Consider the following 57671-nt stretch of genomic DNA (forward strand, 5'->3'; position numbering starts at 1 on the left):
TCCGTATCCCGGCTCGATGATCCACCTCGACATCAAGACCTTGGGCCGCTTTGCGCAGCCCGGACACCGGGTCACGGGCAACCGCCGACAAGACACGCCCAAAGCAGGCAAAGAGTGCATCCACGTCTGCGTGGATGACGCCTCTCGGCTGGCCTACGTCGAAGTGCTGCCGAATGAGAAGCAAGGCACGACCACTCGCTTCCTGCTGCGCGCCCTGCGTTGGCTCAGAGGCCTCGGCGTGCGGGTGGAGCGGGTGCTCACCGATAACGGCTCGGCCTATCGCTCAAAGACCTTCGCCAAAGCCTGCCGACGGCTGAGGATCAAACACAAGCGCACCCGGCCCTATACGCCACGCACCAACAAACCTTGCTGCGGGAGTGGGCTTACGCGCAGTCCTACGACACCTCAGACCTGCGTAATGCGGCACTGCCAACGTGGGTCAGTCACTACAACCAGTGCAGACCTCATGCCGCGCTCCACGGGAAACCACCGCTCAGCAGAATCCCCAATCAACTTCTCAATCACTGAATAACGTGGTGAGAAACGACAGCTAGGCCACAGCGCCCGGCCACCGATGCGGGTGGCGGCGCAACAGCAACAAGCGCCGGCGCCAGAAACAGAAAGGCCGGGCAATGCCCGGCCTTTCTGCACCACAACAGCGTCTACTCCTCGGAGCCCGCCTCGGCTTCGTCGTCGGCATCGTCGCTGTCGCGGGACTCGCCACGCTCGGCGGTGAAGATGTCGGTGATCGGCGTCGAGTTGCGCGCGGTCTGCAGATCTTCGAGCAAGCTGCCGCCGCGCATGCGGCGACGCTGCTCGTGATGCGCCAGACCGGTACCGGCCGGGATCAGACGGCCGACGATCACGTTCTCCTTCAGACCACGCAGCTCGTCGCGGCTGCCGCGCACGGAGGCCTCGGTGAGCACGCGGGTGGTTTCCTGGAACGAGGCGGCGGAGATGAAACTCTCGGTCGACAGCGAGGCCTTGGTGATGCCCAGCAGCTGACGGTCGAACTTCGCCGGGCGCTCGCCCTTGCCCTTGATCTTCCGGTTCTCGGACAGCACGTGGAAGATTTCCGCCTGTTCGCCCTGCAGGAAGCGGGTGTCACCGGTTTCGGTGATCTCCACCTTGCGGAGCATCTGACGGATGATCGTCTCGATGTGCTTGTCGTTGATGCGCACGCCCTGCAGGCGGTACACGTCCTGGATTTCCTTCACCAGGTAGTTCGCCAGCGCGGTGACGCCCTGCAGACGCAGGATGTCGTGCGGGCTCGGCTCGCCGTCGGAGATCTGCTCGCCGCGCTCGACGTGCTCACCTTCAAACACGGTGATCTGCGTCCACTTCGGCACCAGCTGCTCGACCTCTTCGCCGTCCGGCAGCACGATCTTGATGCGCTGCTTGCCCTTGGTGGGCGCGCCGAACTTGATGGTGCCGCTGGCCTCGGCGAGCACCGCCGGGTCCTTCGGCTTGCGTGCCTCGAACAGGTCGGCAACGCGCGGCAGACCGCCGGTGATGTCGCGCGACTTGGCGGATTCCTGCGGCAGACGGGCGATGACGTCGCCGACGCCCACTTCGCCGTCGTCCTCGATGCTGACGATGGCCTTGGGCGGCAGCGCGTAGGCGGCCGGGATCTCGGTGCCCGGGAACATCAGCGGCTTGCCGGTGTTCACGTCGAGCAGTTCGATGACCGGCTTCAGGTCCTTACCGGCCGAACCACGGGTCTTGGGCTCGGTGATCACCAGCGTAGACATGCCGGTGATGTCGTCGGTCTCGCGAGTGACGGTGATGCCGTCCTCGAAGTCCTTGAAGCGCACGCGACCGGCGATTTCGGTAACGATCGGGTGGGTGTGCGCGTCCCACTTGGCCAGACGCTGACCGGCCTTGATGGCATCGCCTTCCTTGACCAGGATGGTGGCGCCGTAGGGCATCTTGTAGCGCTCGCGCTCACGACCCTGGGCATCGACCACGCCCAGTTCGCCGGTACGCGACACCGCCACGCGGTGGCCGTCCTTGTGCTTCACGGTCTTGACGTTGTGCTCACGGATGGTACCGGCGGCACGCGCGTCGACACCGTCCGCCGCCGCCGCACGCGAAGCCGCGCCGCCGACGTGGAAGGTACGCATGGTCAGCTGGGTACCCGGCTCACCGATCGACTGCGCGGCGATGACGCCGACCGCTTCGCCGATGTTCACCTGGTGACCGCGCGCGAGGTCGCGGCCGTAGCACTTGGCGCAGACGCCAAAGGGCATTTCACAGGTGATGGAGCTGCGCACCCAGATCTCGTCGACGCCGTGCTTGTCGAGCAGGTCGGCGGTCTTTTCGTCAATCAGGCTGCCTTCGGTGACGATCACTTCCTCGGTGCCCGGCTTGGTGACGTCCTTGAGCGCGGTACGACCCAGCACGCGGTCGCGCAGCGGTTCCAGCACGTCGCCACCTTCCACCACCGGGGTCATCAGCAGACCCTGTTCGGTGCCGCAATCCTGCGAGGTGATCACCACGTCCTGAGCGACGTCGACCAGACGGCGGGTCAGGTAACCCGAGTTCGCGGTCTTCAAGGCCGTATCCGACAGACCCTTACGGGCACCGTGGGTGGAGATGAAGTACTGCAGAACGTTGAGGCCTTCGCGGAAGTTCGCGGTGATCGGCGTTTCGATGATCGAGCCGTCGGGCTTGGCCATCAGGCCACGCATACCGGCGAGCTGACGGATCTGGGCGGCGCTACCACGCGCACCGGAGTCCGCCATCATGAACACCGAGTTGAAGCTCGGCTGCTCGGCCTGGCTGCCGTCCTTGAGGGTGACCTTCTCCTTGCCGATGCGCGCCATCATCGCCTTGGCGACGTCGTCGTTGGCCTTCGACCAGATGTCGACCACCTGGTTGTAGCGCTCGGTCTGGGTGGTCAGACCCTGCTGGTACTGGTTGTCGATTTCCTTGACCTTGTCCTCGGCCACTTCCAGCAGCTTGGCCTTCTCGTCCGGCACGATGATGTCGTCGATGCAGAAGGAGATGCCCGAGCGGGTGGACATGCGGAAGCCGGCGTACATGAACTGGTCGGCGAACACCACGGTGTCCTTGGCGCCGGCGCGGCGGTACACCGCGTCGAGCACGCGGCCGACTTCCTTCTTGGTCAGGGTCTTGTTGATGACGCTGAACGGGATCTTCTCGGGCAGCACTTCCGACAGCAGGGCGCGGCCGGTGGTGGTCTCGATCAGACGGGTCACCTGGGCGCCCGCGACCTCGTCGAAGTCCTTCAGGCGCACCTTGATCTTGGCCTGCAGATCGACGACGCCGTTCTCGTAGGCGCGGTGGACTTCGGCGAGGTCGCTGAAGACCATGCCCTCGCCCTTGGCGGCCAGACGCTCACGGGTCATCCAGTACAGACCGAGCACCACGTCCTGCGAGGGGACGATGATCGGCTGGCCGTTGGCGGGCGACAGGATGTTGTTGGTCGCCATCATCAGCACGCGCGCTTCCAGCTGCGCTTCGAGGCTCAGCGGGACGTGCACGGCCATCTGGTCACCGTCGAAGTCGGCGTTGAACGCCGTGCAGACGAGCGGATGCAGGTTGATGGCCTTGCCTTCGATCAGGATCGGCTCGAAGGCCTGGATGCCGAGACGGTGCAGGGTCGGCGCGCGGTTCAGCAGAACCGGGTGCTCCTTGATGCACTCTTCCAGCGCGTCCCACACCGCCGGCTCCTCGCGCTCCACCATCTTCTTCGCCGCCTTGATGGTGGTGGCGATGCCCAGGCGCTGCAGACGGCTGAACACGAAGGGCTTGAACAGCTCCAGCGCCATCTTCTTGGGCAGACCGCACTGGTGCAGCTTCAGCGTCGGGCCGACCACGATGACCGAACGGCCGGAGTAGTCGACGCGCTTGCCGAGCAGGTTCTGGCGGAAGCGGCCCTGCTTGCCCTTGATCATGTCGGCGAGCGACTTGAGGGCGCGCTTGTTGGTGCCGGTGATCGCGCGGCCGCGACGGCCGTTGTCGATCAGGGCGTCAACAGATTCCTGCAGCATGCGCTTTTCGTTGCGCACGATGATGTCCGGCGCGGTCAGCTCCAGCAGCCGCTTGAGGCGGTTGTTGCGGTTGATGACGCGGCGGTACAGATCGTTGAGGTCGGAGGTCGCGAAGCGGCCACCGTCCAGCGGCACCAGCGGACGCAGGTCCGGCGGCAGCACCGGCAGCACCGTGAACACCATCCACTCCGGCTTGTTCTTGGAGCTGATGAGGTATTCGATCAGCTTCAGGCGCTTGCCGAGCTTCTTGATCTTGGTGTCGGAACCGGTGGCGGCGATGTCCTCGCGCAGCTTGAGGGTCTCGGCCTCCAGGTTCATGTGCTTGAGCAGGTCGTGCACGGCCTCGGCGCCCATGCGGGCATCGAAGTCGTCGCCGTACTTCTCGACCGCTTCGAGGTAGTCCTCTTCGGTCAGCAGCTGGCCCTTTTCCAGCGGGGTCATGCCCGGGTCAACGACCATGTGGGCTTCGAAGTACAGCACCCGCTCGATGGCGCGCAGCGGCATGTCGAGCAGCAGACCGATACGGCTGGGCAGCGACTTCAGGAACCAGATGTGGGCGACCGGGCTGGCCAGCTCGATGTGGCCCATGCGCTCGCGGCGCACCTTGGCGACGGTGACTTCCACGCCGCACTTCTCGCAGACCACGCCACGGTGCTTCAGGCGCTTGTACTTGCCGCACAGGCACTCGTAGTCCTTGATCGGTCCGAAGATCTTGGCGCAGAACAGGCCGTCACGCTCCGGCTTGAAGGTGCGGTAGTTGATGGTTTCCGGCTTCTTCACTTCGCCGAAGGACCAGCTGCGCACCGTTTCCGGTGACGACAGGCCGATCTTGATGGCGTCGAAGTCCTCGAACTCTTCCGGCGGCTTGATGAAATTGAAAAGGTCTTTCATGGGTTACTCCTGATTCGTTTCGCCGGGGCCTTACTGGTTCTGTTCCAGCTCGATGTTCAAGCCAATCGAGCGGATTTCCTTCACCAGCACGTTGAAGGACTCCGGCATGCCCGCCGTCATCTTGTGATCGCCGTCCACGATGTTCTTGTACATCTTGGTGCGACCGTTGGTGTCGTCGGACTTGACCGTGAGCATTTCCTGCAGCGTGTAGGCCGCGCCGTAGGCTTCCAGCGCCCAGACTTCCATCTCCCCGAAGCGCTGACCGCCAAACTGCGCCTTGCCGCCCAGCGGCTGCTGGGTGACCAGCGAGTACGGGCCGGTCGAACGCGCGTGCATCTTGTCGTCGACGAGGTGGTTGAGCTTGAGCATGTACATGTAGCCGACGGTGACCTGGCGGCTGAACTGCTCGCCGGTACGGCCGTCGGTGAGCTGGGCCTGGCCGGTGCGCGGCAGGCCGGCGAGTTCGAGCAGGTCCTTGATCTCGCTCTCGGCGGCACCGTCGAACACCGGCGTCGCCATCGGCACGCCCTTCACCAGGTTGTGCGCGAGGGTGACGATTTCGGCGTCGTTCATCTCGTCGAGGTTGGCGCCGACGCCACGGCCCAGCGAGTAGATCTTGCCGAGGAACTTGCGCAGTTCGGCGACCGCCTTCTGCTGGCGGATCATGGCGTCGATCTTGTGGCCCAGGCCGCGCGCGGCCCAGCCGAGATGGACTTCGAGCAACTGACCGATGTTCATGCGCGAAGGCACGCCCAGCGGGTTGAGCACGATGTCCACCGGGGTGCCGTCCGGCAGATGCGGCATGTCTTCGACCGGAACGATCATCGACACCACGCCCTTGTTACCGTGACGGCCGGCCATCTTGTCGCCCGGCTGAATGCGGCGGCGCACGGCGAGATAGACCTTGACCATCTTCAGCACGCCGGGCTGCAGCTCGTCGCCCTGCTGGATCTTGCGCTTCTTGGAGTCGAAGCGCTTGTCGAACTCGACGCGCATTTCCTTCAGCTGCTTGGCGGCGGCTTCCAGCTGCTCCTGGGCGAGGTCGTCGGCCAGGCGCACTTCGAAGAACTTCTCGCGCTCGAGGCCGTCGAGGTAGGCGCTGTCGATGGTCGTGCCCTTCTTCAGCTTCATCGGGCCGCCGTCAGCGACCTTGCCGGTCAGCAGGCGACGCACGCGGTCGTAGATGTCTTCCTCGAAGATGCGCATCTGGTCGTTCAAGTCCTTGCGGACCGAGGCCAGTTCGGCTTCCTCGATGGCGAGCGCGCGCTTGTCCTTCTTGACGCCTTCGCGGGTGAACACGCGCACGTCGATGACCGTGCCGTCGGTGCCGGCCGGCACCTTCAGCGAGGTGTCCTTCACGTCCGAGGCCTTCTCGCCAAAGATCGCGCGCAGCAGCTTCTCTTCCGGCGTCAGCTGGGTCTCGCCCTTGGGCGTGACCTTGCCGACCAGGATGTCACCGGCCTTCACTTCGGCACCGATGTAGACGATGCCCGACTCGTCGAGGCGACGCAGGGCCGACTCGTTGACGTTGGGGATGTCGGCGGTGATTTCTTCCGAGCCCAGCTTGGTCTCGCGCGCCACGCAGGTCAGCTCTTCGATGTGGATCGTGGTGAAACGATCCTCTTCCACCACCCGCTCGCTGAGCAGGATGGAGTCTTCGAAGTTGTAGCCGTTCCAGGGCATGAAGGCGATCAGCATGTTCTGGCCGAGCGCCAGTTCACCGAGGTCGGTGGACGGGCCGTCGGCGATCACGTCGCCACGCGCCACCACCTCGCCCGGCTTCACGATCGGGCGCTGGTTGATACAGGTGGTCTGGTTGGAGCGGGTGTACTTGACGAAGTTGTAGATGTCCACGCCGGCTTCGCCAGCGATGGTCTCTTCGTCGTTGACGCGGATCACCACGCGGCCGGCGTCGACCTTGTCGACCACGCCGCCACGCTTGGCGACGATGGCATTGCCGGAGTCGACGGCAACGCGCTTTTCCATGCCGGTGCCGACCAGCGGCTTGTCGGCGCGCAGGGTCGGGACCGCCTGACGCTGCATGTTCGAACCCATGAGGGCGCGGTTGGCGTCGTCGTGTTCCAGGAAGGGAATCAGCGCGGCGGCAACCGAGACGATCTGGCGCGGCGACACGTCCATGTACTGGACCTTGTCGGGCGTCATCATGGTGAATTCGTTCTGGAAGCGGACCGACACCAGTTCGGAAGTCAGCTTGCCGCCCTTGTCCAGCTCCGAGTTCGCCTGGGCGATCACGTAGCGGCCTTCTTCGATGGCCGACAGGTAGTCGATCTGGTCGGTGACCTTGCCGTCGGTGACCCGGCGGTAAGGGGTTTCCAGGAAGCCGTACTCGTTGGTGCGCGCGTAGCAGGCCAGCGAGTTGATCAGACCGATGTTCGGGCCTTCCGGCGTTTCAATCGGGCAGACGCGGCCGTAGTGGGTCGGGTGCACGTCGCGGACTTCGAAGCCGGCGCGCTCGCGGGTCAGACCGCCCGGGCCGAGGGCGGACACGCGACGCTTGTGCGTGACCTCCGACAGCGGGTTGTTCTGGTCCATGAACTGCGACAGCTGGCTGGAGCCGAAGAACTCCTTGATCGCCGCGCCCACCGGCTTGGCGTTGATGAGGTCCTGCGGGGTGAGGTTGTCGGCTTCCGCCAGCGCCAGGCGCTCGCGCACCGCGCGCTCGACGCGGACCAGACCGGTGCGGAACACGTTCTCGGTCATTTCGCCCACCGCGCGGATGCGGCGGTTGCCGAGATGGTCGATATCGTCGGTCTGACCTTCGCCGTTGCGGATGGCGATGATCTCCTTCATGACCGACAGGATGTCCTCGGTGTCGAGCACGCCCGGACCAGTTACCGAGTCGCGACGCAGACGGCGGTTGAACTTCATGCGACCCACGGCCGAGAGGTCGTAGCGGTCGGCGCTGAAGAACAGGCCGGCGAACAGGGTCTCGGCGGCGTCCTTGGTCGGCGGCTCGCCGGGACGCATCATGCGGTAGATCTCGACCAGGGCCTCGAGGCGGGTCTTGGTCGGGTCGATCTGCAGCGTGGTGGAGACGTACGGACCCTTGTCGAGGTCGTTGACGTAGAGCGTGCGCAGTTCCTTGATGCCGGCGCTGCGGAAGCTGGTCAGCAGATCCTGCTTCAGCTCGCTATTGGCGGCAGCCAGCACTTCGCCGGTGTCCGGGTGGATGACATCGTGGGAGACGATCTTGCCCAGCAGATAGCTGTCTGGCACCGCCAGGCTCTTCAGGCCGGCTTCGATGATCAGCTTGATGTGGCGGGCGGTGATGCGCTTGCCCTCTTCCACCAGCACCTTGCCCTTGGCAACGATGTCGAACTGCGCGGTTTCGCCGCGCAGACGCTCGGCGACCAGGCTCAGCTCGGCGCCCTCGGGGGTGAGGGTGAAGCGGTTCTGCTCGTGGAAGGTTTCGAGCATCTTCTGGTTGTCGAAGGACAGCGCGCGCAGCAGGATCGTCGCCGGCAGCTTGCGGCGACGGTCGATACGCACGAACAGGTTGTCCTTGGGGTCGAACTCGAAGTCCAGCCAGGAGCCGCGGTACGGGATGATGCGGGCGCTGTACAGCAGCTTGCCGGAAGAGTGGGTCTTGCCACGGTCGTGGTCGAAGAACACGCCCGGCGAACGGTGCAACTGGCTGACGATGACGCGCTCGGTGCCGTTGATGATGAAGGTGCCGTTGTCGGTCATGAGCGGCACTTCGCCCATGTAGACCTCCTGCTCACGGACATCCTTCACCTTCTTCTCCTTCGACTCGCGGTCGAAGATCACCAGGCGGGTGGTGACCTTGAGCGGTGCGGAGTAGGTGAGGCCACGGATGCGGCACTCCTTCTCGTCGAAGATCGGCTCTTCCAGGCGGTACTTGACGAACTCCAGAGCGGCGGAGCCGTTGTAGGCGTTCATCGGGAACACCGACTTGAACGCGGCCTGCAAGCCAATGTCCTTGCGCTTGGAGGGCTGCGTCTCGGCCTGCAGATACTCCCGGTAGGAGTCGATCTGGGTGGTGAGCAGGAAGGGGACTTCCATCGTCTCCGTCTGCTTGCGGAAATCCTTGCGGATGCGCTTTTTCTCGGTGAACGAGTAGGCCATCGGTCGTAATCCTCGTCTAATGAATCAATCCGCACCGTCAGCAATGCGGTGGTTTGCGCTCTGAGTCGGGCTCAGACCGCAAACCACCGAATTTCTTCAGGTACTACCAACAACAATTTGGGGAAAGCAAAAACGGCAAGAGGCCGGGGGCATTGCAGCCCCCAGCCTTTTGCTTGAATCGCAGCTAGCGAGTCGGTGCAAGGTCTTACTTGACGTCAACCTTGGCGCCGGCCTCTTCGAGCTTGGCCTTGAGGGCGGCAGCGTCAGCCTTGTTGACGCCATCCTTCACGGTCTGCGGAGCGCCTTCGACGAGGTCCTTGGCTTCCTTCAGGCCGAGGCCGGTGATCTCGCGGACAACCTTGATCACGTTGACCTTCTTGGCGGCGTCGATGGCGGAGAGGACGACCGTGAACTCGGTCTTCTCTTCCACCGGGGCGGCGGCGGCGGCACCGGCAGCGGGGCCAGCGGCGACGGCGACAGCAGCGGCGGACACGCCGAACTTCTCTTCCATCATCTTGACCAGCTCGACGATGTCCATGACGGACTTGGCGGCGATCGCGTCAAGGATTTCCTGATTGCTGAGGGACATTTTGAAACTCCAAAAGTAGTTTGTTGGGTACAGCGGAGAGGATGCGGAGAGTCCTTACTCGCCCTGCTTGTCGGCGACGGCCTGGACCGTGCGGACAAACTTGGCGGTGGGCTCGGCCAGGGTGCGGACGAAGCTGCCGATCGGGGCCTTCATCGTGCCCAGGAGCAGGGCGATGGCCTGATCCTTGGTGGGCAGCGAGGCGAGGCGGTCGATGTCCGAGGCGGGGTACAGCGTTCCGCCGACGGCCAGCGCTTTCACGACCAGCTTGTCGTTTTCCTTGGCAAAGTCCTTGATGACGCGGCCGACAGCACCCGGATCCTCGAGCGAGAAACCGAGCACCAGCGGACCGACCAGCGCCGGGATCAGGCACTCGAACTGAGTACCTTCAACCGCCTTGCGGGCCAGCGTGTTCTTCACCACGTGCAGATAGATCCCGTTGTCACGGGCCTTGCTGCGCAGGGCGTCAAACTTGCCGGCCGTCAGGCCGCGGTACTCGGCGGCAACCGCCGAGAGCGCGCGCTTGGCAACGTCGTTGACTTCCGCAACCAGGACCTTCTTGTCTTCCAGCTTGAGCGGCATGGGACTTGTTTAACTCCTGGTGCTAACTACGAAATCGGATTCATCCACGGTTAGTTGGAATCCTCCGGCCTTTCGGTGCTTCCTTCTTCCGCTTGTGGCGGCGTTCGGGTCACACCATCTGCGGCAGCGGCGTTTCAGCCTTTAAGCCCTTGGGCCAACAACGCCCTGGAGCACTGACGGTCTTTGATGATGTGGCTTGGAGCCACACAACAAAGTTCTTTTACAAGCGGCTTTCGCCGCCGAATTCCTTGGCCCACCAACCTCGGCCCTGCTGCTGCGGCGGCTCGGCAAGCCTTGCTCGGCTTGCCGGTCCGCCGAGGTGAATGTCCGCTGGACATTCACCTATGCCCACCTCACTCCGGCAGGCTCGACAGGTCGACGATGATGCCGGGGCCCATGGTGGTGGAGAGCGTCAGCTTCTTGAAGTAGACGCCCTTCGCCGAGGCCGGCTTGGCCTTGCGGATGTCGCGGACCACCGCCAGCAGGTTCTCGATCAGCTTCGACTTCTCGAAGTCGGCGGAACCCACGGAGGCGTGCAGGATGCCGGCCTTGTCGGCGCGGAACTTGGCCATACCGGCCTTGGCATTGCGCACCGCGCCAGCCACGTCCGGCGTGACCGTGCCGGTCTTCGGGTTCGGCATCAGGCCACGGGGGCCCAGCACCTGGCCGAGAGAACCGACAACGCGCATGGCGTCCGGCGAGGCAATCACCACCTGATAGTTCAGGTCGCCACCCTTCATGGCGGCGGCAAGGTCGTCCATACCGACGGCATCGGCACCGGCGTCCTTGGCTTCCTGAGCCTTGGCGCCCTGGGTGAACACCGCCACCCGCACCGATTTGCCGTTGCCGTGCGGCAACACGGTGGAGCCACGGACGTTCTGGTCGGACTTCTTGGGATCAATGCCCAGGTTGACGGCGATGTCCACCGACTCCTTGAACTTGGCGGTGGAGCACGCCTTGAGAATGTCGAGCGCCTGCTCGATGGGGTAGCTCTTGCCGGCCTGCACCTTGGAGGCGAACAGCTTTTCGCGCTTGGTCTGCTTCATGGTCTTCCCCTTACTTCAGCTCGGAATCGACGCCCATGCTGCGGGCGGAACCGGCGATGGTGCGAACAGCGGCATCCATGTCGGCAGCGGTGAGATCCGGCCACTTGGCCTTGGCGATCTCTTCGAGCTGACTGCGGGAAATCTTGCCGACCTTTTTGGTGTTCGGGTTCGAGGAACCGGACTCCAGGCCGAGCGCTTTCTTGATGAAGAAGGTCGCCGGCGGCGTCTTCATCACGAAGGTGAAGGACTTGTCCGAATAGACGGTGATCACCACCGGAATCGGCATGCCGACTTCCAGCTTCTGGGTGGCCGCATTGAACTCTTTGCAGAACGCCATGATGTTGACGCCCTGCGAGCCCAGCGCGGGACCGATCGGGGGAGAGGGATTGGCTTTGCCCGCTGGCACCTGCAGCTTGACGTAGCCCTGTACTTTCTTGGCCATCTAACGCTCCTGGTTTGGGTACGAACGCCCCAGCTTCTGCACTGGCGGCTCCCCTGTGAAACCCTTCGCGCCCGGACAGGCGTGAAGGGAGAAATGATTCCGCGACAAACTCACCGCAATCCGCGACGGCCATCTAAAGCCGCCGCGAAAGGATTTTTAGGTCTTCTCGACCTGCGAGAACTCCAGCTCCACCGGCGTCGAGCGGCCAAAGATCAGCACCGCCACGCGCAGACGGTTCTTCTCGTAGTTGACCTCTTCGACCACACCGGTGAAGTCGGCGAACGGACCGTCGTTGACACGGACCTGCTGACCCGGCTCGAACAGGGTCTTGGGCTTGGGCCGCTCGACCGCTTCTTCGACGCGGTTGAGGATGGCGTTGGCTTCCTTGTCGGAAATCGGCGCCGGCTTTTCCGCCGTGCCACCGATGAAGCCCAGCACCTTCGGCGTGGACTTGACCAAGTGCCAGGTGTCTTCGTTCATTTCCATGTTGACGAAGACGTAACCCGGAAAGAACTTGCGCTCGGTGGTGCGCTTCTGGCCATCCTTGATCTCGACCACTTCCTCGGTCGGCACCAGGATCTCACCAAACTGCTCATTCAGCCCGGCACGGCCGATACGCTCCTTGAGCGCCTTGGCCACGCTGTTTTCGTACTGGGCGTACGCATGCACGACATACCAACGCATAGTCATGAACTAGCCCCGGCCAGTGAGTTTTTCGACGCCGAACAGGAGCGCACCATCGAGCCCCCACATCAGCAGCGACATGATCAGCACCACCACCGCGATCATCAGCGTGGTCTGCACGCTTTCCTGGCGGGTCGGCCACACCACCTTGCGCAGCTCGGTACGGGCACCCGCAATGGCGCCCCATACCGCCTGACCGGTCGCCGTGCGGTAACCCACGGCCGCAGAGGCACCCACAGCGGCCAGCAGCAGCAGCACCCGAACCACGGTCGGCAGCTCGGCTTCAAAGTAGTAGAAGGCGAACAGTCCGCCGGCGAACAGGATGGCGGCGAGCGCCAGCAGAGCCTGATCCTTGCGGGGAGAACCAGCCTCAAGGGCTTGGGATTCCATCATGACACCCGGTGATGAACCATGATCCAGTTGCTTAGCCGTTGCGAATGGCAGGGAGAGAGGGCTTCGAACCCCCAACCTTCGGTTTTGGAGACCGACGCTCTACCAATTGAGCTATCCCCCTGCAGCCCTCGCAAACCGGCAAAACAACCAAGATCACAGCCAGAAAAATAAAACCAGCAAAACCAAAAGGGGCGCGATGATACGCGCCCCTTCGAAAACCTGTCAATCCATCTCGCGATGGACTTGAAGGATTCTCAGGCCAGGATCTTGGTCACCACGCCCGCGCCGACGGTACGACCGCCTTCACGGATGGCGAAGCGGACCTGCTCTTCCATCGCGATCGGGGCGATCAGTTCCACCGTCATCGCCACGTTGTCGCCCGGCATCACCATCTCGGTGCCGGCCTTCAGCTGGCAGCTACCGGTCACGTCGGTGGTGCGGAAGTAGAACTGCGGACGGTAGTTGTTGAAGAACGGGGTGTGACGGCCGCCTTCTTCCTTGGTCAGCACGTACACCTCACCCTCAAACTTGGTGTGGGGCTTGATGCTGCCCGGCTTGCACAGCACCTGGCCGCGCTCGATGTCTTCCTTCTTGGTGCCGCGCAGCAGCAGACCGACGTTGTCACCGGCCTGGCCCTGGTCGAGCAGCTTACGGAACATCTCAACGCCAGTGATGATGGTCTTGGCGGTGTCGCGGAAGCCGACGATCTCGACTTCTTCGCCCACCTTGACCACGCCACGCTCGATACGGCCGGTGGCGACGGTGCCACGACCGGAGATGGAGAACACGTCTTCCACCGGCAGCAGGAAGGGCTTGTCGGTTTCGCGCTGCGGCTCGGGAATCCAGGTGTCCAGAGCGTCGTAGAGCTTCTGGAGGTTGGCGATGCCTTCGGCATCGCCCTTGATGGCCTGGGTGGCGGAGCCACGGATCACCGGGGTGTTGTCGCCGTCAAAGCCGTACTTGGCGAGCAGGTCGCGCACTTCCATCTCGACCAGGTCGAGCAGCTCGACGTCGTCAACGAGGTCGCACTTGTTCAGCCAGACGACAATCTTGGGGACGTTCACCTGCTTGGCCAGCAGCACGTGCTCGCGGGTCTGCGGCATCGGGCCGTCCGTCGCGGACACCACCAGAATCGCGCCGTCCATCTGCGCAGCACCGGTGATCATGTTCTTGACGTAGTCGGCGTGCCCAGGGCAGTCAACGTGCGCGTAGTGACGGTTCTCGGTTTCGTATTCCACGTGCGAGGTCGCAATCGTCAGAATCTTGGTCGAGTCACGACGGCCCTGGCTCTCAGAAGCCTTCGCCACTTCGTCATACGCCACGTACTTGGTGTTGCCGTACTTGTCCGACGACACCTTGGTCAGCGCCGCCGTCGTCGTGGTCTTGCCATGGTCAACGTGACCAATCGTGCCCACGTTTACGTGCGGCTTGTTACGGGAAAACTTTTCCTTGGCCATCGCTGCGCTCCGCGTCTAAATCAAAGAACTGTCATTAAAAAGTGGTGCTCACAATCGGAATCGAACCGATGACCTCTTCCTTACCAAGAAAGTGCTCTACCGACTGAGCTATGTGAGCTTTGCTGAATACTGCTTCTGCTGGAGCGGGTGATGGGAATCGAACCCACGCTATCAGCTTGGAAGGCTGAAGTTCTACCATTGAACTACACCCGCCGGGACCGCCAGAAAATCAACAAACAACTGGTAAAAATGGTGGAGGGAGAAGGATTCGAACCTTCGTAGACATAAGTCAGCAGATTTACAGTCTGCCCTCGTTGGCCGCTTGAGTATCCCTCCAGCAAACGAGCCCGAGATTCTCCGGGGGGACCCCCAGTTTTGTCAAGCCGTCGCGACGGATTTCAGAGGCTTTTGTGGGCTTCCAGGCGCTCCCAGCGCTGGTAGGCGCCACTCAGCTCCTCGTTGAGGACCGATACCCGCTTCTGAACCTCGATGGCCTTGGCCGGCTCGCGGCCGTAGAGATCGGCCAGAGACTCGCCGAGCCGGGCAATCTCGGCCTCCAGCTTCTCGATGCGTGCGGGCAACTCCTGCAACTCGCGCTTCTCCTTGGAACTCAGCGCAGGACCGGCCTGGGGAGGCGCGACAGCCGCCACCGGCACCTCGGGCCGCGCCGTCGGCTTGCTGGCAGGCGCCGCCGCTGCCACCGCCGGCCGCTGACGCAGCCAGTCGCTGTAGCCGCCGATGTACTCCGCCACCCGCCCACCACCCTCGAAAGCCAGGGTGCGGGTGACGACGTTGTCGAGAAAGGCACGGTCGTGGCTGACCACCAGCACGGTGCCGGCAAAATCCAGCAGCAGGTCTTCGAGCAGGTCCAGGGTCTCGACGTCGAGATCGTTGGTCGGTTCGTCGAGCACCAGCAGGTTGGCGGGCTGGCTGAACAACTGCGCCAGCAGCAAACGCGCGCGCTCACCGCCGGACAGCACCCGCGTCGGGCTGCGCGCGCGGTCGGGCGTGAACAGGAATTCCTGCAGATAGCCCATCACATGCTTGCGCTTGGCGTTTTCGCCCTCGCCAATGGTGACGAACTCCTTGCCGCCGGCGATGTTCTCCCAGACTGGCTTGTTCTCATCGAGCGTGGCGCGCATCTGGTCGAACCAGGCGACCTCGATATTGGTGCCAGTCTTCAGCTCGCCGGAGGTCGGCTCCAGCCGCCCCAGCAGCAGGTTCAGCAGGGTGGTCTTGCCAGCACCATTGGGACCGATGATGCCGATCTTGTCGCCACGGATGACGTTGAGCGAGACGTTGCGCAGGATGGTGCGGCCGCCGACCGCGTAGCCAACATTCTTGGCCTCGGCCACCAGCTTGCCGGAGGCCGCCGCCTCCTGGACGATGAACTCCGCCTTGCCTTGCAGGTTGCGCCGCTCGGCGTACTGCCGGCGCATCTCCATCAGGCGGCCAACGCGGCCCATGTCGCGGGTGCGCCGGGCCTGGATGCCCTTGCGGATCCAGACCTCCTCCTGCGCCAGCTTCTTGTCGAACTCGAACTGGGTCTTGGCCTCGGAGGCCAGGCGCTCCTCGCGTCGGCGCAAATAGTTGTCGTAGTCGCCGGGCCAGCTGCTCAACTGGCCGCGATCCAGTTCGACGATGCGGGTCGCCAGCCGGCGCAGAAAGGCGCGGTCGTGGGTGATGAACAGCAGCGCCCCCGGCCAGGACAGCAGGAAATTTTCGATCCAGGCGATGCTGTCGAGATCGAGGTGGTTGGTGGGTTCGTCGAGCAGCAGCAGATCCGGCTCCAGCGCCAGCGCCCGGCCCAGCAGAGCGCGGCGCTTGTAGCCGCCGGAAAGATCGTTGAACAGGGTGTCGCCCGGCAGTTCCAGGCGGGTGACGATGGCCTCGACGCGCGCGTCCAGCGTCCAGCCATCGCCAGCGTCCAGCCGGCCCTGGAGCTTGCCCATGCGCTCCAGGATCTGGTCCAGGCGCTTCGGCTCCGCGTGCTCGGACTCGGCCAGCAGATGGTGGTACTCGGCCAGCACCTGACCGATCTCGCCCAGGCCGCTGGCGACCACGTCGCGCACCGTACCCGGCAGGCTGGCCGGGATGTCCTGCGGCATCTCGGCGATGCGCATGCCGGGCGCCTTGATCACCTCGCCATCGTCCGCCACCTGGGTGCCGGCGATGATCCGCAACAGCGTGGACTTGCCCTCGCCGTTGCGTCCGAGCACGCAGACCCGCTCGCCGCGCTCCACCACCAGGCTGACGCGGTCGAGCAGCGGCGGGCCGCCGAAGCGGAGGGTGAGGTTCTTGATGGTCAGCACGGGAAAGGGGTTCTCTTAGAGGGGAGCGACGAGCAGCGCCTGCCGCTCGGCCGGGGACAGTGCCGCGAACGCGCGCGGCTCTGCCGGGTGATCGAAATGCGTCTGCAAGGCCAGTTGCCACCAGCCGACGTCATGCCAGGCGGCGCACTTGTACCCGACCCGGCGGTAAATGCCCACCAGCGAGAACCCGCAGGCCTCGTGCAGGCCGACGCTGCCGGCGTTCGGCAAGGTGATGCCGGCGTAGGCGTGATACAGGCCCAGCGCCCGCAGGATGTGAAACAGACGCAGGTAGAGCTGCCGTCCCAGCCCCCGCCGATGCGCCTCCGGCGCCAGATAAATGCCGACGTCCACACCCCAGCGATAGGCGGCGCGGCTGCGGTGTTCGCTGGCATAGGCATAGCCCAGCACCCGCCCCTCGCGCTCGGCCACCAGCCAGGGGAAGCGGGCCATCACTGTTTCCAGACGCCTAGCCATCTCGGCCGCATCCGGTGGCGGGTCGATCTCGAAGGTGATGGCGGTGTCGCTGACGTAGGGCGCATAGATCGCCGCGATGGCGGCGGCATCGGCGGGAACGGCGTAACGGATGAGGGTGGTCATGACGGGAACTCGCGATCCAGGGCCTTGGGTTTACGGGAGAACAGGCCGATCAGGTGCCTCTGGGCTTCGCCCGCGCCGTGGCCTGGGCGGCCAGCGGATCGTCCGGCCAGGGATGGCGCGGATAACGGCCACGCAGATCCTTCTTGACCTCAAAGTAACTGCGCGCCCAGAAGCCGGCGAGATCGGCGGTGATGGCGATGGGCTTCCTCCCCGGTGAGAGCATGTGCAGCACCACCTTCACCCGGCCATCGCAGACCGTCGGGGTGTCGCTGGCGCCGAACATTTCCTGCAACTTCACCTCCAGCGCTGGCGCCTGCCCCGGCGTGTAGCTGAGTGCGTGACGGTTGCCGCTGGGCACGGTCAGATGGGTCGGCGCCAGCCGCGACAGCGCCTGCTGCTGCGGGTAGTCGAGCTGGGCCTGAAGCGCGCCCATCAGATCCAGCTTGTCGAGGTGACTCAGGCGGCTCATGCCGTCCAGATAGGGCGAGAGCCAGTCTTCCAGGCTCGCCAGCAGGGCCGGGTCGCTGACCTCCGGCCAGCCGGCCTCGGGCTGCCAGTGGCGCAGCGACTCCACCCGCGCCTGCCAGCCACGCGCGCCCTCGCTCCAGGGCAGCGCATGGAGGCCGGTGGCGCGGATGCCGGCGATCAGCGCGGCGCGGATCTGTTCGCGCGCGGCGGCATCGGGCTCGCGTAACGGCCGCGCCGACAGCACCAGAGCGCCCAGACGCTCCTGTTGCTCGGCCTGCACAGCGCCAAGGCCGGCATCCCAGCGCACCAGCGCCTCGCGACGCAGACGGCCGCCGTGCTCGGCGCGCAACTGCGCCTCGTCCAGCGGCGCGGCGAGGCGGATGCGACGCTGATTGCCTTCGACGCTCCAGTGCGCGATGGCCAGCCAGTCGGCGCGCGCCAGCGGATCGGTTTCCGGCAGCCGCGCCTCGCCGCCGTCGGCGCAGAGGAAGGCCACCTCACGCTGCTGGCGGCCGCTGTCGCGGCTGCCCTCGCGGCGGCGCGCCAGACGCTCGGGAAAGGCATGAGAGAGCAGTACCGCGACCGCTTCCTCTCCTGCCGCTGCCTGCGGGGAACGCTCCGGCGTGGAACGCCCACTCCCCGCCCCTACCCCGCTTGCGGGGGAGGGAGATTCCAGCAGCCGCAGGAACTGCCGCACCGAGTCCTGCACCCGCCGCAACTGACCCGGATCGCCACGGCCGGCGCGCAAACGGGCGACGCGCTCGCCGGCATCGCTGCCGCCATCGGCCTCGCGCTCCTCCAGCGCCGCCGCCAGCCATGCCGCCAGCTCGCCCTGCCCGCGCGCCTGCCCCTGCAAGAGCAGATGCGCCAGGCGCGGCGCGGTCGGCAGGCGCGCCAGTTGGCGACCGTGCGCAGTGATCCTGCCCTGGGCGTCGATGGCGCCCATTGCCAGCAGCAACTCGCGGGCATAGCTCCAGTTGGCGGCGGTCGGTGCGTCCAGCAGCCGAAGCGCGGCCGGATCGGCGATGCCCCAGCCGGCCAGTTCCAGCGCGAAGCGGCTGAGGTCGGCGGCGAGGACTTCCGGGGTGTCGTGCGCCACCAGGCGGCCGTGCTGCTCCTGCGACCACAGCCGGTAGGCGGTGCCCGGCCCGAGGCGACCGGCGCGGCCGGCACGCTGGTCGGCGGAGGCGCGCGACACCCGCCGCGTCTCCAGCACATTGGCGCCAGCGCCGAGATCGAAGCGGGCCGCGCGAACCAGCCCACCATCGACCACCGTGGTCACACCCTCGACGGTCAGCGAGGTCTGGGCGATGTTGGTGGCGAGGATCAGCTTGCGCCGGCCCTCGGCGTTGGGGCGCAGGGCCAGGTCCTGCAAGTCGCTGGACAGCTCGCCGTATAGCGGCCGGATCGCCAGCTCGCGGTAGCGCTCGCTCACCCGCCGCTCAACGCCGCGAATCTCGCGGGCGCCGGGCAGGAAGCACAGGATGTCGCCCTCGGTTTCGGCCAAGGCGTTGCTGACCAGCGCCGCCACTGCCTCGTCGTGCGCGGCCTCCGGGCGTGCGGGCCGGTAGCGGATGTCCACCGGGTACAGGCTGCCGCCGGCCGTGATGATGGGCGCTGGGACAATGCCCCTCCCCCCGCCTGCAGGGGGAGGCTGGGAGGGGGGCGTCGCAGCCATCGTCGCAGGAACGCCCCCAGCCTCTCCCGCAGACGACAGAGGGAGCAAGGGGTCAGCCAGCAGTTGCGCAACCCGCTCGGTATCCAGCGTCGCCGACATCACCAGGAGGCGCAGCTCGGGGTTGAGGTTGTCGCGGGCATCCAGCGCCAGCGCCAGCGCGAGGTCGGCATCGAGGCTGCGCTCGTGGAACTCGTCGAAGATCACCAGACCCACGCCCGGCAGTTCCGGGTCCGCTTGCAGGCGGCGGGTGAGCAGACCCTCGGTGACCACCTCGATGCGGGTCTCCGGGCCGATGCGGCGCTCGAAGCGGATCTGGTAGCCCACCCGGCCACCCACCTTCTCGCCCAGCAGGGCCGCCATGCGCGCGGCAGCGGCGCGCGCCGCCACCCGGCGCGGCTCCAGCAGCACGATCTTCTTGCCGGCCAGCCAGGGTTCGTCGAGCAGGGCCAGCGGGATGGTGGTGGTCTTGCCCGAGCCCGGAGGCGCCGCCAGCACCGCCCGGCCGGCCGCGCGCAGCGCCGCCCGCAAGGCGGGCAGAGCTTCGAGCGCGGGGTAGTCGGGCAGCTTCATGGGGCGCGCATTGTCCACTATGAGAGACAATTGCTGACATGAGCGAAATCGAATTGCACCGCAAGCTGCTGGGCGACGAGGCCCGCAACGCCGCCTTCCATGCCGCGCTGAAGTCGGTGATCGTGCCGGGCAAGAGCACGGTCGCCGATCTCGGCGCGGGCACCGGCTTTCTGTCCTTCCTGGCACGGCAACTGGGCGCTACGCACTGCACGCTGATCGAGTACACCGACACCCTGAACCTGGCCCAGGAGCTGGCGCGGCAGAACCGCATCGACGGCCTGAGCTTCATCCAGGGCCATTCGGCGGAGTTGAAGCGGCCGCCCAAGGTCGACGTGGTGGTCTCGGAAACCCTCGGCAACTACGCGCTGGAAGAAGGCCTGCTGGAAACCCTGGCCGACGCCCGCCGCTACCTGAAGAAGAACGGCGTGCTGATCCCCTGCGGCCTGCGGCAGTTCGTCGCCCCGGTGCTGAGCCCGCGCCTTCAGGACGAGATCGACATCTGGCCCAAGGTCGGTTTCGGCATCCGCCTCGACGAAGCCCGGCGGGTGAGCCTCAACAACATGTACGTGCGCCGCATCGACACCGCCGACCTCGGTGGTGACGAGGCGCTGGCCAAGGTCTGGGACCGTCTGGAGTTCCGCGCCGACGCCGAACCGGCGCCCTCGCTGCGCCGGCAAAGCCTGCACTGGTCGGCGAAGCCGCTTGGCGAAGCGACGGTCTACGGCTGGGCGCTGTGGTGGGAGGCCGAGCTGGTGCCCGGCATCAGCCTCTCGACGGCCCCCAGCGCGCCTGCCACCCACTGGGATCAGGTTTATCTGCCGCTGCTGGAACCGGTGCGACTGGCGACTGGCGAAACCCTGGAACTGACCCTGACCAGCGACACCCGTCCCGACGTGGGCGTGCGGGTCGGCTGGCGTAGCCGCCGGCTCGCCGAAGGCAAGGCCCTGCACACGCAGGAGCAGGACATCATGCAGGGGAGACTCTAGAAACATGGCGAAGAAACTGCTGTGGCTGGCACTGCTGGTGCCGCTGCTGGTATTCGGCGGCGTGGCCGGCCTGGCCTGGCTGGCGCCGGACACCGCCACCGGCCTGGCGATCCAGGCCGAGCGCCGCGCCTCCGGCCTGCACGAGCGGCGGGTGACGGTCGATGGCCTCGACTGGGTGCTGCTGGAAGGCGGGCCGGACGGCGACACGGCGCCACCGCTGGTGCTGATCCACGGCTTCGGCGGCGACAAGGACAACTGGACCCGCGTCGCCCGCACGCTGACCCAGACCCAGCGGGTTCTCATCCCCGACCTGATCGGCTTCGGCGATAGCGACCAACCGCCGATCAGCGCCGGCTATACCGTGCCGCAGCAGGCCGAGCGCCTGCACCGGCTCTTGCAGCAACTGGGCATCAGCAAGCTGCATCTGGGCGGCAACAGCATGGGCGGCTGGATCGCCAGCACCTATGCTGCGGCGCATCCCGACGCGGTGCTGAGCCTCTGGCTGCTGGCCCCGGCCGGCGTCGCCAACGCCGACAAGAGCGAGATGGTGCAGTTCATGGAGGCCGGCGGCGCCCTGCCTCTGGTAGTGCACGACCGCGCCGAATTCGACGCCCGGCTCAACTGGGTGTTCGGCAGCGCGCCGCCCCTGCCCGGCTTCGTGCGCAAGACCATGACCGCCCGCGCCGCCGCCAATGCCCTGCTGCACGAGCAGATCCGCCAGCAGCTCTACGGCGTCTCGCCGCCGCAGGAAACCGTGCTCGGCAACAGCCCGGCGGCGCAGTTGTCGGCGCTGATCGTCTGGGGCAGCAAGGACCGCATCCTGCACCCCTCCGGCGCCAGCGTGCTGCGCGGGCTGATGCCCAACTCCACTTCCATCCTGCTGCCCGGCGTCGGCCATCTGCCGATGGTCGAGCAGCCGCAGCAGTGCGCCGCCGACTATCTGAAGTGGCGCGCCGGCCTGTTGCCCTGAGTTAGTTCAGCGCGGCGGCGCTGGCAGGGTCTGGCGTTCCAGTTCGGCGATCCAGACCAGCGCGTGCTCGCGGCTGTCACCGCACATCTCCGGCTCGGGTCTTAAGCTGGCGCAGACGCGCGGCCGGGTCGGCTCGTGGAAGATCGCGCAGCGCAGATCCTCGGTGAGGTGTCCACAGCGCACACCCGCCGGCTTGCCCTGCGGGTGCAGCGGCATCGGCGAGGAGATCGACAGCGCGATGCAGCAGGCACCGCAAGCCGGGCGGCAATTCATCGGCAGGAACGGCGGGCAGCCGCGATAATGGGGGCATTCATTTCCGCCATTTCAGCACACGATGAGCGACGACAGCCCCAAGACCACACCCGAAACCTTCCTGCGCGAGCTGGTTGCCCAGCTTGATCTGGAAACCCTGGAACTCAATCTGTTCCGAGGCCGTTCCCGCGACCTCGGCGGCCGCAGCGTGTTCGGCGGCCAGGTGATCGGCCAGGCCATCGTCGCCGCCACCCGCACCATCGAAGGCCGCATGCCGCACTCGCTGCACGCCTACTTCCTGCTGCCCGGCGACATGAACGCGCCCATCGTCTACGAGGTGGACCGCATCCGCGACGGCGGCAGCTTCAGCGCCCGCCGCGTGCAGGCGATCCAGCACGGTCGTCCGATCCTGTCGATGATCGCCTCCTTCCAGGTGCCGGAAGACGGCCTGGAGCACCAGGTGACGATGCCCGAGGTGCCGCCGCCGGAATCGCTGCGCTCCACCGCCGAGCTGATCCCGCAGTGGATCGCCGAGGCCGGCGAGGTGCACCCGCGCATCCTCGCCTCGCTCAAGCGCGCCGAAGTGCTGGAGTTCCGTCCGGTCTACCCCTGGAGCCCGCTCAAGCCCAACGTCACCGAGCCGCGCCAGGCGATCTGGTTCCGCATCGGCCAGAACCTGCCGGACGCCCCCATCCTGCACCGCTGCCTGTTGGCCTACGCCAGCGACTTCAACCTGATCGGCACCGCGCTGCGCCCGCACGGCAAGAGCTGGTACTCGCCGGACATGGTGGTGGCCTCGCTGGACCACGCGCTGTGGTTCCACCGCGATCTGCGCGTCGACGACTGGCTGCTGTACTCGATGGATTCGCCGACCTCACAGGGCGCGCGCGGCATGACCCGCGGCCAGGTGTTTGATCGGCGGGGGCGGTTGGTTGCGAGCGTGGCGCAGGAAGGCTTGCTGCGACTCACCGACAAGAAGGCCTGAGCGGAGCTGGCGCCAAGCGGCGGCAGGCTGGCCTCTGCCGATTGCCGGGGCGGAGGTGATCGGGAAGACCCCGGACCGCCCGACTAGAGCGGCTTCAGCGGCCGGCCGCCGTAGCGGGCCATGAACTGCACTGCGGACAGCGGGGCCTGCAAGGCCGGGCTGCAGAAGTAGCTGACGCCCGCCTGCTGAAAGCGTTGCCGCGACTGGCCGGCGCCCAAACCCTCCAGCAGTAACGGCCGGCCAGCGCTGGCGTAGCGGCGGATGCGCTCCAGGCTGGCCTCATCCTGACTGCCGCCAGCGGCCGCTTCCGCCGGCAGCACCAGCAGGGCGACCGACTCCAGCACGGCATCGAGTGCCGGGCGGCGCACCGCCAGGCGTAGTCCCTGGCGCAGCAGCCGCGACCACAGCATGGGCAGGGAGTCGACCGCGTCTGGCCAGTCCTCGCCTTCGATCAGCGGAATCAGCTGCGACGGTGGCACCCGGAACTGCTCCAGCAGTTCCCGCAGACGCTCGGCGAACTCCGGATCACGCCACTGCCGGGCAGTCAGCGGCAACAGGATCGGCAAGGCTGGCAGGGCCTGCGCCTGATTGGGGCTTTGCAGCCGCAACACCTCGCGCAGCAACCAGGATTCGATCACCGAGTTCAGGCCCAGGCGGCGCGCGGCGCGCAGGGTTTCCTCGGAGCCGATGTCGCCGTGGCGCGGGTGCTGCCAGCAGAAATCCGCCTCGGCGGCTACCACCGAATCATCGACACCAAACACCGGCAGCAGGCGCAGCTGGATCTCCCCGGCCTCCAGGGCGGCGTGGATGTCGCGGGACAGGTCCGGCGGCTGTTCGCCGTCAGGGGTTTCGGGGTGATCGAGCGGATGCAGACGCACCTGTCCCGGCCCCTGCCGTCGGGCCTGGATCATCGCCAGATCGGCATGCCGCAACAGTCCTTCGGCATCGGCGGGATCCAGGGGCGAGAGGCTGATGCCGATGCTGGCGCTGAGCGGAAAGCGCTGTCCACGGACCTCCATCGGCACCCGCAGCTGCTCCTGGATTTTCTCCGCCAGCAGCAGCGCCTCGTCGGTGTCACGAACACCCTGGGCGAGCACCACGAACTCGTCACCGCCGAGACGGGACACCGTATCGGCGACCCGCAGACCGCTGCCCAGACGGTCGGCGACCGCACGCAGGATCTGGTCGCCGACGGCATGGCCATGGCGTTCGTTGATGGCCTTGAAGTCGTCGAGACCGAGAAAGAACAGCCCCAGCTGACGATCCCCGCGCGCAGCGACCCGCATCGCCTGCTGCAGACGGTCCACCAGCAGGGTGCGATTGGGCAGGCCGGTGAGACTGTCGAAATGCGCCAGCTGGCGCATCTGCTTTTCGGCGGCCTCGCGCTCGGTGATGTCGAGCGCGATGGCCATGAACACCGGCGGCTCTTCCTCGCGCGAGAACGACAGCCGCACTTCCACCGGGTAGCTGCTGCCGTCCTGGCGGCGGTGCCGGGTCTTGTAGCTGACGTGGTCGCTGTCGCCGCCACGCAGCTTCGACAGATAGCCTTGCAGGGCGGCAGGGTCGAGATCGGTGGCGATGCTGCTCAGACTCATCCGCGCCAGCTGCTCGGGCTTGAGGCCGAGATTGCGGCGGGCGCCCTTGTTGACCTCGATGAAGTACAGGGACTGCGCGTCGAAGACGTAAATCTCCTCGCCGGCGGCATCCAGCAACCGCCCCAGACGCTGGGCCAGACCCTGGCTGCGCAAGCGCTCGCTGATATCGCGCACCACCACCACCAGTCGCTCCTGATCATCACCCGGCATCACCTCCACCAGCAGTTCCGCCGGGAAGGTGGTGGCGTCCTTGCGCCAGCCAGCCAGCTTGGGCATGCGCCCACTGCCGGCAGCGACGTAGTCAGTGAGCTTGAGGCCCGGGGTATTCATGAACGGTACTGGCAGCAGACGCGGCACCGTCATCCGCGACATCTCCTCCTCGGTGTAGCCGAACAGGCGCAGGGCGCGGGCGTTGGCCGACTGAATTACACCCTGAAGATCGGTGGTCAGCACGCTTTCGGCGAGGTGATCGACGATCCCCTCGGCGAGCGCGGCACGCTGCTCCTGGCGCCGACGCTCGGCCACTACCGCGCTGATGTCGCGGAACAGCATCAACGCGCCCTGCCCACCATCGGCCAGTGGCAGAGGACAGGCGCTGGCTTCGACGTGCTGCTCGCTCAGACTGCCGCCGCGTGGCCGCAGCCGCAGCTGCTGACTGGCTTGCCCGCTGTGCTCGCGCAGACAGCGTTCCGCCGGGCTGGCCAGCGGCTGGCCCTGCGCGTCGCGCAGGTGAAACACGGTGTAGATCAGCTGCCCTATGGCGTCGCTCGCCGACCAGCCGGTGAGACGACTGGCGGTGGCGTTGATCGCTCGCACCCGCTGCTCGGCATCCACCAGCAGCATGCCGATCTGCATCTGGTCGTAGGCTTCTTCGCCCGGCATCGCCAGCGCGGCGAGGGGCGGCGGCGCAGGCTTGTCGGCACCGCCGGTCGGCGCGGCGGTCAGCCGCCTCGACAGCGTGGCCGCCGGCGGCCACAGAGCGCGCAGCAGCAACAGGCTGGCACCGCCGAACAGCAGCGCCAGCACGGCACCGTAGAAACCCAGTCGATAGAGACGCTCCACCGCCTCGTCGCGGACCAGGTGGGCGGTGTTGGCACCGATGGCGTATTCCAGCGAACCCAGGCGGCGCTCGCCGTCGTTGAGGCTGATGCGGCCGGTTTCGCCGAAGCTGTTGTAGAGCGCGAGGCGCAGCCGGCTGCGCGCCGGCGCCGACAGCCAGCGGCTGCGATTGATCGACTCGTAACGGCCGCGAGCGATCAGCGCCTGCCCATCGGCATCCAGCACCGCCAGGTAGCGAAAACCGAGGTCGGCACCTTGCAGCAGGCCCTGCAACGCGGTCTCCAGGGCGGCGTCGGTTCCGGTCTCGAGTATCGGAAGCAATTGGCGCTGCGCGGACTCCAATGCCCAGGCACGGTTGATCCGCACCTGCAGCTGCTGCGCCGACCACAGCGATTGCAAGGACAGCCACAGCGCGGCCAGCACGCTCAGTAGCGACAGCAGGGCCGCCGCCTGCACCCAGAGTGGCTGTTGCGCGCGGAACTGCTGGAGGCGGCTAGCCGGCATCGGCCGCCGGCCCGGCAGGACCAGCGCCGATACTCCGCACGCGGGCACTGGTACCCAGATGTCTCCGTTCAGAGGCGCTGCGCCGCTGATTGCCTGCGCGCAGGACCGCAGCGGCCGGCACGGTCGTAGTCAACAGCGCGGTCAGCTTCCGGGCGGCAATAACCTCGGCAACTCCGCCTGAACTGGGCCGGTCAGTTGCTGCTACTGCCATTGCCGCCGCTCTGTCCCTGGGAGCCAGCGCTTTCGCGCGTGAACTGTTCCGGGATCGGATGCTTGAAGCTGTCGAGATAACGCTGGTAGATCGCGTCGGCCACCTCGCCCGGCAGCGGACGCACCGCGCCGGCGGCGGCGCTGCCGCTGGCTTGCAGATCGATCCAGGCGTGAGAATCGGCGCCCAGCACCGGCTCGCTACCAGCCTCGGCCTTGGCCGGCGGCTCACGGCCGGCGTCAGCGGCAAACTGGCGCTGATCGGTCTGCGCGGCAGCCAGCGTCACCCAGCTGCTGAGCGTCAGCGCCGCGATCAGGGAAGCCAGGCCCGAAAACAAGTTGGCTGAGAGTTTCATCCGGCACCTCCGGTGCGGCTGGTGGTCTGGCGGCTGCCAGATTGAGGGGAAATTGGGGTCTGCTTCAGACTCTGCGCCTGGCTACGCAGGCGGGCAAGCGCGCCGGCGTCGACACCGGCCTTGTCGGCCACGCGCCGCACGGCCGCTTCGTCGCGCATCAGGATCAGCAGGATGATGAGGTTGTTGCGAGCCTTGGCCTCGTTCGGCGCCAGCTCGGCGGCGGTGGCAAGCTCCGGCTTGGCCTCGTTGTAGCGGCCCGCCTGCATCAGGGCGTAACCCAGGTCGTTGCGGACATCGACATCGGTGGGCCGCAACGCGGACGCCTCGCGCAGATAGCGGATCGCGGTCGGCAGATCGCGACTGGCGTAGAGCCTGCCCATTCCGTGCTTGGCGGAGCCGGCCTGGGACCCGGTCAACAGTCCTTTGTAGAGGACTTCCGCCTCGCGGGTCTGGCCCAGATTGCGCCGGGCGTCGGCTTCCAGCAGCCGCAGTTCGGGACTGTCGCCGTGGGCACGACGGTCTTCCTGGATGTGCGCGAGTGCGGCGTAAAACTGGCCCTGCGCCATCAGCGAGCGCACGGCATCGAGATAGAGCGCCGCCTCGGAGTTGGCAGCCGCCGACTTGCCCGAGCCAATCGGATTGTCGAGCGTGCGCAGACCACCGCAAGCCGACAGGCCGAGCAGCACCGTAGCCAGCGGAAGTGCCAGGCGAAGCTCGGTCCGGGACGCGGGAACCAGCATCAGCCGCCTCCGGAAACCGCGCCCAAGGCCTTCATCAGTGAAACCACCGCCGGTCCGGCCACGAAAATCAACAGCGCCGGAAAGAAGAACAGCACCATGATGACGGTCATACGCCCGGAAATCAGGTTGACCTTTTCGCGCAGTTCCAGACCACGCCTTTCTTCGATCAGGGACATAGCCTCCAGAAGCGGGCCGCGTACTTCTCCGCCATAGCGATCAACCTGACGCAAGACAGCGAGTACGCCGGTGAGATCATCCACCGACATCGCTTCGCCTAGATTCTTCAGCACGTCGGCGGTCTCGGCACCGGCTTCCAGTTGGCGGATGACCAGCTCGAATTCCGAGCCAAGTTCGGGCAACACGCCGCCTCCGTCACGAACGATGCTGGCAAAGGCCTGGCGAATGGAGAGACCCGCCTCGAACAGCAGCACCAGCAGATGCAAAAGCAACGGGACTTCTCGGGCGATTCGCTGACGGCGGGCGTTCGCCGCCGACCGCAGCACCCAGCGCGGCACGAGGAACGACAAAGAAAACAGAACAAAGGCGTAAAGCAGGATGCTCAAGCCCGGCGTCTTCCCCAGTGTCCATAGAGCGACTAGGAGCAGCACCATCAGCAAGGGTAAGACGGCCTGGAATACGTAGAAGACCAGCCGCCGGTCCGCCCCGCGCCAGCCCGCCTGGGCCAACAAGCGCGGCGTCTCGCCCTCCTTGTCCACCCACTGCTCGACACTCTTGCCAGTCCGAGCCAAGCCCTGCACCGCCGGATTGGCTGTGGCTTCCTCGAAATCCTCGGCCGGGGCATCCTGCCCAAGGACTCGGCGTTTCAGACGGCTGTCCTGGCGCGTACGCACGCCCAGCACAAAAAGTAGCGAAAGAGTGATCGCCGCCAGGACGATTGCAATCGCGACCACCACCCCGAAGGCAACGGCGTTCATGCGTCGGGGTCCTCGGTGGCATTCATCATCCGGAACAGGATGGCAACGCCAACCAGCTGCAGAACCACGGAGGCAATCAGGTACCAGCGCCCGCTGGGGTTGGCCCACATGGTGGCGTAGTAAGCGGTGTTGCGACTGAAAATGTAGAACGAGAGCGCCACCGGAATAATCGCCAACACCATCGCGGAGAATCGAGTCTCAGCGGTCAAGGCACGCAACTCGCGGGCCGCGACATCGCGCTGGCGGATGGTGGTTATAAGGCTCTTCATCACTTGCTTGAGTGAGCCACCGTACTTGCGGTTGATGGAAGCCGCCAAGGCCATGATCTTCAAATCGCGCAGGTGATGAATGTCACCGGCTTCGGCGAGAACAAAATCCACCGGGGCACCCAGTCGAACTTGGCGTCCAATACTGACGAACAGGGGTCGTATCGGATCTGGGGCCTCCCGGGCGGCCGCGGCCAGCGATTCCTCAAGCGTGTTACCTGCGGTCAATACCCGCATCACGCTTTCCAGAAACGGCGGCAGCTGCTCCACGATCTTGGCCCGACGACGGGCCGCATTGCGTGACAGTACGCCGACGACGATGATCATTGCGATCCCGATCGCCAAGCTGCCCGCCAGAACACCGAACGCCAGCAGCAGCAGGGGTACCAAGGCAACGGCCACCAGCAGTGCCTTGGCGACCGTCTCGGGCGGCAGATCAATGCCGGCACGCAGAAGCAGACGCGTCACAAAGCGCACCAGGAAGTTGCCTTGCGAACGACGCCGCACCATAAGTTCGTCGGGATTGGCTTCGTCGCCGAGCACCCGCAGGCGCAGGTCGACGTCGGCGCGGCGAGCAGAGCTATTGGCGCGCAGCAGCAATAGCGCTGCACCGATCCCCATCAACAGGGCGAGGCCGAAAAAGACTATGGCTTGAGCGGGCATTTAGTGGACGCCCCGCAAATCTTGACGCCGGCCGCTGACCGGGTCGTAGCGAAACAGATCCCGCAGCTGCAAGCCGTCGCCTTCGAGTCCGATTACCTCGGAGACGGCCATGAGCTTGCGTGCGCCAGTCGGAAGACGGGCTACGTGTACGAACAGGTCGATTGACGAAGCAATCTGCCCCCGGAACGTCGCGCTGCTGCCCTTGAAGCCGGCGAAGCCGGCCAGCAGCTCCAGGCGGTGGATGGCGTCCCGGGTGGAATTGGCGTGCAGGGTGGTCATCGAGCCGTCGTGACCTGTGTTCATCGCCTGCAGCATGTCGAGCACTTCATCACCGCGAACCTCGCCAACGATGATGCGATCCGGGCGCATGCGCAGGGCATTGCGAACCAGGTCGCGCGCGGTGACGGCCCGCTGGCCTTCGAGATTCGGCGGACGTGTTTCCAACCGCACCACATGGGCGTTTTCCAATCTCAACTCGGCGGCGTCCTCGACCGTGATAACCCGCTCCTCGGAGGGGATCCATTGGCTGATGAGATTGAGGAAGGTGGTCTTTCCCGACCCGGTTCCGCCAACCACGATGAGATTGGCGCGATCTCGAACCCGCTCGCGCAAGTAGTCGATTTCGATGCGGCTAACCGTATCGGAGCGCAGCAGATCGTCGGCGGTCAAGGCCGACTTGCGGAATTTGCGGATGGACAGGCAAGGGCCGTTCAGGGCGATCGGCGGGATGATGGCGTTGACGCGCGAGCCGTCGGGCAGGCGGGCGTCGACCATCGGAGTCGATTCATCGACCCGGCGCCCGATTGGGGCGAGGATGCGCTGGATCACCCGGATCACATGGTTGTCGTCAGTGAAGCGCACCGGCGCGCCTTCCAGCACACCACCACGTTCGACGAACACAGCGGCCGGCCCGTTGACGACAATGTCGTTCACCGTGTCGTCGTCCACCAGGTGCTGGATCGGGCCGAAGCCAGTCAGTTCGTGGCGGGCGTCGGCGGCCAGGGCCTCGCTTTCGCGCTGATTGACCGGCAGCCGATTGTCGAGCACGTAGCGGCGCACCTGCTCGCCCACGAAGCGCTCGAGCTTCTCATCGGCCCAGGTGGAAATATCAAGATCGCGCTCCTCGATCTGCTGGATCAGGAAACGGTGCAGGTTGCCCTTCAGCTGCTGGTACTGATCCGAGAGCCGGAAGCGCTGAACGGGATCGACGACGATGGACATGGTCGTCAGTCCCTTACCGGAACAGACGGCCCAGGAGGCCACCATTGCCAGCCTCGACCGGCGCCGCAGCACCCACCAGCAGAGCGCCCGCCAGTTTGCGCACGGCGTCGCAGTACGGATCCTTGGGCGCGACCGAGAACAACGATTCGCCGGAGTTCATTGCCTGAATCCGGTTGTAGCCTTCCGTGGTAAGCGTGGCCAGCAAGGGCAGATCAAACAGTTCCGCGAGATTGGCGGGCTCCAGCCCCAGGCGGCGACGGTAGTTGTCGATCACCAGTCCGGCGCGGTCGAGGTTGACGTCTTCGAGCCGCAGGGCGCGCAGCAGGTACTTGGTCTGGCGCGACTTGAGAATGGATTGGTCGGTGAGCACCAGAACCCGATCCGACTGGCTGACCGCCCCGCGCAGGAACGGAGTCCCGCTCTGGCCATCAAGAGCCACCACGACGACCTGGAACAGGCTGCGCAGCACTCCGAGCAGACGACCGAAATCCTCCGCCGGCAAGGTCGGCCGGCCGATTCCGTCTTCCGGCAGCGACAGCAGATACACCCCGCTGGAATGGCGCGTGAAAGCAGTGTCGACCAGCGTCTGATCGCAGCGGTGCACGTCCGAAACCGCGTCGATCAGACTGTAGGTCGGCGACAGGTTGAGGAAGATCGCGCCGGCACCGGCCGGCATGGCGGCATCCACCAGCAGGATGCGCTCGCCGTTGCGGGCACGCTCGGCGAAGCACAGCGCCAGGTGGGTGCTCAGGAAGGCGATGGCCTCGTAGGGCTGAGCGCCGATCACCGAGTACAGCTTGCCCTGCCCGACATTGGCGGCTACCGCCACCTGGGCAGCGGCACCGGCCCGACGCAGCAGCTTTCCGATCTGAGCGGCGAGCTTGCTGTCATCACGGCGCAGTACGAAGAAATCCCGGGCCCCGGAGCGCATGGCGGTGAGCACCGTGGCGGCGTCCTCGCTGGAACCCATGCCCACCACCGGCAGTTCCGGAAAACGCTCGACCACAGCCTCGACCAGCAGGGCACGTTCGGCGGCGTTGTAATCCTCGAAATCGCAGAACAGCAGATCCACCCGGCCAGCCCGTTCCAGCCGACCCAGCAGGTCGGCGGTGTCCAGCGGACGGGTGAAATTGCATTCGACACTGGAGCCCAGCGCCGCCTGCAACCAAGGCTGATAGGCCGGATCGTCGGCGATGACGAAGGCGGTGGCTTTTGAGCTCATGGAGGGCCGGGGCGGGTGCTGTTACTTGCTGAAACCGAAGGATTCCGTCTCGAACTTGCCACTTTCGAACAGCATCAACTGGCCGAAGGAGGGCCTGTAGGCCTCCACATCAGCCCCCGGCAGCGCCGGACGCCGGGCATCGCGGGCAATCGGTCGCACCAGGCGCGGGGTCACCACCATCACCAGTTCGCGCTGCTCGCGATTGACGCTGGAGTTCTTGAAGAAGGCGCCGATGACCGGAAGGTCGCCCAGCCAGGGCACCTTGTCGATGCTGTTGATCATCGAGTTGCTGACCAAGCCGGAGATCACGAAGCTCTCGCCATCGCCCAACTCCACGGTGGTGTCGGTGCGTCGGACCGACAGCGCCGGCACTGACACCCCACCGGAAGTGATGCCTGCCGAGAAATCGAGGTCACTGACTTCCGGAGCCACCTTCAGGGCGATGCGGTCACGCGACAGCACCGTCGGCGTCAGCGACAGCCGGATACCAAACTCGCGGTAATTCACCGTGATGCTGCTGTTGGTGCCGCCTTGGCTGACCGGGATCGGAAACTCGCCACCGGCCAGGAAGCTGGCGGTCTGACCGCTCATCGCGGTCAGGGTCGGCTCGGCGTAGGTGCGCGCCAGCCCGCGGTTCTCCAGCAGGCTGAGTATGCCCAGCAGACCGTCAGCCGGATTGCCGATCACCAGATTGAAGGCGTTAGTAATCGGCGCAGCCACCGAGGCGTCATAGGCGCCTCCGCTGCCATTGACGTCAATACGGCTGAGCGAGCCCGGAGTCAGCAAGCCCGCAGTAGTATTGGGAGTGTTCTTGAGGATGTTGAGCCCCATCTGCTGCAGGGTGCTGCGCTTGACCTCGACGATCTTCACCTCGGTCATCACCTGGGTGTCGAGCGCAACGCTGCTGCGGTCGGAAACCGAGGCCGGCTTGCCGGTTTCGGTCAAAGCCTGGAGGTCGGCGGCGATCTTGGCCCGCCGATGGGCCAGCACGCTATCGGTGGTTCCGGTGAGTCCGTCCTGCGCGTCGCTCTTGGCCTTGGCGGTTTCCGGGTCTACCAGCTTGGGCTTGACGGGGTCGACCGCCGGGCCGACGCGAAGACGGAATTCCTGCGCGCTCGCCACGCCCTTGGGCCAGATCAGCAAACTGGTGATGCCGGTTTTCTTACCGGTCACCAGCACGTCGCGGCGATTCACCACCGTGACCTCGGCCACCGCAGGATCGCCCACCGCGACCCGGGTGACTTCCTGAGGCTGGCGCAGCAACTTGTGGACGCCGGCCTCGACCGCGATGACCCGTGCGTCCGCAGCCAGAGCCGCCGGAGCCTGTGCGGCAGCCGCGCCCAACACCAGCATGCAGGCCATGCCGCATGCCATCACCGCCGACTGCATCGTTGCGTTCCTTGCGCGTTTCATTGGGATACCTTGGTGATCTGCGAGCCCTGGATAACCTCCACCACTGCAGGCGGAGCAAGCTTCTTCTCCAAAGCCGGTGGCGGCTTGACCCTGGACAGTTCGGCGGCGGTGATCGCCTTGTCCGGCACCTTCTGGTCCTTCTCCGCAGATTTCGCGGTCTCGGACAGCGGCAGCCCGGCCTCGGTCAACTCGGCTGGAGCTTCCTCGGAGGTCGCGGTCTGCTGGCCGCGCAAGGCCAACCGGACATCGCCCAGGCTCACACCCAGCATCACCCGGGTGGTGTCCTTGTCAGGCACGGCGATCACGGCGGTGCGCTGACGGCGCCGGCTGGCATCCTGCTTCTCATCGTCCTTGAGCCCCTCGGGGCGCTCGATGATGCGCTCCTCAAAGGCCAGCACCCGTGCATTTTCAAGCAGGACCCGCGACTGAGCGTCGTTGACCCCGGCGCCACCGCGGAAATACACCAGCACATCGACGTTGTCGCCTGGGCGGACAAAGCCGCCGGTGGCGACCACCTCGTTGACCTCCAGCGCCAGCGCCTGGTGCCCGGCCGGGATCACCTTGGCGAGGATGTTTCCTTCCTTGAAATAGCGATGGGTGATCGGAGCGCCGGCATCGACGTCCACCAGCGGCACCCGCCCTACCACCTCGTCAAGATTGGCGTAGTAGTCCGTCGGGGTCACGACCACGGGGACCAGGGAGACATCGTCCCGGGCGATGGTCTTGTAGGCCGCCAGGGGCTTGAGCGCGACCACAGCCAGCGTCTGCGGAGCCTGCTGGCCCACCACCTTGGCTGCATCCGCTTCCGCCTTGGCGGCGCGGGCGGCGTAGTTACGGCTCATGCTGAACCCGAGTGCGGCGAGCACTACGGTCAACAGCACCAGGATTACCGCTGCCACTTTCAGCGCTGTGCTGCTCATGTTCTGTCGATCCCTCGAAGTACCACCACTGGATTCTTACACGTCCCGGCAACGGAAAGCCTCTGTGGACGCTGACAATTTGATTCAGATGCGTGCGGTCGCCTGTGCCACCAACTGCGCCGGTACTGGCGGCATTGAAACACCGCCCGGCAATGAGAACGACGGAAACAGGTCTGGACTTTTCAATGGCAACCGCAGCTGGATGACGATGACATCGCTCCCGTCAACTGTACGAAACTGGGGCACCACTTTCTCACCGCTTTCACCAACAACAAGGGTCTTCTGCGGCAACCATTGCAACTGCTGTGCCGCCAACTGCTGAATCCGGGTTTGGATGCGAGCTGTGTAACTGCTCGAAGGTGTAGGGTTTACCGCCACGGCCGCCTCAGCGAGGTGCTGCGCGGTGTAAGTGATCGCTTGCTGCAGTACGTAGATGTAGGAATAGACGACCACTGCGTAGACCAAGAGAAACAGCACTGGGAATACCAATGCGAATTCCACCGCGGAGGCGCCGCGCTCACGAAGGCGGCCCTGGCCATTATTTCGGCGCACCGTGTTCATCGATTCCCCATAGACGTGAACAGCAACACCAGAAAGAAACCACCGCCAAGAGCTACGGCAGCTGGTAGGCGGACCGTGCTAGCTCTGACCGGACCCAAGCCAACCAGAACAAGTGTCGACATCAATCCTAGAACCAGGGCAGCCAACAGCATTAGCCAACACAGCCCTCCCCAGCCAACCAGGAAACCGAGTACCGCCGCAAGCTTAACGTCCCCGGCGCCGAGCCCGAACCAGAGATAGCCCGGCAGCAGTATCAAACCCGCCGCCAGCGCGCCCAGGAAACTGGAAACTGGACTGACTCCCAGGATACCAACGCCGAACCAGATCAAAGCCACTCCTGCTGGCAACAAAGCCGCCAACAGGAGCGTGTTAGGTACGCGTCGCTGTCGCCAATCCACCGCAGCGACCGTAGCCGCCCAGACAATCAGCGCGACGACCGCAGTTTCCCGGCCCGGACTCAAGTTCTACTTGGGCAGGGTGTCGCTGATGGCCTGGAACGCACCGCCCAGAGCACCACCGCCATCATCGGGCGCGAACACCGTCATGATTGCGACCAGCGCCACAGCGATCAGACCAACCACCAGACCGTATTCAACAGCGCTGGCGCCTTCTTCGTCCTTCAAAAACCGCATCACATTCTTCAACATGGTGTACTCCTTTAGTGGAAAACTTTGCGACCGGGCACTTGCTTTATCGCCAGACCAGTATGCGTTCCAATCCCGGGGTGTCAAAGACGCCCGAACGTCAAAAAACCGCCGCCTGTCCGCCGTTCGGCAAACGGCTCTGATGGAAGACCATGAGCCACTATGTCATCGGTGATCTGCAGGGCTGTTTCGAACCCCTGCAGCGTCTGCTCGAACACCTGAACTTCGACCCTGCCGCAGACCGACTCTGGTTCGCTGGCGATCTCGTCAATCGCGGCCCCGAGTCCTTGCAGGTGTTGCGCTTCATCCGTGGGCTGGGGAATACCGCCGTCAGCGTGCTCGGCAATCACGATCTGCATCTGCTGGCGCGCGCCGCCGGCGGCCGCGCCGGGCGCCGCGACACGCTCGATGCGGTGCTCGCGGCACCAGACCGCCAGGAGCTGCTGGACTGGCTGCGGCACCGTCCCCTGCTGCACGAACACGAGGGCTGGCTGCTGCTGCACGCCGGCTTGCCGCCGCAGTGGAATCTCGCCCAGGCGCGCCGGGCCGCACGGCAGGTCGAGGCGGTGCTGCGGGGACCGGACCATGCACGCTTTCTGTCCAGCATGTACGGCGACGAGCCTGCGCTCTGGAGTCCGGGACTGCGCGGCCATCGTCGGTTGCGCTTCATCGTCAATGCCTTCACCCGCCTGCGCTACTGCGATGCCCTCGGGCACTTGGACCTGCGCCCCAAGGGCGCGCCAGGCAGCCAAGCCGAGGGACTGATGCCCTGGTTTGCGGTACCCGGACGTGCCAGCCGGAACGCCGAAATCCTGTTTGGTCACTGGTCCACCCTCGGACAGGTGCACTGGCCGGAACATCGGGTATGGGGTCTGGATACCGGCGCTGTCTGGGGCGGGCGGCTGACCGCGCTGTGCCTGGAAACCCGCAGACTCACCCAGGTGGAATGCCCGGAGTACCGGCGCCCGGAGGGTGGCAAGCTGGACTGATGCTTCGCACGTCGGCCCAATCAAGCCGGCGCGCATGAAAAAGGCCCGGGGAATACCCGGGCCTTTTGGTTTGCCGCCTCAGTGGCGCGGCTTGAACACCGGCTGCTCGCCCGGGGCCAGTTGCTTGGGCTTCAGCAGGAAGGTCGCAATCGCCGGCAGCAGCAGCAGGGCGCCAAACATGTTGGCGATGAACATGAACATCAGCAGCTTGCCCATGTCGCGCTGGAACTGCAGGCCCGACCACAGCCAGGTGGCGACACCGAAGGCGAGCGTCAGACCGGTGAAGGCCACCGCCTTGCCAGTCATCTTCAGGGTCTTGAAATAGGCTTCCTTGTAGCGGTATCCCGCCGCCAGCGCGTCAGCAAAGGTTGCGTAGATGTAGATGCCGTAGTCGACACCGACACCGGCCGCCAAAGCCACCACCGGCAAGGTTGCGGTCTTCATGCCGATGCCGAGGATGGCCATCACCGCATAGGCCATCCAACTGACCAGGGCCAGCGGCATCATGATGGCGACAATCGACTGCCATTCGAAGAAGGACAGGAACACGCAGATCGCGATGCCGATGTAGACGATGTAGAGGATCGGCTTTTCGAGGCGGTGCACTTCCTCGTTGGTCGCCGCCATCACGCCCACCTGACCGGAGGCCAGGGCGAAGTTCACCGGGCAGACCTTGTCGAAGCTCTTGTGCTTCTCGTCCGCGGCGCCGATGGCGGCGGTCAGTTCCTGGATCTTGGGATGCGCGGCCAGCTCTTCGTCACCGATGCCCTTCTTGGCCTTCTTGAGCTTCTCGGTCTGGCGCTGTAGCGAAACCTTGGCTTCGCCCAGTTCGCGCCGGGCAGTGAGCTTGTCGGCGCAGTATTGGGCGTTGACGTCGTCATGCAGTTCGTAGAACTCCGCCGCGTTCTCCTGGTTGAAGACACCGACTTCGTGGACGATGCGCTCCAGCGTCGAAGCCTTGTGATCGCGGGTGAACACCATCACCGCCATCGCCGAGCAGTTGGCCGAAAGCAGGCCCGAGGAAGTCGGGATCGGCGTGATCGCCTGCACCATGGTGTACTGGTTGCGCGGCAGGACCTTGTACTTGGGGCTAGCTTCCGAGAAGGCCAGGTTCACCTGCCGCGCCGCCCAGGGCAGCGAGATGGTGGACTGCACGCCCTCGGTGTTGTCCATGCGCCAGCCGAAGCGGTCGATCTGATCCATCACGTCGTACTTCACGCAGGCTTCCGGCTCGGTCTCGGCGATCACCTTGATGATGTCGGTGCCGATGGCGAAGTTGGCCTGAACCGCCGCGGTGTCATTGTTGTAGCGGGAATCCGGCAACAGCTCGGGGACGCCGGCCTGGCTGTCGCCGACCTGCAGCTCCTTGCCCTTCCACAGACTCCAGCCCAGCAGCAGACCGGCAATGAGGATGGAGATGATCGCCGGCTTCGGATTGGTCATCTGCGATAGCAGGTGCCACAGCGGATCGAAGATCGCGTCGCGCTTCTCCTGCTTCTCGGCGAAGGCCTTGGGGTCGCCGATGTCGATCCAGGTCAGCCAGATCGGCATCATCACCTTGTTGGTGACGATGATCGCCGCCATGCCCAGGCAGGCGTTGAGCGACATCTCGCGGATGATGTCGATCGGGATCAGGCCGATCAGCGCGAAGCCGACCACGCCGGTCATGATCGCCATGGTTCCGTAGATCGCCAGACGGCGCCAGGTCTCCAGCGAGGCGTCGAAACTGTTGCGCTTGTTCATCGAAATCTCGCTGACCCAGGCGTTGCAGTACTGCACGCCGTGCGACACCGAGATCGACAGGATCAGGAACGGCACCAGGATGGCGAACGGGTCCAGCCCCTTGCCGAACAGCTTGAGCAGGCCAAACTCCCAGATCACCGCGGTGATGGAGCACACCAGCGGCAGCAGCGCCAGCTTAAAGCTGCCGAGATAGGCCCAGAGCAGCAACTGGGTCAGCACCAGGGTCAGCAGGAAGAAGCCGACCACCGGCACCAGCTCTTCGATGATGTCACCGACCACCTTGGCAAACCCGAGGATGTGAACGTTCACATCGGGGTTGTACTGCGGGTTGTCGATTTCCTCGTAGCTGGTGTGCTGAATGCCGATGCGAACAAGCTGCGGCGCCTCGTCGGGATTGGGCTGGTACTTGTAGTCAAACTTGTAGAGACCATCCAGCGCCTTGTTGAGGAAGCCCTGCGGCAGGCTGAAGCGCTCGCCAACAACGGTGCCAGCGGGAATCGACTCGTAGTCGCTGGTGAGCTTGTAGACGTACTTCTTCGGGCTCATGAAGCGGCCACGCACCTTGTCTTCTAGGATGCGGGCCACCGCGACGTAATCGAGCTTTTCGCCACTGACCGGATCCACCTCCAGCAACTCGGAGTAGATCATCGCGCCGCGCTGGTCGTTGGTGGTGTAGCGACCGACGTGACCACCCTTGTTCACATTGCCCTTGACCAGGGTGTACATCTCCTCGGTCGGCTGGTATTCGGCCGGGATGACGTTGCCGCCCTTGAACCCGCCTTCCACCACTTCGACGTAGCGGACATCGGGGGTGAACAGCGAGGACACCCGCGAGCGATCCACGCCAGGCAGGAAGAACACCTCGTCCGTGGCCGCCTTCAGCGAGGCCAGGAACTCGCCGTTGTAAATCTCGCCCTTCCCGTCCTTCTGGATCAGCGCCACCAGCACGTTGTTGGCGGAACCAAACTCCGCCTGATACTGCTTGAGCACCTTCATGTAGTCGTGCTCGAGCGGGATCGACTTGTCGTACCCGGCATCCGGCTTCATGGTCGCGGCCACGGCGGCGAAGAACACCGTCAGCACCAGCAGGATGCCCATGGTCAGCCAGCGACGCGCGTAGATCAGCGGCTCGATGGCGCGCAGAATCTTCTGGGACTTGGTCAAGGTTCCGTTATCGCTCATGTATTGAAGCTCCCCGCTGATCTGCGCGCGCCAACCGACGCGCGCCGCTGTGGTCCACCGCTGGGACCGCTATGGATGAAGCCGCCGGCGCGCCGGATGGCTAGTTGATCTTGACGCTCTGCACGCCCTGCTCGCCAACCACCACCAGGCGTCCGGCCCAGGCGACGGCGGCGGCAAAGCTGCCGGTCACTTCCTTGTCGGTGGTGTTGCCATTGGCGTCGGTGCGTGGCGAGGTCACCTTCACCGGGACCACCGCGCCGCTGGGCTCCAGCTTGAGCACCTTGCCCGCCAGCCCGACCAAGGCCACGCCACCGTCGGCCAGCGGGACACCACCAAAGAAGGAGGACACGGTATCGACATTAACCTGGGTCCAGTGCCCGGCCTTGACGTCGTCGCTGCGATAGACGTTGCCGCGCAGTCCGTAGATCAGCGCGCCGCCGGTGCCCACCGCGATGGCGCCGTAGAGGGAGCCGTCGTAGGGGGAAGTCAGCTTCTCCCAACTGTTGCCACCGTCCAGGGAGATACCCATCGTGCCCTGCTCGCCCACCACCAGCAGACTGCCATTGCCAAGCTTGCTGATGGCATTGAGGTGCAGCTCATCTTCTCGCACCGCCGGCGCGTCGGCCTCGTTCCAGGTCGCACCGCCGTCGGTGGTGCGATACATCAGGCCGTAGCCGCCGACCGCGATGACGTTGTCGGCATCCAGCGCGATCACATCGAGGAACGGCTTTTCCAGCTCGGGTTGGAAGTTCTGCAGCAGCCAGGTCTTGCCGGCGTCGGTGGTCTTCAGGATCACCGCGTCGTGACCCACGGCGTAACCCACCGTCTCGCTGGCGAAAGCCACACCGGTCAGCGGCGAACGCACTGGCGTCTGGACCTGCGCCCAGTCGCGGCTGTTGTTGGAAACCAGCACCGTGCCGCGATCACCCACGGCGAACAGATGCTTGCCCGAATTGGCCACATCCAGCATCAGCCCCTGTGAAGCCAGCCGGGCGATCTCGGAAGGACGGGGCTTAACCGGGGCCGCGGCCGGTTCGGCAGCCTCTTCGGCCGCCGGCTCGGACTCGACAGCCTCGGTGGCGGAATCACTGGCCGCGTCGGCGGTCGGCTCGGTCGCCGACTCCGTGGGTTCCTGGGCAACCAGCAGCCCGGCGAAAGTGGCCAGCAAGGCACCGGCCAGTACGGTCAGGGTCTTTTGATCCCGCTTCTTCATGTGCTCACCTTTTCTTGATGAATACCCACGGCTGACTGCCGAGGTCTCCTCCCAGCAGGCCCGCCCTTGGGGCGGACGCTGCCGGAATCCTACACGGTCAAACTGCCTTTGGCTGCTCCGACGCGCGGATTTTGACCAGACTGGAGAGGCCTAGAACTGATAGCCGAAGGACAGGAGCAGATTGTCGCGATCACGCAGAGGGTCGCGAATGCCGCCGCCAGTGAACCAGGTATAACGCAGCTCGCCGATGAACCGGGACAGGTAATCGACGCGGATGCCGGACAGGATCTGCTTGCGGCCCTCGACGAAGTTCTGCCCCAGTCCAGGCCCAACGCCCTCGACGTCGTGGAAGAAGGTATTGAGCAGCTCAATGTTCGCGCCGTACAGCGCGCTGTCGTAGCGCAGCAGCGTCACCAGGCGGTAGCCGTAGGAATCGGCGGTACCAAAACCGCCGGTGTCGTACCAGGCGGTGGGATTCTGCCGCACCGTCGGATCGCCATCGGCGGCGTTGGTGGAGGGATCGTTGGGGTTGGTGCGCACATCGCGCGGGTTGATGCCGATGCTGCCGTCGGCGCCGCTGGAGATGTGGCTATCGGTGCCAGCACCGTTGAACTGCAACTCGTCCAGGCCCGGCATGTCGAAGATGTGCGTGTGGCCCAGCTCCAGCAGCAAGGTGATCTGCGAGGCGCCGAAGGGATTGTCGCCGCCAATGTTCTTCAGGATGTTGAGGTTGGCCTGGCCGATCTTCATCGGCTCCCAGCCACGCACATAGCTGCCGGCGGTGGGTGGCTCGCCACGATAGTTGGTGGCGACGAAGTCCGGAACCGCCGAACGGCGCCCCGGCAACACCGCGATACCGAGGTCCAGATCCTCACTGGGGAACGCCGGCTGCGACAGCGCGAACACCAGGTCGGTGGAATGGATCTGGATCGGCAGATTGGGGCGGTAGACGTACTCGCCGGACACCGCCAGATCGCCGAAGGTGGTGTTGAACGACATGCCGTACATCTGGATGTTCTCGGGGTATTCGATGAACAGCCGGGCGCTATCCAGCGGCAGCGCCTCGCGCGGCAGGGCCAACTGCAGATTGCCGGCGGACAACTGGGTCAGCGTGCCGGCGAGGAACTGCGCGGTGGCGGTGGGGTCGGTCGGATCGAGCGCACCGCAACTCACTGCGAGTTGCAGGATGTTGTCGATCGGCGTGCCGAGGATGGGATCGGGCAGGCAGGTGGCGTCGGCGGCGAAGCCGGAGATGCTGGGAAAGCGAGCGTGGTAGTTGGCGAAGTAGAAAGCCAGCTCGGTGCCGTTGTTGAAGTTCTCCAAAAAGCCCTTCAAGGCCAGACCATACTGACCACCACCCTGCGGCAGACGGGCGTTGGTGGCGGCATGATCGACCAGCAGGGTGCGGCTGGAGCGCGAACCGAGGATGTAAGCCGGGTCGTCCGGATTGCGCGCCGGCTCGTAGAACTGGCCCGGGTCCTCCGGCGCTTTCGAGAACGACAGCATCGCGTAGTCGCCGCCGGCGCCAACGATGTCGGAGGTGGAGAAGTAGCTGCCGACCGGGTCGGGAATGACCGGCTCCCAGTCGTACTGATAGAACAACTGGAATCCGAGGTTGTCGATCACATCGCCCTCGAGCAAGGCCATGCCGACCGGCTGCGAAAGCTCCTTCAGATCAAAGCCCGGTACGCGCAGGATGGCCTGATCCGGCGGATTGATGGCGTTCAGCGAGTTGGGCAGCAGGAAGGCGCTCTCGCCCCAGTTCAGCACCTGATTGCCAAGCTTGAAGTTGAACGCGCGGTCGGCGAACTCGAAGCGGCGGCTGACGAAGTAGTCGAGAAACTTCAGGCGCGCGCCGGTCAGTTCGCGGACATCGTTGGGGATGTCGGTCTCACCGGGTTGCGCGGTGGCGTCCGGGTGCCGCTCCTTGAGATTGGCGTACTGGCTGTCGAAATAGCCGGTGGTGCGGGTGAAGAAATTGAACTCGCCCAACGAAAAGGAGATGTCCGAGGTCAGCTTGGTGGCCGCCGACACCACGTCGTACTTGTCGAAATTGAGATTGCCGTTGTCGCCATTGGGCGAGTAGGCGCCCGGCTGCGCGACAAAGAACTGGTTGGCGTTGTCGTAGCCATCGGCGGGCTCGCCAGCGTTGCAGGTATGCCCCGCGTATTCGCGGTCATCGCCGTCGTAAGTGCCGGCCACCCGGCTGACGCAGATGCCGGGATTGAGCGAGGACTTGCCGACGAGCGTGCTGTCGCGATCCTGCATGCGCATCATCGCGCCGACCGTGAACAGGTTTTCCACCTTCACCGTGGTTCCGGCCAGATCGAACTCGAACGCCGCCGCCGGCGCGCTGGTCATCGCCAGCACCAGCAGTCCGGACAATGTGTGGCGGCCGAGGCCCGGGACGGCTCTGGCAATCTTCATGTGCTGCATCTCCCCTCCAGTACGGTAGGTAATTCATGACTTATTGATGTAGGCCAAATGCCTACAGTGACCCCGTCGTCAGGTGCGCCCCATGATGACGCCCCGCGAAACTAGACTTGGGGAATTCAGCCCACGAAGGGCCGGTGTTGCCGCTTTGTATCAAACGCGCAACTGGGCATGCAACAAGAGTTTTTACTTAAGCCTGGCGCCAGATCAGGCTGACCATGCGCCCACTGAGGCCATCGCGCCGATGCGAGAAGAACCGCGTCGGGTCTGAGTAGGTGCAGATTCCGCCGCCATAAACCGCGTTCAGGCCGACCCGTCGCAGCCGTGCCCGGGCGAGGGCGAACAGGTCGGCTCGCCAGCGTCCGCCGTCGGCGCTGAAGTGGGCAGCATCCTCTGCCGACTGCGCCACGAACGCGGCCCGGACTTCCTCCCCAACCTCGAAGGCTTCTGGACCAATCGCCGGCCCCAGCCAGGCGAGGAGTTCGGCGGGTTCGACCGGCAGGGCCGCCACGGTCGCCTCCAGCACGCCCTGCGCCAGCCCACGCCAGCCGGCGTGCGCAGCCGCGACATGGCGACCGTCCCTCGAACAGAACAGCACCGGCAGGCAGTCGGCGCTCAGCACCGCGCAAGGCACCCCGGCCGCGTCGGTCCAGCAGGCGTCGGCCGACTGACCAGCCTCGGAGCACGGCTCAAGCCGCAGCACCGCCAGGCCATGCACCTGATTTAGCCAAGCCGGCTCGCGCGGCAGCAAGGCCTGCTTCAGCAGGCGACGCCGGTTCTCCACCACGGCGGCCGGCTGATCGCCGACGTGGCCGCCCAGATTGAGACTCCGGTACGGGCCCAGGCTGACACCGCCTTCGCGAGTACTGACCAGGGCCTGCACCTCCGATGGAGCTGGCCAGTCGGGGCGGATCAGCTCCAGCGCCGCGTTCACAGCGCCGACTCGCGCCGTAGCAGCGTCAACAAGGCTTCGAAGTCCGCCGGGCGCGGCGCCTCGAAACTCAGTACCTCGCCAGTCACCGGGTGTTCAAAACCCAGACTCGCCGCGTGCAGGGCCTGCCTGCCCATGCCGGCCACCGCCGCGCGCAACTCGGCGCTGGCACCGCGCGCGCGAAAAGTCTCGCCGCCGTAGACCGGATCGCCGGCTACCGGATGCTTGATGTGAGCGAGATGGACGCGAATCTGGTGGGTGCGTCCGGTTTCCAGCCGCACTCGCAACAGGGTGTGCCAGGCAAAGCGCTCACTGACCTTGTAGTGGGTGACGGCGGGCCGCCCGCCGAACACGACCGCCCGCTTGATGCGGTCCCGGGGATGGCGCCCCAATGGCGCGTCGATGGTGCCACCGACCACCAGGCTGCCGTTCACCAGGGCGTCGTACTCGCGACGAATCTCGCGGCGGGCCATGGCCGCGGTCAGCCCGGTGTGGGCGGCTTCATCCAGAGCCACCACCATCAGGCCGGTGGTGTCCTTGTCCAAGCGGTGGATCAGGCCGGCGCGCGGCACGCCTGCGGTCTGCGGATAGTGGTGCAGCAGGGCGTTCTGCACCGTCCCGTCCGGCGCCCCGGCGCCCGGGTGCACGGTGAAGCCGGCCGGCTTGTTGAGGACCAGCAAGTGCGCATCGGCGTACACCACGTCCAGCGGCAGGTCCTGCGGCTTCAGCGCCGACTCGACGCTGGCCTCGGGGCGCAGGTCCAGACGGTCGCCCGCCATCACCGGCTGACGCGGCTTGGTGCAGACCCGGCCGTTAACGGACAGACGACCCTGCTCGATCCAGGTTTTCAGCCGCATCCGGGAGTAGTCCGGGAAACCTTGCGCCGCAGCGGCATCCAGACGCGCGTCCTGCAACTCCGCAGGCACCAGCGCCAACTGGACATCCTCGTCTTCATCCAGCTCCGGGCCGGAGGCGGGGGCTGGGCTATACTGCCGGTCTGTCTTCATGCCCATCGCGCGTCATCTATGAAATCGTCTTCCGCCTTGAAGCTGGCTGCGGCCACGCTCGCCTCCGTGCTCTGGCTGACGGGTTGCAGTTCCGACGCGAAGCGCGATCCCAGCGCCCGGCCGGTCAATCCTTTCAAGGACAAGGACTCGCGCAGCTCGCTGAACAAGTCGCAGGTCAGCGAACGCGAACTGAAGCTGGAGGCGGACCAATTGTACCGTGTGGCCCGCAAGGCCCTGGACTCCTCGGACTTCACCGAAGCCCAGACCCGCTACGACACGCTGATCGAGCGCTATCCGTTCACCGAGTACGCGGTGCAGGCGGAGCTGGAAAAGATCTACGCAATGCAGCGGGAATTCCGTCCGGACGAGGCCCTGGCCGCCGCCGACCGTTTCCTGCGTGAGCATCCCCGGCACGCCGGGGCCGACTATGTGCAATACCTGAAGGGCGTGATTCAGGCCGAGCGGGACGCCGGCCTGCTGGATTCCCTGCCGCTGGATCACACCAAGGGCGACGTCGGCAGCCTGCGCAAGGCCTACGACGAGTTCTCCCTGCTGATCCAGAAGTACCCCAACTCCCGCTACGGCGAGGACGCGCGGGCGCGCATGGTGGACCTGCGCAACCGCATCGCCGCCAACGAGATGCACGTGGTGCACTACTACGAGCGTCGCGGCGCGCATCTGGCCGCCGCCAAGCGGGCCGAGCAGATCATCGCCCAGTACCCGGGTGCCCCGGCCACGCTGGAAGCGCTCAAGACACTGCAGAAGAGCTACACCGCCCTCGGACTCAAGCAGCAGGCCGACGACGCTGCGCGCATCCTCGCCGCTCAGCCGGCGGCCAGCCTGAGTGATCGTGCTGACAGCAGCGCCAGTGCCCCGGCGCCAGCGCCGGAGCCCGGTGTGTTTTCGCGCATTGCCGGCGCCTTCTCCTTCCTGGACAGCAGCAAGCGGGAGACCACCGAGCTGGTGATCCCCACCGGCGAAGGCAAGACCGCGACTCCTCAGACCGGCGAAGGCGGCATCTCGATCAACGGCTCGCCCCTGCGGGTGTCGATCAACACCGGCGACGAAGAAGCAGCAGCCGCTACCCCGGCGCCGGCCGCGGCAGCACCCGCCGAGGAAAAGAAAGGGGAGGCTCCGGCGGAAAAGCGCGGCTTCTTCACCCGCGTGGTCGATTTCTTCTCCTTCCTCGATCCGGACCGCAAGGACGAGAAGAAGTAGGTCGCAGAATCCAACAAAAGGCCGCGCAACGCGCGGTTTTTTGCTGCCTGCTCGGATCGCTCAGATATCGCCGTAGAGCGCGGTAATCGGATAACGCCGTTCGCGGCCAAACGCGCAACGGGTGATCTTCGGACCGGGCGGCGCCTGGCGGCGTTTGTACTCGCTGCGCCGGACCAGGCCGGCGACCCGGCGCACCACTGCCTCGTCGAAACCCATGGCGACGATCTCCGGAATCGAGCGGCTGTCCTCGACGTAGGCCTCCAGCACCGGGTCAAGCACCTCGTAGGGCGGCAGCGAGTCGGAGTCCTTCTGGTCGGGGCGCAGTTCCGCCGAGGGCGGGCGCACGATCACCCGCTCGGGGATCACCGGCGACAACGTGTTGCGGTAGCGAGCCAGGCGGTAGACCAGGGTCTTGTAGCAGTCCTTGATCGGCGCGAAGCCGCCGCACATGTCGCCATAAAGCGTCGCATAGCCCACCGCCATCTCGCTCTTGTTGCCGGTGGTCAGCACCACCTGGCCGAACTTGTTGGACAAGGCCATCAGCAGCACCCCGCGCGAACGCGATTGCAGGTTCTCTTCGGTGAGATCAGGTTTGCGGCCGGCGAAGCTCTCGGCCAGGGTCTCGGTGAATGCTCCGAAGGCACGCTCGATCGGCAGCGTCGAATAGCGGATGCCCAGCGCCTCGGCCTCCAGACGCGCGTCGTCATTGGACATCTCCAGCGTGTAGCGCGAGGGCATGGACACGCCCCAGACCCGCTCCGCCCCCAGGGCGTCGGCGGCGATGGCGGCGACCAGGGCCGAGTCGATGCCGCCGGAGAGGCCGATCAGCGCGCCGGGGAAGCCGTTGCGGTCGACGTAGTCACGCGTCGCGCGCACCAAACCCTGGTAGACCACCGCTTCCTCGGACGGCTCGGCGCGCAGCGCGCCTTCCAGCCGGCCGTTCTCCAGGCGCACCGCGTGCACACCCTCCTCCCACAGCGGCGCGGCGAAGGCCAGCGAGCCGTCGGCACGCAGGGCGCAGGAGTCACCGTCGTACACCACCTCGTCCTGCCCGCCGACGCAGTTGACGTAGAGGATGGGCAGGCCGGTCTCGGCCACCCGCGAGTCCAGGGTGCGCCGCCGCTGCGCCGACTTGCCCAGCTCGTAAGGGCTGGCGTTGATGTTGATGAGCAGCTCGGCGCCGGCGTCGCGCGCCTGGGCCGCCGGCTGCGACAGCCAGATGTCCTCGCAGATGGTCAGGCCGATCCGACGCCCTCCCAGCTCGAACAGGCAGGGGCTGAAGCCTGGCCGGTAGTGGCGACGGTCATCGAACACGCCGTAGTTGGGCAAGTGCTGCTTGCGGTAGCGGGCGATCACCGCGCCATCGCGCAGCACCCAGGCGGCGTTGTAGATGGCCCCGTCGCGGTATTCCGGCAGGCCGACGATGAGCGTGATGCCCTGCACTTCCGTCAGCAGCCGCTGCACGCCAGCCTCGATCACCGCCGGCAGGCCGGAGCGCAGCAGGAGGTCGTCCGGCGGATAGCCGATCAGGCTCAGCTCAGGGCAGGCGACCAGATCCGCCTTCAACTCATCGCGCGCCTTGTGGGCCGCCGCGACGATCTTGCCGACATTGCCTTCGACGTCGCCGACCCAGAGATTGAGCTGGGCCAGCGCCAGAGTGAGGGAGCGATTGTTCATGGGCGCACTGTAAAGAAAAAAAGCCCGCAGTCTGCGGGCTTTTTGCCAAGCGGGATCGCTTACTTGAGCAGCGAGAGCATCGCCGCGCCGAGATCGGCCGGGCTGCGCACGGTTTTCACGCCCGCGGCTTCCAGCGCCTTGAACTTCTCGTCGGCGGTACCCTTGCCGCCGGAGACGATGGCGCCAGCGTGGCCCATGCGCTTGCCCGGAGGAGCGGTCACACCCGCGATGTAGGCCACCACCGGCTTCTTGACGCTGGTCTTGATGTAGGCCGCCGCCTCTTCCTCGGAAGAGCCGCCGATCTCGCCGACCATGATGATGCCCTCGGTCTGCGGGTCGGCCTCGAACAGCTTGATGACGTCGATGAAGCCCATGCCGCGCACCGGGTCGCCGCCGATGCCGACGCAGGTGGACTGGCCCAAACCATTCTGGGTGGTCTGGTGCACGGTTTCATAGGTCAGCGTGCCCGAGCGCGACACCACGCCGATGCGACCCGGCTTGTGGATGTGGCCCGGCATGATGCCGATCTTGCATTCGCCCGGAGTGATGATGCCGGGGCAGTTGGGGCCGATCAGCACCGCGTCCGGGTACTGGTGGCGCAGCGTGGTCTTGACCTTGACCATGTCGTTCACCGGGATGCCTTCGGTGATGCAGACGATGATCTTGATGCCGGCGTCGGCCGCTTCCAGGATCGCGTCGGCCGCGCCCGGCGCCGGCACGTAGATCATGCTGGCGTCGGCGCCGGTTTCCTTCACCGCCTCGTGGGCGGTGTTGAACACCGGCAGGTTGAGGTGCTTGCTGCCGCCCTTGCCGGGCGAGATACCGCCGACCATCTGGGTTCCGTAGGCGATGCACTGCTCGGAGTGGAAAGTGCCCTGCTTGCCGGTGAAGCCCTGGCAGATGAGCTTGGTGTTCTTGTTGACGAGGATGCTCATGAGTGCGGTTCCTTAGCCCTTAGCCAGCGCGACGACCGTTTTCGCGGCCTCGGTGAGATCGGAAACAGGAGTGATCTTGAGCCCGCTCTTTTCGAGCAGCTCGCGGCCCTTCTCCATGTTGGTGCCCTGCAGGCGGGCGACGACGGGGATCTTCAGGCCAACCTGCTTGGTGGCCTCGATGATGCCCTCGGCGATCAGGTCACAGCGGACGATGCCACCGAAGATGTTGACGAAGATCGCCTTCACGTCCGGGCTGGAGGTGATGAGCTTGAAGGCGTTGGTGACGCGCTCGGTGGTGGCACCGCCGCCGACGTCGAGGAAGTTGGCCGGCGCACCGCCGTGCAGCTTGACGATGTCCATGGTCGCCATCGCCAGGCCGGCGCCGTTGACCATGCAGCCGATGTTGCCGTCCAGCGAGACGTAGTTGAGATCGAACTGCTGGGCGACGCGCTCGCGCTCGTCTTCCTGCGAGAGGTCGCGCTGCTCAGCGATCGCCTTCTGGCGGTAGAGCGCGTTCTCGTCGAAGTTCAGCTTCGCATCGAGCGTGAAGATGTTGCCCTCCTTGGTCACGATCATCGGATTGATCTCGACCATCGAGGCATCGCACTCGATCAGGATCTTGTAGATGCCGAGCAGGGTCTTGGTGAACTGCTCGGCCTGCTCCTTGTTCAGATCCATGAAGAAGGCCAGTTCGCGGCACTGGTAGGGCTGCAGGCCGGCGGCCGGATGCACGGCGATCGACTTGATCTTCTCCGGATGCTTCTCGGCAACCTCTTCGATGTCCATGCCGCCTTCCGGGCTGGCCATGAAGATGATCTTTTCCAGCGAGCGGTCGACCAGGGCCGACACGTACAGCTCGCGGGCGATGGCGCTGGGCTTCTCGACCCAGACGCTGTTGACCGGCAAGCCTTTGGCGTCGGTCTGCTTGGTGACCAGACGGGTGCCGATCATCTTGCGGGCGGTTTCTTCCACCGCGTCGAAACCCTCGACCAGCTTGACGCCGCCGGCCTTGCCGCGACCGCCGGCATGCACCTGCGCCTTGACGACAAACTTGTCGCCACCCAATTCCTTCGCCATCGCCCGGGCTTGTTCGGCGGAGGTAGCCAGGCGGCCCTCCGGGACGGCGATGCCGTAACGGGCGAAGAGAGCCTTCGCCTGGTATTCGTGCAGATTCATGACTTCTCCGGGGGGATAGGGGAGCGAACCGGACGCTTCCTCTTTTTTGACTCGTGGATTTTCGCTTAAAAACCGAGTCAGCGGCAAAGCTGATGCAGGGCTGCACCGCAGTGTATCGACCAAGGTCTAGCCGCGACTCCCATGAGCGCAGCTTGCGTTTTACCGCTAGAACAGGTCGATCGGGTCGACGTCCAGCGACCAGCGCAGGCGCCGCGCCGCCGGCAAGGCCTCCAGCTGATCCAGCCAGCCCGGCAGCAGACGATGCAGCGGCGCGCGTCGGCTGGCCTGCAGCAGCAGCTGCGCGCGATAGCGGCCCTCGCGCCGCTCCATCGGCGCCGGCGCCGGCCCCAGCAACTGCACCTCGCTGGCGCCGTCGAGCATCGCCAGCGCCAGGTCACGGGCGCCGCGCAGAAACACCTGGGCCTCGGTCATGTGCGGCGCCTCCGCCCGCAGCAGCACCAGATGGCCGGAAGGCGGCAGCCCGGCTTCGGCGCGTTCGGCCAGCAGGCGCTCGGCAAGTGCGCCGTAGCCAGCGCCCAGCAGCAGTCGCAGCTGCGGGTTCTGCGGCTCACGGGTCTGGATCAGCACTTCCGCCGGGTGCGGCGACTGCTCGGCGCGACCGGCGCGACCGGCAACCTGGGTGAGCAGCTGTCCGAGCCGCTCCACGGCGCGAAAATCGGCGGAGAACAGCGCCTGATCAGCGTTGACCACGCCGACCAGGCTCAGCGCCGGGAAATCATGGCCCTTGGCCAGCATCTGAGTGCCAACCAGGATCTCCACCTTGCGGGCGCGCACCTCGTCGAGCAGCCGCTCCAGCTTGTCGCCGCCGCGCAGGCGCTCGGCATCGAAGCGCTCCACCCGGTGGCCGGGAAAGTGATTGCGTAGCGCGTCCTCGATCCGTTCGGTGCCCTCGCCCACCGGCAGCAGGCGCGCGCCGCCGCAGGACGGACAGACCCGGGGTGGCAGCTCCTCGTGCCCACAGTGATGACAGACCAGGCGGCCGCGCGCCCGGTGCAGGGTCATCCGGGCATCGCAGTGCCGGCAGGGCGCGGTCCAGTGGCAGACCTCGCAGAGCAGGGTCGGCGCATAGCCCCGGCGGTTGATGAACAGCAGGCACTGGCCACCGGCCTCGAGATGCCGCGACACCGCCGCCAGCAGCGGTTCGGTCAGGCCGTGCCGGGTCGGGTAGACGTTGAGGTCAATCAGCTGCGCCGGCGGCGGCGCCCGGCCGCTGATGCGCTGCTCCAGCCGCACATGGCGGTAGCGGCCGCTGCGGGCATGGGCCAGCGATTCCAGCGCCGGGGTGGCGCTGCCCAGCACGGCCATTGCCGCGCATTCCTTGGCACGCAGCAGCGCCAGGTCACGGGCGTGGTAGCGGAAGCCTTCCTGCTGCTTGTAGGAGGCGTCGTGCTCCTCGTCGACCACGACCAGCCCCAGATCGGCGAACGGCGCGAACACCGCCGAGCGGGTGCCGACCAGCACCTGCACCCGGCGCGCCGCCACCGCCAGCCAGGCGTCGTTGCGCTCGACCTCGGTCATGCCGGAATGGAAGCTGGCCACGGCCGCGCCAAAGCGCTCGGCGAAGCGGGCGCTGAGCTGGGGGGTGAGGCCGATCTCCGGCACCAGCACCAGCACCTGCCGCCCCGCCAGCAGCGTCTGCTCCGCCAAGCGCAGGTACAACTCGGTCTTCCCAGACCCGGTTACTCCCTCCAGCAAGCTGACCGAAAACCCCGGCGGCGCCGACTGCAATGCCGCCAGGGCCTGCTGCTGCGCTGCCGACAGCGGCGGTGCGGCCGTCCGCGCCCCGGGCTCGGCGACGGCATCCCGCTCTTCCACCCACTGTTGTTCCAGCGCTTTCCGCAGCACCGCAGCATCAAAGCCGCTGGCCTCCCCGGCGAGCAGCTGCAGATCCGCCGCTGCCAGCGCGCTCAGCAGCGCGCGCTGACGGTGCGCGCGCGCCGGCAGCAGGGCCAGGGCCTGCCGGCCGGCCCCGGTCAAACCCAGACGCCGGGCCTGTCGCCCCAGCGCCGGCCGACCTTCGCGCAGGGGCGCGGGCAGCGCGGCGGCGACCACCTCGCCCACCGGGTACTGGTAGTACTCGGCGGCCCAGAGCACGAGCTTGAGCCAGTCCGGCGGCGCCAGCGGCGCAGGGTCCAGCACCCGCGACACCGGCTTGTACTGGTAGCCACCGCCCTCGGCCTGACGCGGCGCCGAAACCACCAGCCCGATCAACTGCCGGCGACCGAATGGCACCTCGACGCGTACGCCGGGCGGCAGGCAGGCGCGCAACTCCGGCGGTACCAGATAATCGAAACAGCGTCGCAGGGGGGTCGGCAGGGCCACTGCCACCAGGTCAAGCGCCACGAGACGGAATCAACTTGTGGATAACTTTGGGGATAAGGCGGGGGAGGATCATCCCACAGTCCGCCGAAATGGCCTCAAAACACCTGGCATTAGCGTCACATTCAAGAATTATTCCATTTGTTTTCATGTAATTAAGAAACCAAACAAAGGTGCCATCAGACATCCATCTTGACCGCCCTGGCCATTTTTCCAGCGGGATTGCTGTGCATAACCAGCGCCGCAATGGCTTGACAAAACCAGGCTGGAGACGCAGTTCAGATGCGGTTCAGTGCGTTGGCGCAGTGTCGCCGCCGGTCAACGGCCCAGTCAGATCGCCGTTGCTTACAGCCTCCGGTCTCCCGGAATTTTTCTTGATGAGGATTCCCACGATGAAACTCTTTCAGCGCAGCCTGCTCGCCTCCAGCCTCCTTGCCCTCAGCCTGCCGGTCCTGGCGGCCGAGGCCGGCGCCGCCGCGAATGCCAGCGTCAACGCCAACATCAGCACCAACGCGGCCTCTCAGGCCTCGGGTGCGCTCGACGCGGCCACCGGCAAGGCCCAGCTCGGCATCGGCCAGGCTGCCAAGGCCGGGACCACCGCCGGCGCCAAGCTGGAGGCCGGCAAAGCCTCGGCCAGCGCCACCGTCGATGGCGGCAGCCAGGCTGCGGGCCAGGCCACCGAGGCCGCCAAGGACAGCGCGCTGAAGACCAAGAAGAAGCTCAAGGCCGGCGCCGGCGTCGCCACCGAGACCGTCACCAGCACCGGGACCGGCGTGAAGAACACCGCCACTGCCGGCGGCAAGGCGGTCACCGGCGCCGTCGGCGGTCTGCTCGGCACCGCTGCGGGCGTGGCCAGCGGCACCTCGGTGAGTGCTGACGTCGATGCCGACGTCAAAGTCGAAGGCAGCGCCAAGTAAAGCGCAGCCCGGCGCGCGCCGCCCGTGGCCGAAGGGGGAACCCCCGAAGGGCTCAACGCCTTTCTGCTGCAGGCGCAGGCGCGCGCGCTGCGGGTGGCGGAAATCGCCACCCGCTCGCGCGACGACGCGCTCGATGTCGTACAGGACGCGATGCTGCACTTGGCTCGCGCCTACGGGCGGCGTCCACCGGAAGAGTGGGCGCCGCTGTTTCACCGCATCCTGGAAAACAAGATCCGCGACTGGCAGCGCCGCCAGGGCGTGCGCAACCGCTTCTTCTTTTGGCGCAGCGAGCGCGACGACGAGGAAGACAGCCCGAGCGTCGAGGAACGCGCACCCGACCTGGCGATCCCCGACTCCACCGAGCGGCTGATGCAGGACGAAGCCATGGCCCGTCTGAAGATCGCCCTCGCCGAATTGCCGGAGCGTCAGCGCCAGGCCTTCGTGCTGCGGGTCTGGGACGGCCTGTCCACCGAAGAGACCGCCCAAGTCATGGGCTGCTCCGACGGCAGCGTGAAAACCCATCTGGCCCGCGCGCTGTCGAATCTGCGCGGCAAACTCGGCGACGCCTGGTCTAACTAGCGTGGCGCCCCACGCCGATACACAATCGGAGCCTCACTGCATGAACAACAGCACTCACTCTTTCGAAGACCTCTCCGCCGCCGACCGAGCTTTCGCGCAGGTCGCCCAGGCCCGGCTGCGCGCCACCGAGGCACTCGACTACACCGAGGCTGCCCGCCTCGCCGCCGCCCGCCGGCGCGCGGTAGCCGCGCTGGAAGAGCGTCGCGGCGGCATCAACCGCTGGCTGCTGGCGCCGGCGGCGCTCGCCAGTCTGGTGCTGGGCTTCGCCCTGCTGCCCAACCGTCTGGCCAGCCCGCCGACGGCACCGGCGGTCAACGCTTTGGAAACTGCCGCGTTGGAATGGACAGTCGATGAAGCGGGCCCGGAGTTCTACCGCGATATCGAGTTCTACCGCTGGCTGGCACAGCATCCGGAACTCGAACGCCTTACGGAACCGAATGCCTAGTCTTCGCGGCTGGTTGTGGCTGGTCGCGGTGATCGCAAGCCCTTGGGCCTGCGCCGCCCCGCCGCCGCAACCGCCCCCGGCGGCACCGCTGCAACCCAACGCCGCCCTGCTGGAATTTCTTGGAGACTGGACCGCCGAAGAGCGGGCGCTACTGAACATGGAAAAGAAGGCCAACAAGACTCCCGACACACCCGCGCCCGAAGCGCGTGGAGGTCGTCGTGCGCCTTGATCTGCGCCATTTCCTCGCCGTCCTGCTAATGGCGACGAGCAGCCAGCTGCTGGCGGCGGCACCACAGTGGCAAAACCTGAGTCCGCAGCAGCAGGCCCTGATTGCGCCGGCCATCAAGGGCGAGGCGGCAGTCTTCGACCAGCTCCCGGACCAGCGTCGTCAACGCCTGGCCGAGGGTGCCAGCCGTTGGCTGCAGATGAGCGCCGACCAGCGCGCCGAGGCCAGCCAGCAGCTGGCGACCTGGCAGCGGATGAACGCCGTCGAGCGTCAGCAGGTGCTGGAGCGCCGCGCCGAGTTCCGCAGCCTGCCCAGCTTCGAGCAGGGCCGCCTGCTCGAGCAGCACCGCCGCTTCGAAGCCTTACCTCCGATGGAGCAGGAGCGGTTGAAGGATTTCTACCGTCGCAACATCGAGCAGCAGAACCTGCTGCCGCCCCTGGTGCAGCCCCTGGACAGTTTGCTGCCGGCGCCCTTGCCGCCGCTGCTGTCGACGCCGCCGCCGACCTCGACGCCCGGCGGCTTGCTGCCGTACTGAACCCCGACGGCATCGCCCATGCCGAGGTAGCCGCTCGCGTAACGCCGCAGCCGAGTCGTGTCTTTGCTCCGCCAGCCATCGACTTCCTCGCCATCACGGCCGACCTCCCGTTGAGCCCCTCAGTAGCAACTCAAGGATGCTCAAGCTGGCTGCGCCGCTTACTTCCTTAAAGGCAGCTTCCGCCGGCCTGGAGCGACGCCGGCAGGCTGCGGGCCTGGCCCCACTCAGGTCTTCAGCGAGAACGGCGTGAAGTCGGTGTCGCGGTCGAATACATCCACTCCCTCGGCGCGCTTCAGGCGCGCCACTGCCCAGTAGGTGATCGGAGTGAACAGCACCTCGATGCCGATCTTGAACAGCAGGTTGAAACCCATGACCGCCAGCAAGGCGTCGTGGGTCCAGATGCCGTAGAAGGCGATCGGATAGAACAGCATCGAATCCGCCGCCTGCCCGACGATGGTCGAACCGATCGTGCGTACCCACAGGAAACGGCCGGCGGTGAACACCTTGAGGCGCGCCAACACATAGGAGTTGACGAAGTCGCCGACCCAGTAGGCGACGATGCTGGCCAGCACGATCCGCCAGGTACTGCCGAAAGCGGTCTCCAGCGCCGGTTGCAGCAGCGCATTGAAGGGCTCGTTGGCAGCGGGTGGCAGATGCACGATCACCGTGGTCATGAAGCTGGCGAACAGCAGGGCGCCAAAGCCCGCCCAGATCGCCCGCCGCGCCCGGGCATAGCCGTACACCTCGGTGAGCACGTCACCAAAGATGTAGCTGATCGGGAAGAACAGATTGCCGGCTCCGAAGCTGACCGTGCCCAGCAGAGGCAGATCCACCGAGCAGACCTTGGCCGGGCCGATCAGGTTGGAGCAGAGCAGCACGGCGACCATGCCGGCCACCAGCAGATCGTAATAGCGGGCTTGGGTCATCACGCCGGGAGGAATGGAGCCAGGCTCACACACTAGCAAGGACCTTCACAGTGCGGAACCAGACCAGCCGACCAAGGGCCATTGCCGAATTCCGGAAACCGGCGTAATCATCCGCCAGCGGCCTGGGGAGGTCGCACACAACGAACGGGAAGCGAAATCGGCACCAGCGTCCACGGGCGCAAGACGATGCCGGTTTCGCGATACCGGAAGGGGAAACGATGTCGGGAAACATCGGGTCGGGCCTGCCCGCCACTGGCGGCGGCCCTCAGGAATCGCAAGCCGCTCCCGCAGCACCCAGCACGCCGGCCAAGAGCAGCGCGCCCCTCGCGGCGGTGCTGGGCGTGGTGTTGCCCTTCTGCACCTATCTGTACAGCCAACAGCAGGAGCGGCAGGACCAACTCCGGCACCGCTACCAGCAACAGTTGCAAGACCAGCAGTTGGCGCACGAGAAGGACAAGGAACAGGCGCAGCGCCTGCTCCAGGCGATACAGGACCGCCAGTTTCCAGCCGGCACGGCCGAGCCGGCCAGGTTCAATGCCGATGCCACCTGCGGCCTGCTGGCCAACCAGGTGACGCTGATCCGCCGTGGCCTGGTGGGTGAACAGACCCTGGGCGTGCTGACCAGCCTGCTGACGGCGCCGCCGGCGAATCGGCGTGGCAGCGACACCCCACTCGCCTGCGAGTGCAGGGAGTTCAGCCTGCAATTCGTGGAAATGACCCTGGCCAGGCCCAGCGCCGAACTGGCGGCGGCGGTATCCAGGTCCGCGCGCGAGAAGAATCAGCAACCCTTGAACGACGCGCTGAGCCGCTGCGATCAGATCAAGCAGGAGCCGGCAACCAAGCCCGGGCAGCTCAAGCAACTGATCGAGGAACAGGCAAAAAAGGAGAACAAGGAACTGCCGGCGGTCGAACTGAAGCAGATGCTGGCGGCGCTGGAGACTGCCGTTGCTCGCCGCACAGCGGAGATCAAGGCGCTGCCGCTGAAACCTCGGGTCTACATCCAGATCGCCGGCGAATCCCAACGGGCGGCGGCGGCCTGCCTCGGCAAGCGGCTACGCGAATACGGCTATGCCCTGCCGGGCATCGAGAACGTCGGCGGCCGCCGCGCGCCGCCGGCCAGCCAACTGCGCTACTTCTTCGCCGACGAAGCCTCCTGGGCCACCAGGCTACGCGCCGACCTGGCCGACGCCGCCCTGCGCTGCCAGGCCTTTCCCGATCTCGCGGCCGAGGATCCCCAGGGACAGGCCATCCGCGACTTCAGCGGCAAGGCCGGCGGCGCCCGCCCCTACCACTTCGAGCTCTGGCTAGCCGCCGGCGCGCCCTGAACCGAACGGAGAGCTGCCATGCTGATCCAGATTCTCGATGTGCTCATCGGCCTGAGCGTGGTGTACCTGGTCTTCAGCACCGCCGCGTCGGCGGCGGTGGAACTGGTGGAGGTGGTGCTGCGCCGTCGCGGAGCCTTGCTCCGAAAAGGGGTGCAGGAACTGCTGGCGGCGACCCTGCCCGGCAATACCGACGGCAAGACCCTGGACACACTGGTCGAACGCTTCTACAACAGCCCCCACATCGCCTCGCTCTACAGCGGCCGCCTGAGCCGCCTGCCGCTGATCGGCTGGTGGGTGCGTGGCGGGCAACTGCCGTCCTACATCCCGCCGGAGCGATTCGCCGCCGCCGTGCAGTGGCTGGCGGCCAACCCGCCGGTGGCAACCGAGGCAACGGCACAGCCAGCCGGCAACCCCTTCGCCCGCCTGGCAGAAATCGCCTTGAGTCTCGCCCCCGATGCGGCCGCTGACGCCAAGGCCCAGCAGGAAAAGATCGCCGCCTACTTCACCGCTTCCGCCGAGCGCTACTCGGGTTGGTATCGGCGCCAT

47 protein-coding genes, 4 tRNA genes and 1 pseudogene (1 of these 52 running past the window's edge) are annotated in these 57671 nt (G+C 65.8%); 13 read left to right on the forward strand and 39 right to left on the reverse strand.

All coding sequences use genetic code 11. The features are described from left to right. Window positions 1–16: 16 nt before the first annotated feature. Together ED208_RS17735 and ED208_RS17740 are read left to right on the forward strand one after the other, a co-directional pair. Window positions 17–292, forward strand: a pseudogene (locus tag ED208_RS17735) (DDE-type integrase/transposase/recombinase); the annotation flags it as partial. A gap of 74 nt (window positions 293–366) precedes the next feature. Then, window positions 367–528 carry an integrase core domain-containing protein gene (locus tag ED208_RS17740; protein WP_366512199.1) on the forward strand — a complete coding sequence of 54 codons (162 nt, stop codon included), beginning with the start codon at window positions 367–369 and terminating at the stop codon, window positions 526–528. A 134-nt stretch (window positions 529–662) separates the two neighbouring features. Here the strand turns inward: ED208_RS17740 and rpoC are convergent, their stop codons facing one another. The 16 genes from rpoC to hrpB form a co-directional block, all read right to left on the reverse strand. Beyond that, window positions 663–4907, reverse strand: a complete 4245-nt coding sequence (rpoC, locus tag ED208_RS00010) for a DNA-directed RNA polymerase subunit beta' (RefSeq protein WP_123209818.1) — start codon at window positions 4905–4907, stop codon at window positions 663–665. Window positions 4908–4937: 30 nt separating this feature from the next. Next, complete coding sequence (gene rpoB, locus ED208_RS00015; protein ID WP_123209819.1) at window positions 4938–9014, reverse strand: DNA-directed RNA polymerase subunit beta; 4077 nt, start codon at window positions 9012–9014, stop codon at window positions 4938–4940. A 205-nt stretch (window positions 9015–9219) separates the two neighbouring features. Further along, complete coding sequence (gene rplL / locus ED208_RS00020; protein WP_123209820.1) at window positions 9220–9603, reverse strand: 50S ribosomal protein L7/L12; 384 nt, start codon at window positions 9601–9603, stop codon at window positions 9220–9222. Between the two features lie 54 nt (window positions 9604–9657). Further along, window positions 9658–10182 carry a 50S ribosomal protein L10 gene (gene rplJ, locus ED208_RS00025; RefSeq protein WP_123209821.1) on the reverse strand — a complete coding sequence of 175 codons (525 nt, stop codon included), beginning with the start codon at window positions 10180–10182 and terminating at the stop codon, window positions 9658–9660. Between the two features lie 353 nt (window positions 10183–10535). After that, a complete protein-coding gene (gene rplA, locus ED208_RS00030; RefSeq protein WP_123209822.1) occupies window positions 10536–11228 on the reverse strand; it encodes a 50S ribosomal protein L1 in 693 nt (230 codons plus the stop codon). Window positions 11229–11238: 10 nt separating this feature from the next. Further along, entirely contained in the window at window positions 11239–11670 is a 432-nt protein-coding gene (gene rplK, locus ED208_RS00035; RefSeq protein ID WP_123209823.1) for a 50S ribosomal protein L11, read from the reverse strand. A gap of 156 nt (window positions 11671–11826) precedes the next feature. Beyond that, a complete protein-coding gene (nusG, locus tag ED208_RS00040) occupies window positions 11827–12360 on the reverse strand; it encodes a transcription termination/antitermination protein NusG (RefSeq protein ID WP_123209824.1) in 534 nt (177 codons plus the stop codon). 3 nt (window positions 12361–12363) lie between these two features. Further along, window positions 12364–12744: a preprotein translocase subunit SecE gene (gene secE / locus ED208_RS17745; protein WP_199720460.1), complete on the reverse strand. Its 381-nt coding sequence runs from the start codon at window positions 12742–12744 to the stop codon at window positions 12364–12366. A gap of 48 nt (window positions 12745–12792) precedes the next feature. After that, a tRNA-Trp gene (locus tag ED208_RS00050) sits at window positions 12793–12868 on the reverse strand. A gap of 133 nt (window positions 12869–13001) precedes the next feature. Next, window positions 13002–14204 carry an elongation factor Tu gene (gene tuf / locus ED208_RS00055; RefSeq protein ID WP_123209825.1) on the reverse strand — a complete coding sequence of 401 codons (1203 nt, stop codon included), beginning with the start codon at window positions 14202–14204 and terminating at the stop codon, window positions 13002–13004. 42 nt (window positions 14205–14246) lie between these two features. Further along, a tRNA-Thr gene (locus ED208_RS00060) sits at window positions 14247–14322 on the reverse strand. Between the two features lie 21 nt (window positions 14323–14343). Further along, a tRNA-Gly gene (locus ED208_RS00065) sits at window positions 14344–14417 on the reverse strand. Between the two features lie 37 nt (window positions 14418–14454). Further along, a tRNA-Tyr gene (locus tag ED208_RS00070) sits at window positions 14455–14540 on the reverse strand. A gap of 62 nt (window positions 14541–14602) precedes the next feature. Next, window positions 14603–16516, reverse strand: coding sequence for an ATP-binding cassette domain-containing protein (locus tag ED208_RS00075; RefSeq protein ID WP_123209826.1), 1914 nt, complete (start codon window positions 16514–16516; stop codon window positions 14603–14605). Window positions 16517–16531: 15 nt separating this feature from the next. Further along, the gene (locus tag ED208_RS00080; RefSeq protein WP_123209827.1) at window positions 16532–17113 is read right to left on the reverse strand and encodes an arsinothricin resistance N-acetyltransferase ArsN1 family B; all 582 of its coding nucleotides are present in this window, start codon (window positions 17111–17113) and stop codon (window positions 16532–16534) included. 49 nt (window positions 17114–17162) lie between these two features. Continuing rightward, the gene (hrpB, locus tag ED208_RS00085; protein ID WP_123209828.1) at window positions 17163–19829 is read right to left on the reverse strand and encodes an ATP-dependent helicase HrpB; all 2667 of its coding nucleotides are present in this window, start codon (window positions 19827–19829) and stop codon (window positions 17163–17165) included. Window positions 19830–19867: 38 nt separating this feature from the next. On the opposite strand from hrpB, the gene ED208_RS00090 reads away from it, so the two are divergent. Together ED208_RS00090 and ED208_RS00095 are read left to right on the forward strand one after the other, a co-directional pair. Continuing rightward, window positions 19868–20815 carry a methyltransferase domain-containing protein gene (locus ED208_RS00090; protein ID WP_123209829.1) on the forward strand — a complete coding sequence of 316 codons (948 nt, stop codon included), beginning with the start codon at window positions 19868–19870 and terminating at the stop codon, window positions 20813–20815. Window positions 20816–20819: 4 nt separating this feature from the next. Beyond that, a complete protein-coding gene (locus ED208_RS00095; protein WP_123209830.1) occupies window positions 20820–21785 on the forward strand; it encodes an alpha/beta fold hydrolase in 966 nt (321 codons plus the stop codon). Window positions 21786–21791: 6 nt separating this feature from the next. On the opposite strand, the gene ED208_RS16920 is transcribed toward ED208_RS00095, so the two are convergent. Continuing rightward, on the reverse strand, window positions 21792–22058 hold the full coding sequence (locus tag ED208_RS16920; RefSeq protein WP_148044647.1) for a YkgJ family cysteine cluster protein: 267 nt from the start codon (window positions 22056–22058) through the stop codon (window positions 21792–21794). A gap of 61 nt (window positions 22059–22119) precedes the next feature. Between ED208_RS16920 and tesB the strand changes: the two genes are divergently transcribed. Next, window positions 22120–23022, forward strand: coding sequence for an acyl-CoA thioesterase II (tesB, locus tag ED208_RS00100; protein WP_123209831.1), 903 nt, complete (start codon window positions 22120–22122; stop codon window positions 23020–23022). An 83-nt stretch (window positions 23023–23105) separates the two neighbouring features. Here the strand turns inward: tesB and ED208_RS00105 are convergent, their stop codons facing one another. The 12 genes from ED208_RS00105 to ED208_RS00160 form a co-directional block, all read right to left on the reverse strand. Next, a complete protein-coding gene (locus ED208_RS00105; RefSeq protein ID WP_123209832.1) occupies window positions 23106–26180 on the reverse strand; it encodes a diguanylate cyclase domain-containing protein in 3075 nt (1024 codons plus the stop codon). A gap of 191 nt (window positions 26181–26371) precedes the next feature. Next, a complete protein-coding gene (locus tag ED208_RS00110) occupies window positions 26372–26743 on the reverse strand; it encodes a DUF3613 domain-containing protein (RefSeq protein ID WP_123209833.1) in 372 nt (123 codons plus the stop codon). Beyond that, window positions 26740–27483, reverse strand: coding sequence for a tetratricopeptide repeat protein (locus ED208_RS00115; protein WP_123209834.1), 744 nt, complete (start codon window positions 27481–27483; stop codon window positions 26740–26742). Before ED208_RS00115 ends, ED208_RS00110 begins: the two co-directional genes overlap by 4 nt. Beyond that, complete coding sequence (locus ED208_RS00120; protein WP_123209835.1) at window positions 27483–28418, reverse strand: type II secretion system F family protein; 936 nt, start codon at window positions 28416–28418, stop codon at window positions 27483–27485. The genes ED208_RS00115 and ED208_RS00120 overlap by 1 nt, the downstream gene beginning before the upstream one ends. Beyond that, window positions 28415–29347: a type II secretion system F family protein gene (locus ED208_RS00125; RefSeq protein WP_123209836.1), complete on the reverse strand. Its 933-nt coding sequence runs from the start codon at window positions 29345–29347 to the stop codon at window positions 28415–28417. The genes ED208_RS00120 and ED208_RS00125 overlap by 4 nt, the downstream gene beginning before the upstream one ends. After that, the gene (locus tag ED208_RS00130; protein WP_123209837.1) at window positions 29348–30568 is read right to left on the reverse strand and encodes a TadA family conjugal transfer-associated ATPase; all 1221 of its coding nucleotides are present in this window, start codon (window positions 30566–30568) and stop codon (window positions 29348–29350) included. A gap of 13 nt (window positions 30569–30581) precedes the next feature. Beyond that, window positions 30582–31790 carry a CpaE/TadZ family protein gene (locus ED208_RS00135; RefSeq protein WP_123209838.1) on the reverse strand — a complete coding sequence of 403 codons (1209 nt, stop codon included), beginning with the start codon at window positions 31788–31790 and terminating at the stop codon, window positions 30582–30584. A 21-nt stretch (window positions 31791–31811) separates the two neighbouring features. Then, the gene (locus ED208_RS00140; RefSeq protein WP_123209839.1) at window positions 31812–33203 is read right to left on the reverse strand and encodes a type II and III secretion system protein family protein; all 1392 of its coding nucleotides are present in this window, start codon (window positions 33201–33203) and stop codon (window positions 31812–31814) included. Next, window positions 33200–34123 carry a Flp pilus assembly protein CpaB gene (cpaB, locus tag ED208_RS00145; protein WP_123209840.1) on the reverse strand — a complete coding sequence of 308 codons (924 nt, stop codon included), beginning with the start codon at window positions 34121–34123 and terminating at the stop codon, window positions 33200–33202. The genes ED208_RS00140 and cpaB overlap by 4 nt, the downstream gene beginning before the upstream one ends. Window positions 34124–34207: 84 nt before the next feature. Further along, window positions 34208–34684, reverse strand: coding sequence for a TadE/TadG family type IV pilus assembly protein (locus tag ED208_RS00150; RefSeq protein ID WP_123209841.1), 477 nt, complete (start codon window positions 34682–34684; stop codon window positions 34208–34210). Continuing rightward, window positions 34681–35145: a prepilin peptidase gene (locus tag ED208_RS17750; RefSeq protein WP_123209842.1), complete on the reverse strand. Its 465-nt coding sequence runs from the start codon at window positions 35143–35145 to the stop codon at window positions 34681–34683. The genes ED208_RS00150 and ED208_RS17750 overlap by 4 nt, the downstream gene beginning before the upstream one ends. Window positions 35146–35148: 3 nt before the next feature. Further along, window positions 35149–35331, reverse strand: a complete 183-nt coding sequence (locus ED208_RS00160; RefSeq protein WP_123209843.1) for a Flp family type IVb pilin — start codon at window positions 35329–35331, stop codon at window positions 35149–35151. Window positions 35332–35480: 149 nt separating this feature from the next. Here ED208_RS00160 and ED208_RS00165 point away from each other — a divergent pair, with 149 nt between their 5' ends. Further along, entirely contained in the window at window positions 35481–36317 is an 837-nt protein-coding gene (locus ED208_RS00165) for a symmetrical bis(5'-nucleosyl)-tetraphosphatase (RefSeq protein WP_123209844.1), read from the forward strand. A 78-nt stretch (window positions 36318–36395) separates the two neighbouring features. On the opposite strand, the gene ED208_RS00170 is transcribed toward ED208_RS00165, so the two are convergent. The 5 genes from ED208_RS00170 to rluD form a co-directional block, all read right to left on the reverse strand. Then, window positions 36396–39224, reverse strand: coding sequence for an efflux RND transporter permease subunit (locus tag ED208_RS00170; protein ID WP_233574724.1), 2829 nt, complete (start codon window positions 39222–39224; stop codon window positions 36396–36398). Between the two features lie 118 nt (window positions 39225–39342). Further along, window positions 39343–40455, reverse strand: a complete 1113-nt coding sequence (locus ED208_RS00175; protein WP_123209846.1) for a WD40/YVTN/BNR-like repeat-containing protein — start codon at window positions 40453–40455, stop codon at window positions 39343–39345. A 150-nt stretch (window positions 40456–40605) separates the two neighbouring features. After that, the gene (locus tag ED208_RS00180) at window positions 40606–42882 is read right to left on the reverse strand and encodes a DUF1302 domain-containing protein (protein ID WP_158608373.1); all 2277 of its coding nucleotides are present in this window, start codon (window positions 42880–42882) and stop codon (window positions 40606–40608) included. Between the two features lie 196 nt (window positions 42883–43078). Continuing rightward, entirely contained in the window at window positions 43079–43822 is a 744-nt protein-coding gene (gene pgeF, locus ED208_RS00185) for a peptidoglycan editing factor PgeF (RefSeq protein WP_199720461.1), read from the reverse strand. Next, a complete protein-coding gene (rluD, locus tag ED208_RS00190) occupies window positions 43819–44832 on the reverse strand; it encodes a 23S rRNA pseudouridine(1911/1915/1917) synthase RluD (protein WP_233574725.1) in 1014 nt (337 codons plus the stop codon). Before rluD ends, pgeF begins: the two co-directional genes overlap by 4 nt. 12 nt (window positions 44833–44844) lie before the next feature. On the opposite strand from rluD, the gene ED208_RS00195 reads away from it, so the two are divergent. Further along, window positions 44845–46044, forward strand: a complete 1200-nt coding sequence (locus ED208_RS00195) for an outer membrane protein assembly factor BamD (protein ID WP_123209848.1) — start codon at window positions 44845–44847, stop codon at window positions 46042–46044. A 60-nt stretch (window positions 46045–46104) separates the two neighbouring features. Here the strand turns inward: ED208_RS00195 and ED208_RS00200 are convergent, their stop codons facing one another. The 4 genes from ED208_RS00200 to ED208_RS00215 form a co-directional block, all read right to left on the reverse strand. Next, window positions 46105–47721 (reverse strand): NAD+ synthase, encoded by a 1617-nt coding sequence (locus ED208_RS00200; protein ID WP_123209849.1) that lies wholly within the window; start codon window positions 47719–47721, stop codon window positions 46105–46107. A 59-nt stretch (window positions 47722–47780) separates the two neighbouring features. Further along, a complete protein-coding gene (gene sucD, locus ED208_RS00205) occupies window positions 47781–48656 on the reverse strand; it encodes a succinate--CoA ligase subunit alpha (RefSeq protein WP_123209850.1) in 876 nt (291 codons plus the stop codon). Window positions 48657–48668: 12 nt separating this feature from the next. After that, the gene (sucC, locus tag ED208_RS00210) at window positions 48669–49832 is read right to left on the reverse strand and encodes an ADP-forming succinate--CoA ligase subunit beta (protein ID WP_123209851.1); all 1164 of its coding nucleotides are present in this window, start codon (window positions 49830–49832) and stop codon (window positions 48669–48671) included. A gap of 165 nt (window positions 49833–49997) precedes the next feature. After that, on the reverse strand, window positions 49998–52196 hold the full coding sequence (locus ED208_RS00215) for a primosomal protein N' (protein ID WP_123209852.1): 2199 nt from the start codon (window positions 52194–52196) through the stop codon (window positions 49998–50000). A 368-nt stretch (window positions 52197–52564) separates the two neighbouring features. Between ED208_RS00215 and ED208_RS00220 the strand changes: the two genes are divergently transcribed. From ED208_RS00220 to ED208_RS00235, 4 genes are all read left to right on the forward strand, one after another. Beyond that, window positions 52565–53089: a hypothetical protein gene (locus tag ED208_RS00220; protein WP_123209853.1), complete on the forward strand. Its 525-nt coding sequence runs from the start codon at window positions 52565–52567 to the stop codon at window positions 53087–53089. Between the two features lie 24 nt (window positions 53090–53113). Further along, window positions 53114–53668 carry an RNA polymerase sigma factor gene (locus ED208_RS00225; RefSeq protein ID WP_123209854.1) on the forward strand — a complete coding sequence of 185 codons (555 nt, stop codon included), beginning with the start codon at window positions 53114–53116 and terminating at the stop codon, window positions 53666–53668. Window positions 53669–53708: 40 nt separating this feature from the next. Further along, window positions 53709–54113: a hypothetical protein gene (locus ED208_RS00230; protein WP_123209855.1), complete on the forward strand. Its 405-nt coding sequence runs from the start codon at window positions 53709–53711 to the stop codon at window positions 54111–54113. Between the two features lie 218 nt (window positions 54114–54331). Then, a complete protein-coding gene (locus ED208_RS00235) occupies window positions 54332–54874 on the forward strand; it encodes a DUF3106 domain-containing protein (RefSeq protein WP_148044648.1) in 543 nt (180 codons plus the stop codon). 224 nt (window positions 54875–55098) lie between these two features. Here the strand turns inward: ED208_RS00235 and ED208_RS00240 are convergent, their stop codons facing one another. After that, window positions 55099–55800 (reverse strand): queuosine precursor transporter, encoded by a 702-nt coding sequence (locus ED208_RS00240; protein WP_123209857.1) that lies wholly within the window; start codon window positions 55798–55800, stop codon window positions 55099–55101. A gap of 218 nt (window positions 55801–56018) precedes the next feature. Here ED208_RS00240 and ED208_RS00245 point away from each other — a divergent pair, with 218 nt between their 5' ends. Together ED208_RS00245 and ED208_RS00250 are read left to right on the forward strand one after the other, a co-directional pair. Then, window positions 56019–57125, forward strand: a complete 1107-nt coding sequence (locus ED208_RS00245) for a hypothetical protein (protein ID WP_123209858.1) — start codon at window positions 56019–56021, stop codon at window positions 57123–57125. Window positions 57126–57143: 18 nt separating this feature from the next. Next, window positions 57144–57671 carry the 5' portion of a hypothetical protein gene (locus tag ED208_RS00250; protein ID WP_123209859.1) on the forward strand. Its footprint extends 579 nt past the window's final position, so 528 of the gene's 1107 nt are visible here — the first part of the coding sequence; its start codon is at window positions 57144–57146; its stop codon lies off the right edge, out of view.

The sequence above is a fragment of the Stagnimonas aquatica genome (assembly GCF_003730135.1).
In the GTDB taxonomy this organism is placed as follows: Bacteria; Pseudomonadota; Gammaproteobacteria; order Nevskiales; family Nevskiaceae; genus Stagnimonas; species Stagnimonas aquatica.

Coding starts and splice junctions, on each gene's coding strand:
- rpoC (WP_123209818.1), bottom strand. CDS start 4,907: ATGAAAGACCTTTTCAATTTCATCAAGCCGCCGGAAGAGTTCGAGGAC.
- rpoB (WP_123209819.1), bottom strand. CDS start 9,014: ATGGCCTACTCGTTCACCGAGAAAAAGCGCATCCGCAAGGATTTCCGC.
- rplL (WP_123209820.1), bottom strand. CDS start 9,603: ATGTCCCTCAGCAATCAGGAAATCCTTGACGCGATCGCCGCCAAGTCC.
- rplJ (WP_123209821.1), bottom strand. CDS start 10,182: ATGCCGCTCAAGCTGGAAGACAAGAAGGTCCTGGTTGCGGAAGTCAAC.
- rplA (WP_123209822.1), bottom strand. CDS start 11,228: ATGAAGCAGACCAAGCGCGAAAAGCTGTTCGCCTCCAAGGTGCAGGCC.
- rplK (WP_123209823.1), bottom strand. CDS start 11,670: ATGGCCAAGAAAGTACAGGGCTACGTCAAGCTGCAGGTGCCAGCGGGC.
- nusG (WP_123209824.1), bottom strand. CDS start 12,360: ATGACTATGCGTTGGTATGTCGTGCATGCGTACGCCCAGTACGAAAAC.
- secE (WP_199720460.1), bottom strand. CDS start 12,744: ATGGAATCCCAAGCCCTTGAGGCTGGTTCTCCCCGCAAGGATCAGGCT.
- tuf (WP_123209825.1), bottom strand. CDS start 14,204: ATGGCCAAGGAAAAGTTTTCCCGTAACAAGCCGCACGTAAACGTGGGC.
- ED208_RS00080 (WP_123209827.1), bottom strand. CDS start 17,113: ATGACCACCCTCATCCGTTACGCCGTTCCCGCCGATGCCGCCGCCATC.
- hrpB (WP_123209828.1), bottom strand. CDS start 19,829: ATGAAGCTGCCCGACTACCCCGCGCTCGAAGCTCTGCCCGCCTTGCGG.
- ED208_RS00090 (WP_123209829.1), top strand. CDS start 19,868: ATGAGCGAAATCGAATTGCACCGCAAGCTGCTGGGCGACGAGGCCCGC.
- ED208_RS00095 (WP_123209830.1), top strand. CDS start 20,820: ATGGCGAAGAAACTGCTGTGGCTGGCACTGCTGGTGCCGCTGCTGGTA.
- ED208_RS16920 (WP_148044647.1), bottom strand. CDS start 22,058: ATGAATTGCCGCCCGGCTTGCGGTGCCTGCTGCATCGCGCTGTCGATC.
- tesB (WP_123209831.1), top strand. CDS start 22,120: ATGAGCGACGACAGCCCCAAGACCACACCCGAAACCTTCCTGCGCGAG.
- ED208_RS00105 (WP_123209832.1), bottom strand. CDS start 26,180: ATGCCGGCTAGCCGCCTCCAGCAGTTCCGCGCGCAACAGCCACTCTGG.
- ED208_RS00110 (WP_123209833.1), bottom strand. CDS start 26,743: ATGAAACTCTCAGCCAACTTGTTTTCGGGCCTGGCTTCCCTGATCGCG.
- ED208_RS00115 (WP_123209834.1), bottom strand. CDS start 27,483: ATGCTGGTTCCCGCGTCCCGGACCGAGCTTCGCCTGGCACTTCCGCTG.
- ED208_RS00120 (WP_123209835.1), bottom strand. CDS start 28,418: ATGAACGCCGTTGCCTTCGGGGTGGTGGTCGCGATTGCAATCGTCCTG.
- ED208_RS00125 (WP_123209836.1), bottom strand. CDS start 29,347: ATGCCCGCTCAAGCCATAGTCTTTTTCGGCCTCGCCCTGTTGATGGGG.
- ED208_RS00130 (WP_123209837.1), bottom strand. CDS start 30,568: ATGTCCATCGTCGTCGATCCCGTTCAGCGCTTCCGGCTCTCGGATCAG.
- ED208_RS00135 (WP_123209838.1), bottom strand. CDS start 31,790: ATGAGCTCAAAAGCCACCGCCTTCGTCATCGCCGACGATCCGGCCTAT.
- ED208_RS00140 (WP_123209839.1), bottom strand. CDS start 33,203: ATGAAACGCGCAAGGAACGCAACGATGCAGTCGGCGGTGATGGCATGC.
- cpaB (WP_123209840.1), bottom strand. CDS start 34,123: ATGAGCAGCACAGCGCTGAAAGTGGCAGCGGTAATCCTGGTGCTGTTG.
- ED208_RS00150 (WP_123209841.1), bottom strand. CDS start 34,684: ATGAACACGGTGCGCCGAAATAATGGCCAGGGCCGCCTTCGTGAGCGC.
- ED208_RS00160 (WP_123209843.1), bottom strand. CDS start 35,331: ATGTTGAAGAATGTGATGCGGTTTTTGAAGGACGAAGAAGGCGCCAGC.
- ED208_RS00165 (WP_123209844.1), top strand. CDS start 35,481: ATGAGCCACTATGTCATCGGTGATCTGCAGGGCTGTTTCGAACCCCTG.
- ED208_RS00175 (WP_123209846.1), bottom strand. CDS start 40,455: ATGAAGAAGCGGGATCAAAAGACCCTGACCGTACTGGCCGGTGCCTTG.
- ED208_RS00180 (WP_158608373.1), bottom strand. CDS start 42,882: ATGAAGATTGCCAGAGCCGTCCCGGGCCTCGGCCGCCACACATTGTCC.
- rluD (WP_233574725.1), bottom strand. CDS start 44,832: ATGGGCATGAAGACAGACCGGCAGTATAGCCCAGCCCCCGCCTCCGGC.
- ED208_RS00195 (WP_123209848.1), top strand. CDS start 44,845: ATGAAATCGTCTTCCGCCTTGAAGCTGGCTGCGGCCACGCTCGCCTCC.
- ED208_RS00200 (WP_123209849.1), bottom strand. CDS start 47,721: ATGAACAATCGCTCCCTCACTCTGGCGCTGGCCCAGCTCAATCTCTGG.
- sucD (WP_123209850.1), bottom strand. CDS start 48,656: ATGAGCATCCTCGTCAACAAGAACACCAAGCTCATCTGCCAGGGCTTC.
- sucC (WP_123209851.1), bottom strand. CDS start 49,832: ATGAATCTGCACGAATACCAGGCGAAGGCTCTCTTCGCCCGTTACGGC.
- ED208_RS00220 (WP_123209853.1), top strand. CDS start 52,565: ATGAAACTCTTTCAGCGCAGCCTGCTCGCCTCCAGCCTCCTTGCCCTC.
- ED208_RS00230 (WP_123209855.1), top strand. CDS start 53,709: ATGAACAACAGCACTCACTCTTTCGAAGACCTCTCCGCCGCCGACCGA.
- ED208_RS00240 (WP_123209857.1), bottom strand. CDS start 55,800: ATGACCCAAGCCCGCTATTACGATCTGCTGGTGGCCGGCATGGTCGCC.
- ED208_RS00245 (WP_123209858.1), top strand. CDS start 56,019: ATGTCGGGAAACATCGGGTCGGGCCTGCCCGCCACTGGCGGCGGCCCT.